Here is a 57,671-nt window from a genome sequence, read left to right as displayed (position 1 = left end):
CAGGCCGGGGACGAGGTCCGGCAGCTCACGCGGGTCGTCGACGCCCCAGCGCATCCGGGCCCCGGTCTCGCGCAACACCGGCAGCGGGCCGCTCATCCGCACCACGGCCCGCGAGTAGGAGTCGAACACGACCTGCCCGCCGAGGGGGAAGCGCCGGACCAGGGCGCGCAGCAGCGCGGGCCCCTCCTCCTCGCCCAGGTACATCGCGAGCCCCTCGGCGACGACCAGGACCGGCCGGTCGGCCGGGACCAGTGCCAGCCAGTCCTCGTCGGCGACCGAGGCGCCCAGCACCCGGTGGCCTGCCCGCTCGGGGTAGACCCGCGCGCGCAGCTCGGCCACCTCCGGCTGGTCGACGTCGAACCAGCGGACCCCTGGCCCAGGGGCGATCCGCAGCACCCGGCTGTCCAGGCCGCAGCCCAGGTGCAGCACGGTGGACTCCGGGTGGTCGGCGAGGAACGCCCGGACCCACCGGTCGAACAGCCTGGCGCGCAGCGCGATCCCGACGGCGGTGGCCGGGGTGACGCGCAGCTTCGCGAAGTCGTAGTCGAGCCGCTCCACGACCTCGGCCGCCGAGGTGTCGCCGAGCAGCGGGTGCGGCGACCTCGCGTCGACCGCGCGGGCGCACAGCGTCGCCAGCAGCGTCTCGGCGGTTCCGGTCAACGAGACCTTCATCCACGACCCCCATCGGTGTGCGCGATCCGGTGAGCGGGGAGAGGAGCCGCGCCCCACCGGGTCGGCGGGAGCGGGGCTGGAGGGCGCCGGGCGCGTCGCGGGCGCGGGGCCCGCCGGGCGCGTCACGGGCTCAGGCCCGGCCGGGGCGATGCTACGGGTCACCCCCAGGTGCGGCAAGGGCACGCCCGGAGCCCCCGGTCGCCCTCCCGCGCGGGCGGCCACGGCGCGGCGGGCTCGGCCGGGCGCTCCGGGTCGGCGGCCCGGACCCGGTCGCGCAGCTCGGCCTGCCCTGGCAGGCCGGCCAGCGCGTCGAGCCAGCGCTCCAGCAGCACCGACCAGCGGGCGGCGGCGGGCGTCGCGGCGCACCGGTGGCGCGGCCTGCGGGCCAGCCAGTGCCGCACCGGGTAGGTGGCCAGCACCCGCTCGTCGGAGCACAGCACGTGCAGCGCCTCGGCGCCCGCCACCGCGTCGACGGCGTCGAGGAACGGCGCGAACTCCTTGCTCCACGGGGAATCCGCGCAGGTTCGCACCACGGCGCACCCGCCTGCGGGGGCTTCGGGAGCACGTCGCGCGGTCGCGCGGACGGCCAGCGCGAGCGCGCCGCCGCCGGGGGCGAGCAGGACGCCGCGCACACCGCGCACGCGGGCGACGAAACCGGGGTCGAGCACGAGCCGCCACGCCGCGACCAGCTCGGGACGCAGGTCAGCGTCGCGCCAGATGCGGGACACTGCGGTCTGCGACAACCCGCGCGCCGAGGCCATCGCCCTGGTGGTCCACCGGCCGCCGCCGGGGGCGGGGAGTTCGAGCGTGGCGGCCACGACGCAGCGCACGCACTCCTCGCCGATCGTGCGCGGGGAGCCCGACCTGGGGCGGTCGGTCAACCCGCCGATCCGGTCCTCCTGAAAGCGGCCCCGCCACTTGCGCACGGTTTCCCTGGAGACGCCCAACCGCTTCGCCGTCTCAACGGAGGTCACTCCTTCGGAGCAAAAAAGAATTATTTGCGCACGCAGTGCAATCGGTTCCCCGCCGCGCGCCCACCTCAGCAGCACACGTCTTTCCATAGTGGATAGAACGATCGGACCGACCCCCGTCGTCACCGGTTCCCCCTGCCCAAGTATTTGAAACTCAGCGGACCGCAAACGCCTGGGAGAAGCCAGGCACCTGCGGTTATCCCGCCCAGAGCAGCATTGACGGGACATACCTCGCATACCAGCATGCTGATCGGAGCGTCGCAACCACCGGGCGGTGATCAGTCATCAAGACAGGTAGAGCTTCTCTCGTATCAATGCCGTGGAATAACGCCAGCCGTCCGTCCATTCAGGTCGGAATCCTACGCTCGGTGGCGGAAGCCGAGCAGTGGCAGGTCGATTCCCACTACGCCTACTTGGAGTTCTACGCGATGGCCCCGGAAATCGTGGGGCTGTCCACCGAGGAGTGGGCGTCGGCGTACGAACTGGTGTCCGAGCGGCTCTACCACCTGTCGGTCGGCGACTGGATCTTCACCAACCGGCGGGGATCGGAGCGGTCCCGCGAGGCGTACTTCGAACTGCTGCGGTCCAAGCGCGTGGACGAGCGGACGATCGGCGTGCTGGACGCGCTGCGCGAGGTGGCGGACCGGCACGTGGAGTCGACGACGGCGCGGCTGCTCGCCGCCGAGCCCGACGTCATCGGGTTCACCACCATGTTCAGCCAGAACGGGCCGACGCTGGCGGTGGCCGAGCGACTGCGCGAGTCCGGGTACAGCGGCGCGATCGTGCTGGGCGGCAGCAACTGCGAGGGCCCCATGGGCCGGACGCTGCTGGCGAACTTCCCGGCCATCGACGCCGTCGTCGACGGGCCCGGCGAGGACGCGTTCGCGGACCTGCTGCGGCAGGTCGCCGAGGGCGCGGACCTGCGCTCGACCGGGCGGTTGGTCACCAGGGGCGGCCAGGCGCAGGTCGGCGAGCTGGTCACCGGGGAACGGCTGGACGTCCCGACCCCGTCCTACGACGGGTTCTTCGAGCAGCTGGCCGAGGCCGGGCTGTCCGACCTGGAGGCCGAGGTCTCGCTGCCGGTGGAGTTCTCCAGGGGCTGCTGGTGGGGCGCGAAGACGCACTGCACCTTCTGCGGCCTCAACGGCGCCACCATGCGCTACCGCAGCAAGCACCCGGACTCGGTGGCCGCCGAGCTCAAGCACATGATGGACCGCTACGGGGTGCTGGACTTCTTCGCCGTCGACAACATCCTCGACCTCGGCTACCTCGACACGGCGCTGCCCGCGGTGGAGGAGCTGCGCACCGACCACTCGCTGTTCTTCGAGGTCAAGGCGAACATGGAGTGGGCGGACATCCGGCGGATGCGCAGGGCCGGGGTGAGGTCGGTGCAGCCGGGCATCGAGAGCATCAGCACGGAGGGGCTGCGCGCGCTGCGCAAGGGCGCGACGGCGTTCCTGAACGTGCGGTTCCTGCTCGGGTGCGCCGAGTTCGACGTGCAGGCCGACTGGAACATCCTGACCGGCTACCCCGGCGAGACGCCGGCGTCCATCCTGGCGCAGATCGAGCTGGTCGCGTCGCTGTCGCACCTGACCCCGCCGCACGTGACGCTGATCCGGTTCGACCGGTTCAGCCCGTACGTCGAGGACCCGCCCGCGCACGGGCTGGCGCTGACCGAACCGTTCCCCGGCTACCGGTTCGCCTACCCCGGACTGTCCGATGAGGACCTGTGGAACATCGCCTACCACTTCGAGGGCGAGTTCCCCGACGACCCGCGCAACGCCGACCTGCGCAGGCGCCTGGCCGCGCGCATCCGGTTGTGGCGCAACCACCACGAGAACGCCTCTTTCACCTACCGGCTGGGGTTCTCCTCCGTCCTCCTGGACGACCGGCGGCCCGGTCTGCCGCACCAGCGCACGGTCCTGTCCGGGGACGAGGCCCGGCTGTTCCGCGCGGTGGTCGGCGGCACCAGGTTCCGCGACCTCCAGGCCCAGGGGTGGGGCGGGCCGCGCTGGGACTCCGCGCTGGAGCTGCTGCTGGAGTGGCAGCGGCGCCGCTGGGTGATGGTTGAGGGCACCAAGGTGATCGCGCTGCCGGTCCGCCAGGTCCCCTCCGCGCACCGCGCGCCACCCGAGAAGGGCACGCCCAAGCGCGCCAGGACCCCGGTCCCCCTCACCCTCGCCAGCCCCGCCCCGCGCCGCTGACGGCTCCGGGCGGTGGAACGCACGGTCCGCACAACCTACGAAGGGAAAGACCATGGGTCCGGTTGTCGTGTTCGACTGCATGACCGCTGACTTCCTGAACGACGACCCCAACAACGCCGAGCTGAGCGCGCTGGAGATGAGCGAGCTGGAGGCGTGGGGCAGCTGGTCCGACGAGGGCGAGACCACCGCCTGAGCGGTGCTCGCCGGAAGGTCACCGGTGGCTGAGCCCTGAGCGGGCGAAGCCGGTCGACGGGTTCGGGTTGGACAGGGGAGAAGGAGCGATGGCCGAGGCGCCGGTGGTGGAGTGCGCGCTGCGCGAGGTGGCCTACCGGCCGCACCGCGCGGAGCGGACCGTCACGGTCCGGTGCGCGGTCGTCGCGGACGGGGGTTCGGCGGAGGGCTACGGCACCGCCGACACCGAGCGGCTCGCACGGCTCAAGGCCTTCTCCGAGGCCGTCGAGCGCCTGCTCGCGTGCACCCCGTTCGCCCTGGTCGCCCGCCCGTCGACCACCCGCGCCACCGGCCGGGACGCCGAGGACGGCGTGCGCGCCGTCCCGGCGGGCGCCCGGTTGCGCCGCTACCGGCCGCTGGGCCCCGGACCGGAGTGGGCCGCGCCGCTGTCGTGGTCCGCGCCGTGGGTGGCGGGCGTCGAACTGGCGGAGGGCGTGCTGCCGCCCGCGGCGGCCCGGTTGTCCAGCACGATCGGCTGGGCGGTGGCGCCCACCGGGGAGGCCGCGCTGCGCGGCGCCGTGCTGGAGCTGACCGAACTGCTGGACTACGGCGCTTTCCTGCTCCGCTCGCTCGACGGCCCGGCGAGCGGGGATTCCACGAACGAGGGCTCCGACGCGCCCGAGGATTCCGGGCCGAGGATCGTGCCCATCGCGCACGTGGGCCGCACGCCGGTGGCGCTGGCCGTGTCGCCGCGCGCGGGCAGGCTGATGCCCGCGACCGGGCTGGGCGCGGCGGCCACGTCGGCCGAGGCGGCCGAGCGGGCGCTGCTGGAGCTGGCGCAGGCCGAGACCATGTGGCGGGACAACCCCACGGCCGTCGAGGCGGAGCGCCACTTCCTGCGCAGGTTCGAGCGCTGGCCGCTGCTGCTGCGCTGCGCCACGCTCGACTTCGCCCCGGTCGGGGCCGCCGCCGACGGCCCACCGTCCTCCCCGCTGGCCGAGCTGGTGGCGGCGGGCGTCCGGGTCTGGGCCGACACCGGGGTGCTGCGGGTCAGCGCGCCGGGGACGGCCCCCGTCCGGCTGCACTTCGCGCACGTCCTGTCCCGGCCCCAGCCGCTCCTGGGGCTCGTCCGCGCGGGCATCCCCGTCTTCGACGCCGGAGAAGTGAGGAAGATCCTTGACCACCGAGCACCTGGAGCAGGACCTGCTGGCCGCCGCCCTGCACGACGGGGCGCAGCGCGATGACGTCCCGCCGGAGCGGGAGACCGGGATCGGCGCCGCGCTCGTCGCGGTGCGGGACTGGCTCGCCGCCGAGCGGCTGACCCCGCGCATCAGCAAGTACGGCCCCGATTCAGCCCCCACCTACGAGGTCAGGCTGCACGACGCGGACGATGCCCTCTGCTCGCGCAGCTCAGGCAAGGGCCTGGGCCACCGGAGCCTGGCCAGCGCCCTGTTCGAGAGCGCCGAGCACTACCACCTGGACTGGCGGCGCGAGCCGGGCGCGGACCGGGTCGCGTTCCTGGGCGGGACCGCCGTCGCCGGGCAGCCCACCGCGACCAGGTCGGCGCTGCTGCGGCGGTTGGGCGCCATCCTGCCCGACTCCCCCGTGCTGACCCGCGAGTACGCGCCGATCGCCGAGGCGTTCGGCGAGACCGGTGGGACCGCGCACCACCACCCGGTGTTCCTGCGCGACGGCGGCTACCGGAACTGGCCGCACCCCGACGACGACCTCGCGTTCCGCCCGCTGTGGCACTACACCTCCAGTGCGGGCTACGCGGCGGGCGCCACCCTGTTCGAGGCGCTGGTGCACGCGGTCAACGAGCTGATCGAGCGGGACGCGTGGTCGTGCCTGCTGGCCGGGGTGTACTTCGGCGCGGGCGCGCGGGAGCTGGTCGTGGTGGACCGGGCGACCCTGCCTGCCGACCTGGGCGGCCTGGCCGACGAGGTCGAGCGGCTCACCGGCGCTTCCCTGCTGCTGGTCTCCATCGCCTGCGACACCGGGGTTCCCGCGTACGTGGTGTGCGACGGCGAGTCCGAGGAGCCGATCCGGCTGATCGGCAGCGGCGCCTCCCCGGTGCGGGCCTACGCGCTGCAGCGCGCGCTGCTGGAGTACCTCCAGGTGCGCACGATGTTCCGGCACGGGCCGGTGGACGCGGGCACCGAGGCGACCCAGATCAACGCCGCGCTGGCGAAGCACCCCCGGCACCTGGCGGCGGCGCGGTTCGACGTCCGCGAGCTGCCGAAGCGCGCGGAGGCGTTCGCCCCCGAGGACGGGTTGCCGCCGGAGTCGACGCCGGAACTCCTGCTGCGGCACCTGGTCGGGCGGCTGGCCTCGATCGGGGTCGACGTGTTCCACCGGGTGCTGTCGCGTCCCGGACCGGTCACCGTCGTGGACGTCGTCGCCCCTGGGCTGGAGCTGCTGGACAAGGCCCGCGCGGGGTACCCGGTGCTGCCGACGGGGCGGCTGGGCGAGTCGATGCGGAGGTCCCGGCCATGAGGTTGGCCCTGGTCGCGCCGCCGTGGAACAGCCTGTACCGCCCGTCGATCCAGGTGGCGTCGCTGGCCGCCCTGGCCGCCGAGCGCCCCGGCGGCCCGGTGCGCTGCGAGTACGCCTACCTCGACTGGTTCGAGTTCGCGGTCGAGGAGCTGGGCTGCGGGCCGGAGCGGTTCACAGCCGTGTACGACACCATCGGCGAGGAGCTGTACGGGCTGGGCGTTGGCGACTGGGTGTTCGGCGCCGAGCTGGCCGCGTCCGCCGCACCGGACTGGGACGAGGCCGCGGTGCGTGCCGCGTACGGGCGGTTCCTGCGCGAGCGCGGCACGTCCGACGAGCTGGTGGAGCTGGTGCTGGAGCTGCGCGGGGCCGCGCCGAGGTTCCTGGCGGGGTACGCGGAGAAGCTGCTGGCCACCGGGGCGGAGGGGTTCGGGTTCACCACGTCCTTCAGCCAGCTGGTGCCCGCGCTGGCCATCGGCAAGGCGATCAAGGACCGGGCCCCGGACCGGGTCGTGGTGCTCGGCGGGGCCAACTGCGACCGGCCGATGGGCGAGGCGGTGATGCGCGCTTACCCGTTCGTGGACATGGTCGTGCAGGGCGAGGGCGAGGCCGCGGTGGCCGCGCTGTGCGCCGCCGAGGGGCCGGGCGCGCCGGTCGCCGCGCCGGGGCTGGTGGTGCGCGGCGAGCACGGGCTGGTGGTGCACCCGCCGGAAGTGCAGTCGGTCGCGGCGGTCCCGGTGCCGCGCTACGACGAGTACTTCGCCCGGCTGCGCGACCTGCCGGGCGGTGAGCTGATCCGGCCGCACGTGGCGCTGCCGTTCCAGATGTCGCGCGGTTGCTGGTGGGGCGAGAAGATGCACTGCACGTTCTGCGGCGAGAACGGCACCGGGATGCCGTACCGCAGCAAGCCGGGCAAGCAGCTGGCGCACGCGCTGCGGGAGCTGACCGAGAAGCAGGGCGTGTTCGACACCTACGCGGTGGACACGATCCTGGCCAAGGACGACAACGGGCTGGCGGAGCTGGCCGAGGCCGAGGTGGACGTCACCACGTTCTTCGAGGTGAAGGCGAACCTGGGGCCGAGGGCGCTGGCGCAGCTGCGGGCGGCCGGGGTGCTGACGGTGCAACCGGGCATCGAGAGCCTGAGCACCGGCTCGCTGAAGCTGCTGCGCAAGGGCGCCACCGGTTTCCACAACCTGCGTTTCCTGGTGCTGTGCCAGGAGCTGGGCATCGAGGTCGGCTGGAACCTGCTGTCCGCGATGCCGGGCGAGCAGCCGGGGATGCTGGCCGAGCAGTTGAGGCTGATCCCGTTCCTGTCGCACCTGAGGCCGCCGTCCACGGTGAGCAAGGTGCGCGTCGACCGGTACAGCCCGTACTTCGAGCGGCCGGACGAGTTCGGCATCGACCTGGTCGGCCCCGAGGCCAAGTACCGCTTCGTGCACCCCGGACCGGACGCCGAGCTGGCTGAGCTGGCCTACTCGTTCGACCACGTCGAGCGGGCAGGGGCGGACGCCGATGGGGAGCGCGGCGGTCCGGAGGGCGACGGGTCGATGCTGGCGCTGCGGCGCAGGCTGGGCGCCCGCGTCGGGGTGTGGAAGAAGCTGCACGGGCAGTCCCGGTTCACCTACCGGCTCGGGCCGTCGGTGACGGTCGTGTTCGACCGCCGCCCGCACGTGGGCGGCGGCAGGCGGGTGCTGCGCGGCTGGGAGAACGCGCTGTTCCGGGCTTTCGTCCACGGCGGGCGGCTGGAGCGGGCGATCGCGGTCGCGGTGCGGGAGGGGGCCGCCGAGGAGGAGGCCCGCGCGCGGCTGGCCGAGTGGGTCCGCTCGGGTTGGGTGTACGCGGAGGCCCCGCACGGGCTGGTGCTGGCCGTGCACGACAGCGGGCGGGACGAGCTGGGGCGGGCGGAGGCGCTGGGTGGTCGCGGTGCGGTGGTCTGACGGCGGCGCGCTGGAGCGCTTCGAGACGACCTCGGCGGACGGGACCGTGCTGCGCGGGGTGCGCAGGCCGGGGCCGGGTGAGCCGGTCGTGCTTGTGCACGGGGTCGCGATGGACTCGCGGGTGTGGGTGGAATCGGGGTTCCTGGACGCGCTGCCGGACGCCGACCTGGTCGCGGTGGACCTGCGCGGGCGCGGGCACAGCGAGCGGGTGCGTGATCCGGCACGGCACGGGATCGACCGGCACGTCGAGGACGTGCGGGCGGTGCTGGACCTGTTCGGGTTCGAGCGGTGCAGCGCGTTCGGCGTCTACTTCGGCGGGCGCACCGCGCTGCGGGTCGCGGCGGCGGACGCCCGCGTGTCGACGGCCTACTCGTTCTGCGCGCACGCCGAGCCGGTGGTGCTGCCGGAGGGCGCGGTGGAGGAGGAGGCCTCGGCGATCGAGGGCCCGGACGGGCTCGGCTACCTGACCGGGCACTTTCGCCGGACGGGCGCGCCGGACTGGATGGTGCGGGCGTGCGGGCGGGTCGACCTGGCCGAGCTGGCCTCGGTCACGCGGGGGCTGCACCACGGTTCCGAGCGCGGGGTCGAGCGCCTGCGGCCGGGGCAGCGGGCGGTGCTGGTGACGGCGGAGGGGGACGTCGAGCTGCCGGTGTTCGAGGCGGGGGTCGAGCGGATCGGCGCGCGGTTGTGGCTGGTGGAGAGCCCGACGCGGGTCAGGGCAGCGCACCGGCTGGCCGAGGTCGGGGCCCGCGTCGCCGAGGACCTTGCCGCGTGGGCGGGCGGGGTGGCGCGGTGAGCGGCGGGGAACCGGCCGCACCCGACGAGGACGCCCAGTGGCGGCTGCGAGTGGGCCTGCTCCCCGAGGGCGACCCGCTGGCCGACGCCCTGCGCGCGCTCGCCACCCGCCCCCGCGACCACCACCTGCCCGGCGTCGCGCTCGTGGACCCCCGCACCGGGCGCCCCGGCCCGACGGGCGAGCTGTCCGTCGTGGACGGTCGGACGCGGTTCACCGAGGCCGAGGGGGCCTGCCCCGCTTCCTGGCACGCCCTGCCCGGTCTGGTGGACGCGCACGTCCACGTGTCGTCCGCGGGCGACCTGGTCGGCCTGATCACCCACGGGGTGACCGCCTACCGGCAGATGTGGGGCGAGCCCGCGCACCGCTACACCTCGGGCGCGCACCGGGCACGCACCGCCGTGGTCCCCCGCGCCTGGGTGAGCACCGCGGTGGTCGACGGGCCGCGCACCAGGGTGGCGGGCGGCGCGCGGGTGGTCGACGGGCCGGGGTCGGTGGACCACGTGCTCAACGAGGCGCTCGGCTTCGCCTTCGACGGCGTCAAGGTGTACGACGACCTGGAACCCGACCGGTTCGAGGAGCTGGTCACCGCGGCCGACCGGGTGGGCCTGCCGGTGGTGGGGCACGTGCCCGAGCGGGTGCCGCTGGCCGTGGCGCGCGCGGCGATGTGGTCGACCGAGCACCTGTACGGGTTGGTGCCCAACGTGTTCCGGCTCCCTGCCGGGCGGCGCTGGCCCGCGCTGGCCGACGCGCTCGACCGGGCGGGCGAGGAGGTCGGCGGCTTCGCGGGTCGCTTCGCCTGCCCGACGCTGGTCGCCTGGCGGGCGCTGACCGGGGAGCGCCGCTGGACCCGCCCGTCCGGCACGGCGCTCGCGCTGGCCGACGCGGGCCGGGGGCCCGCCTGGACGGCGGCCGCGCGGGAGGCGCTGCGCCTGGACCGGGAGCGGGCGGCGGAGCGAGGCGCGCTGGTGGACCGGCTGGGCGGGCTGGTGCTGGAGCTGCACCGGGCGGGCGCGCGGCTGCTGGTGGGCACCGACTGCGGCAACCCGTTCGTGGTCGCGGGCCCCTCGTTCCACAAGGAGCTGGCGGAGCTGACCCGCGCGGGCCTTCCACTGGGCGCGGTGCTCTCGGCGGCCACCACCGACGCGCGCGCCGCCCTGCGCCTGCCCGAGCGCTCCGACGACCTCGTGCTCTACCGCAGGGCGCCCGCGTCGGTGGCCGACCTGGCGCGCCCGGACGCGGTCCTGCTCGACGGCGTCCTGCTGGACGGCGCCGACCTGGACGACCTGTGGGAGCTGCGGCTGGTCTCGGCGGGCCTGTCCCCGGACGTGTGGCCGCGCGGCGAAGCGGACCCCGCGCCCACCGCGCGACGTGAGAAGGAGAGAACCGGTGCAGGTTGACGCAGGCCAGTCCACCGCGGCCCCGTCCGCGGACTTCGACTACTTCGCCGCGCCGGAGGACTACCGGCGCGCGGCGGCCGGGCACGCCCGCGACGGGGCGTTCCACAGCTCGCGCGGCGACGGCTTCTGGGTGCTGTCGACCTACGCGGGGATCTCCGCGGCGTTCCGGGACGAGGCGGCGTTCAGCGTGTCCAGGGTCAGCGCGGCCGAGGGCGCCGAGGACGAGCGCTGGGTGCCGCTGACGCTGGGGGGCAGGGCGCACCACGAGTGGCGGGCCCACCTGGCCCCCTGGTTCACCCCGCAGCGGGTCCGGGGCCTCACCCCGGTGTTCCGGGAGAACGCCCGGCGCCGGATCGACGCGTTCGCCGACCGGGGCGGGGTGTCGTTCTCCGACGAGTTCGCCCGCCCGTACGCGCTGGAGAACCTGATGCTGGCCGTTGGCTGGCCGGTGGCGGACCTGGAGCACCTGCTGGCGATCGACGTGGCGATGATCCGCTCGCGGGAGGAGCCCGACCCGAGGGCGGCGTTCAACAGCGAGACCGCGATGCCCGCGCTCCAGGATTACGTGGCGCGGCACGTCGCGCGCCGCAGGGCCGAGCCGGTGGAGGGTGACCTGACCAGCGCCACGTTCGACTGGGAGGTGGGCGGCGAGCCGGTGGGCGACGCCGACCGGGCCTCGCTGCTGGCCGTGCTGTTCCTGGCCGGGGTGGACTCGACGGTGAACCACCTGGCCAACGCGGTGCAGCACCTGGCCGTCACCCCGGCCGACCGGCGGCGGGTGGTGGCCGAGCCGGAGGGACGGCCGAGGGCGCTGGAGGAGTTCCTGCGGGTCAACTCGTGCATGTACCCCGGCAGGCTGGTGGCCCGCGCGGGGGTGGTGGGCCCGGCTGCGGAGGGCGAGACGGTGCTGCTGCCGCTGGCGCTGGCCAACCACGACCCCTCGGTGTTCCCCGATCCCGGCCGGGTGGACCTGGGGCGGGAGCGCAACCCGCACATCGCGTTCGGGACCGGCCACCACCAGTGCCTCGGTGCGGCGCTGGCCCGCGCGCAGATCCTGACCGCGTGGGAGGAGTGGCACGCGCGGATACCCGAGTACCGGCTCGCGGACGGGTCCGGCGAGCCCCGGTTCCTGCGCAACACCTACGACCTGCGCCTCGCGTGGTGAGCGCGTGAGCACCGGTCGCGCGGCGCTCGTGTCGATGCCGTGGAACAACGTGTACCGGCCGTCGATCCAGGTCGGCACCCTGCGCTCGGTGGCCGAGGCCGAGGGCTGGGAGGTGGTGTCCGACTACGCGTACCTGAGCTTCTACGCGCTGGGGCTGCGCTCGCTGGGGCTGTCGCCCGAGCGGTGGGCGGCCGCCTACGAGCGGGTGTCGGAGGGGCTGTACCACCTGTCGGTGGGCGACTGGATCTACGCGCGCAGGCTGGACGGGGCCGAGGAGTGCGCCGAGTACTACGGGCTGCTGCGAGCCAAGGGGGTCGCCGAGGAGGAGGTCCGGCTGGTCGAGGCGCTGCGGCCGGTGGCGGACCGGCACGTCGCGCAGACCGCCGAGGGGTTGTTGCGGGTGGAGCCGGACGTCATCGGGTTCACCACGACGTTCAGCCAGAACGGGCCGACGCTGGCGGTGGCGCGGCGGCTGCGCGAGTCCGGGTACGCCGGGGTGATCGTGCTGGGCGGCAGCAACTGCGAGGGGCCGATGGGTCGGACGCTGCTGGCGAACTTCCCGGACGTGGACGCGGTGGTGGACGGGCCGGGCGAGGACGCGTTCGTGGCGCTGCTGCGGCAGGTCGCCGGGGGCGGGCCGCTGGTCCCGACCGGCAGGCTGGTGGTGCGCGACGGCGGGACGAGCGGCGGTGTGGGCGGCGCCGTGCGGAGGGCGCTGCCAGGGCCGGTGGCGGCGGAGGGCGCGGCCGAGCGGTTGGAGGTGCCCCGGCCCAACTACGACGGGTTCTTCGAGCAGTTGCGCGCGGTCGGGCTCGACCTGCTGGAGCCGGACATCACGCTGCCGGTGGAGTTCTCCAGGGGCTGCTGGTGGGGCGCGAAGACGCACTGCACGTTCTGCGGCCTCAACGGGGCGACGATGGCCTACCGCAGCAAGCACCCGGACTCGGTGGCGGACGAGCTCAAGCACATGATGGACCGCTACGGGGTGCTGGACTTCTTCGCCGTCGACAACATCCTCGACCTGGGCTACTTCGACACGGCGCTGCCCGAGCTGGAGCGGCTGCGCACCGACCACTCGCTGTTCTTCGAGGTCAAGGCGAACATGGACTGGGCGCAGCTGCGCGCGGCCAGGCGGGCGGGCGTGCGGTCGGTGCAGCCGGGCATCGAGAGCCTGAGCACGGAGGGGCTGCGCGCGCTGAAGAAGGGCGCGACGGCGTTCCAGAACGTGCGCTTCCTGCTGGGGTGCGCGGAGTTCGGGGTGCTGCCGGTGTGGAACATCCTGACCGGCTACCCCGGCGAGACGCCCGCGTCGCTGCTCACCCAGCTGAACCTGGTGGCGTCGCTGACGCACCTGGAGCCGCCGGACGCCGACGTGCTGGCGGTGCACTTCGACCGGTTCAGCCCGTACGTGGAGACGCCGGGGACCTTCGGGCTGACGCTGTCGCGGCCGTTCCCCGGCTACCGGTTCGCCTATCCCGGTCTGTCCCCCGCCGAGCTGTGGGACATCGCCTACCACTTCGAGGGGGAGTTCGCGGACGACGAGCGCAACGCCGCGCTGCGCGAGCGGTTGGCCGCGAGGGTGCGGGTGTGGAAGGCGCGGCACCGCGAGGCCCGGTTCGAGTACCGGCTCGGGTTCGCGAGCGTGGGGCTGGTGGACCGGAGGCCGGGGCTGCCCCGCGCGGACGTGGTGCTGGGCGGTGACGACGCGCGGCTGTTCCGCGCGGTGATCGGCGGTGCGCGGTTCAGGGACCTGCAGGCGCTGGGCTGGGTCGGTGACCGGTGGGAACCCGCGCTGGAGCGGTTGCGGGCGTGGCAGCGGCGGCGCTGGGTGCTCGTCGAGGGGACCAAGGTGATCGCGCTGGCGGTGCGGGCTTCACCGTCCGCGCACCGCAGGCCACCCGCCCAGGGGACACCGCGCCGGGCCCGCGCCGCCGTACCGGTGACGTTGACCCCACCGGGTGTGCGCACGTGACGCGGACGGGCGATGACGATCCGCCTTTCGGGGACCGCTGTTACGTTGGTCGATCTGCCGGAGCCGAGGACGACGAGGTGTGGACGTGCCTGTGACCGAGCCCGAGACCGAAGCCGTGACCGAGGACCACCCGCCCTCCTGCGGCGACCTCGTCGGCCTGCTGGCAGAGCCCGCGCGGCGGTCCGCGTTCGCCGCGCTGGTGCTCGGGGCGGGGACCGTGGACGCGGTGGCGGAGATGTCCGGGTTGGCGCGCAAGGACGCCGCGCAGGCGCTGCTCAGGCTCGTGGACGGCAGGCTCGCCGTGCTGGTGGACGGGCGGTACGCGCTGGTGGAGGAGGCGTTCCGGGTCGCGGTGCGGACCGAGGCGCGGCTGGGCGGGCGCGGGGGCGGCGGTGGTGGGGCCGGGGCGTACTTCCGGCGGGGGCGGTTGACGGCGGTCCCCGGTGACGCCGGGGTGCGGTCGAAGGTGCTCGCGGTGGTGGCGGACTCGTTCGCGGCGGGCGAGGTGTACTCGGAGGCCAAGGTGAACGCGCTGTGCGGTGAGTGGTTCGACGACTGGGTGACGTTGCGGCGGGCGCTGGTGGACGAGGGGCTGCTGACGCGCTCGCGCGTGGGCGACTCGTACGAGCGCGCCTGAGCCGTGCGCCCGTTGCCGGGTGATGTGCCGGTCACCGCGGCCGAGGAGCCGGTGGCGGCCGACGTGGTGGCGCTGCCGTGGTTCCTCGGCGACCGGCCGGGGGCGTTCGCGCTGCGGCGCGGGTTCACCGGGCGGGTGGGGCAGGTCGTGGCGGAGCCTGGCGCGGACGGGCGGTCCGTGGTGCTCACCGTGGGGCTGGGGCGGGCCGGTGAGGCGACCGCGTCGGTGTTCCGGCGGGCCTCGGCGGCGGCGGTGCGCGCGGTGGGCCCGGCGCGCACGGTGCGGTTGGACCTGGCGCTCGCCGGTGGGACGCCGGTGGGCGGGGCCGAGCGGGCGCGGGCGGTGGCCGAGGGGGCCGCGCTCGCGGCGTACCGGTACGGCGGGCGGGGTGCGGCGCTGACCGGGATCGTGGTGCGCACCGCGTGCGCGGACGAGGTCGCCGAGGCCGGGGCGGTGGCGGGCGGGGTGCGGTTGGCCCGCGACCTGGTGAACGCGCCGCCCGGCGAGCTGACGCCCTCGGTGTTCGCGGAGCGGGTCGCGGCGCTGGCCGGTGGGCCGGTGACGTGCGCGGTGCACGGGGTGGACGGGTTGGCGGAGCTGGGCGCGACCGGGGTGCTGGCGGTGGGCCGGGGGTCGAGGGAGGCGCCGTGCCTGGTGGAGCTGCGGTACGAGCCGGGCGGGGCGGGGCGCGCGATTACGCTGGTGGGCAAGGGGGTCACGTTCGACTCCGGTGGCCTGTCGCTGAAACCGGCGGAGGCGATGCGGTCGATGAAGGCCGACATGGGCGGGGCCGCGGCGGTGGTGGGGGCCGTGGTGGTCGCGGCGGCGCTGGGGCTGCCGGTGCGGGTGCGGGCGCTGCTGCCGCTGGCCGAGAACATGCCCGGTGGCGCGGCGCTGCGGGTGGGCGACGTGATCCGGCACGCGGACGGCACCACCACGGAGGTGCTGAACACCGACAACGAGGGCAGGTTGCTGCTGGCGGACGCGCTGCTGCTGGCGCGGGACGGCGAGGCGCCGGACCTGGTCGTGGACGTGGCGACGTTGACCGGGTCGGTCGCGCACGCGCTGGGCACGCGCGGCGCGGCCCTGTTCAGCCCGGACGAGGCGCTCGCCGGGGCGGTGCTGGCGGCGGCGGGGCGCGCGGGCGAGCCGGTGTGGCGGTTGCCGCTCACCGAGTCCGAGGGCAGGCACCTGCGCTCGGCGGTGGCCGACCGGGCGAACGGCTCGCACCGGCCGGGCGGGGCGATCCACGCGGCGCTGTACCTGCGGGCGTTCACCTCGCCGGACGTGCCGTGGGCGCACCTGGACCTGGGGGACGCCGCGTTCAACGAGGAGCCCTCTTACGACGAGATCCCGCACGGGGCAACGGGTTTCGGGGTTCGGACCCTGGTGGAGCTGCTGCGCCGGGCGTGAGCCCCGCTCACCCGGCGAGGCCGTCCCACCTCTCGGGGGCGACGGAGCAGACGAGGGCTGACAGGGCGGAGCGGTGGTGGGGTGATCCGGGGCGCGGTTCCACGTTCGCAACGCGACCGGGCCGCCACTCCGGGAAGTGAACCGGCGCCGCCGCGCACCGACCGCCGTGGGGCGGGTCGGTGCGCGGCGCGATCGGCGGTCGGTTACCCGATGACCCCGCTCTCGGCCGGGGCCGAGTCCTGCGCCGGGGTCTCGGCGGCGCACCGCACGTCGTGCGCCGGGCGCTTGCCGCCCAGCAGGTAGGCGGTCACCTTGTCGTTCGCGCACGCGTTCTTGCCCACCAGGTACGCCCCGTGCCCGCCCTGGTCGACGGTGATCATCGCGGCCCGGTCGCCCAGTGCGCGGCGCATCGAGTGGGCCAGGGTGAGCGGGGTGGCGGGGTCGCGCTCGTTCTGGACGAGCAGGATGTTGCGCTGGCCCTTGGAGGTGAGCTTCACCGGCTGCTCGACCGGGTCCGGCCAGAAGGCGCACGGGGTGATGTTCGCGCCTGCCGCGCCGAACATCGGGTGGCGGGCTCGGTCGGTCTCGACGTTGCGCTCGTAGGTCTTCACCGACTTCGGCCAGCGGGAGTCGGCGCACACGATGTGCAGGCGGCCGGAGATCAGGGCGTCGACCTCGGCCGGGGTGGGCAGTTCGGTCTCGGGGCCCTCCGGGAGCGGGGTGTCGGCGTCCAGGGCCTGCCAGATGGCGGCCAGGCCCTTGAGGGAGGCGTCGGTGGTGCGGTACAGGGTGACGAAGGTGAGCAGGCGGAACGTCTCGCCGTTCACGCCCTGCGCGGGCTCGCGGTCCAGGCGCTCGGCCAGCTCGAAGTACTTGGCGCGCACCTGCTCGGGGGTGGCGCCGAGGTTGTGCTCGGGGTGCGCGGCGGCCCACTTCGCGAAGTCCGGGAACGTGTCCTCCACGCCCCGGCCGTACGCGCGGGTGGCCTCGATGTCCCAGCCCTGCGCGCCGAGGCTGCTGTCGATCACCACGCGCTCGGCGCGGTTCGGGAACAGCGTGCTGTACACGGCGCCCAGGTACGTGCCGTACGAGTAGCCCAGGTAGGAGACCTTGCGCTCGCCGAGGGCGGCGCGGACGGAGTCCAGGTCGCGGGCGACGTTCGCGGTCGTGTTGTGCGGCAGGGCTTCCGCGCTCGGCGAGGCGAGGCACTGCTCGGCGATCTGCTTCACCTCGGTCGCGCGCTGGCGCACGGACTCGGGCGTGATCGCGTACGGCGGGATGCTGCCGTCCGCCTGCTGCTCCTCGGTCAGGGCGCAGCTGACCGGCGAGCTGCGCCCGACGCCGCGCGGGTCCATGCCGATGATGTCGTAGGCGTCGAGGACCTCCTGCGGCATGTCGAGCCGGTCGCGCAGGTCGGCCGGGAACGACAGGCCCGAGGCGGGGCCGCCGGGGTTGGTGAGCAGGACGCCCCTGCGCTGCTCGGGGTTCTTGCTGGCGATGCGCGAGATGGCGATCTCGATCTTGCGGCCGTGCGGGTCGCGGTAGTCGAGCGGGACCTGGAGGGTGCCGCACTCGACGCCGTCGGCGGCGACGCCCTTCGGGCAGTCGGCCCAGGTGATGGCCGGTGGCGCGGTGGTCCCCGGTTCGGCCGAGGACACCCCCGTCACCAGCAGCGACGCCGCGGTGGTGAGCACCGCGGTCAACGACAACGTCCTTCGCATCAGCAAATCCCCTCGTCGGTGGCGGGCCCAGGTCGGGCGCGCCGGGTCGTGGGTTTCGGCGGGTCGTGCGGTTGGGTGGTTCGGCGGTTCGTGCGGCTCAGGAGCCCACGCGGACGAGGACGTCCAGCTGGGCCGGGTTGTACAGCTCGACCATGACCTCCCCGACGGTCCGCAGGACGAACCGCTCGTCGCGCGGCGCGTCGGCGCACATGCTCGCCACGTCCGGGAACGCCGCGCGCGCCTTCCGGGTGGCGGGCAGCTCCCGCAACCGGTCGGCGAGCACCCGGCGGACGTGCTCGGGGGCGTCGGCGGGCAGCACGTCGAACTCGAACTCGGCCGGGCTCTTGGGGAACTCGGCCATCGCGTTCGCGTAGGCGGTCACCACGTCCGGGTCGAGCAGCTGGGCAAGGACGGCGACGAGCGCGCGCTCCTGCGGCGACAGCCCGGCGCCCGCGACGGCGGCGGCGACGTCGGGCGGCAGGTCGGTGGGCGAGTTGCCGCGCAGGATCCCGGCCAGCTCGGCACGGGCCAGGCGCAACCGCTCGATCGTGGCGGCGAGCTCGTCGTCGAGGCTGCGCAACACCTCGTCCGGGTGGTTCTGGGCGTCACCCAGATCGGCGATCTGGGTGAGCGAGAGGCCGAGGTTGGTCAGCCTGCGGATGCGCAGCACCCGCACCAGGTGGACGACGCCGTAGCTCTTGTACCCGTTGGCGCGCCGCTCCGGCAGGTCGAGCAGGCCGACGTCGTGGTAGTGCCGGACGGCGCGCAACGTCGTGCCCGCCAGGTCGGCCAACCGACTGGTGCTCCACGCCACGACGCGCCCCTCCCCGCTCCGGGCCGACGCGGTCGCGCCGACAGGAGCCAGTGGAAACCATGCCGTTGGGGCACGGTCAAGGAAGGCGCGGAGTTTCCGACCTGAGGCGGAGGCGGGACGCGACTTTCGTCGGCGCGGGGGTGGCTGATGGTGGTGCGAGGGGCGGGACTTTTGGTGCGGTGGGGACTTTTGGGCAGGAGGTCGCCCTTGCGGGCGAGGAATTTCGGTCAGGCGGCCGGATTCTCCTCGGCGGGCGGCTCGCTCACGACCATGTTCCGCGCGTTCCGCAGCAGCGCGGTGAAGAACTCCGGCGGCTCGGAGGCGATCTGGCGGGCGGTGAGCAGGTAGGCGAGGGCGTTCTTCTTGCTCGCGATCAGGTTGTCCTTCATGACCTCCGACAGCTTCTCCCGCCACCCCGGCCACTCCGCGTCGAGCAGCGGTTCGATGGTGTCGGCGAATGCCGCGTAACTCGCGTGGGCGTGCGTCTCCGGGTAGTCGCTGGGCGTCGTCCCCAGGTACTGGAGGAGGTTGCGGTTGTCCTTGGTGTTCTTCGCCAGGTCCCTGGCTAGGTCCGCCTCGAACTTCCTCGTCCACGCCTCCAAGTCCTTCTCGTCCGGCTTGGCGTTGCACCGCTTGCGGTCTTCGAGCCCGCTGTCGCCGTCGAACAGGACGTAGCAGGGGACGCCGAGCTCGGCGAGGATGGCGTGCCCGATGAAGAGGTTGGACTTGCCGTTCACGTCCACGACGGTCACCCCGCAGTTGAGCAGGGAGGTCTTCGCGGACTTCTCGGCCAGACCGGCGATCACCGCCTTGTCGCTGCTGCCCTCGACGAGAACGGCTCCGCTGGAGAACAGCGCCTCGGCCAAGGTGGTCTCGGCGATCGCGGGCAGCCTGTTCCTGACGTTGTCGAAGTAGCCGACGAGGCGCTTCTCCACCGACTCCACCGAGGCGGACCGAACCGTCACCGTCGGCGCGCACCCCTTCTCCGACTTGGGGTCCCTGGTGACCCGCCGGACCTGCTCGAACCGGCTGGGGTCGATGAAGTGCGGGCTGTGGGTGGCGTACGCGACCTGGATGTTCTGCGCCTCGTCCTCGGCCAGGGTGCGCAGCACGGACGCGAAGGTGCGCGCCTGGACCGGGTGCTGGAAGAGTTCCGGCTCCTCGATGGCCAGGCAGATCGCACCGCTGCCGCGCTCGGCGTTGCCGTGCTTGGCCAGCAGTTGCAGCGCGGCGATCAGCAAGGTGCGCTGGAAGCCGTGGCCCTGCTTCCCGACCGGGGTGTCGATGCTGGAATCGCTGATGGACAGGGAGAACTGGGTGCGCGGTGGCTTGATCTCCTGCTTGGTCGCCTGGACCTTGACCGCCCGGCCGACGGTGTACTGGCCGACCGCCTCGGAGAGCGACGTTGACAGGGTGCGCAACTGCTCGGCGAAGTTGCGTGCGAAGATCTCGTCCTGCTTGGCCTCGACGTCCGCCGCGAGCACGCTGATGTCCTCGTCCGCAGCGGCGCGGTCGACCGTGCGCTCCAGGATGCGGCCGATCAGGGCGGTGCGCCCGTCCTTCGCCTCCTCCTCCGCGCGCATGTCCGCGCTGACGAACACGTAGTCGAACAGCCCGGACATCTTCGCCTGCCCGTTGAACCCGAACAGGTTGGTGACCGCGACGTCCGCGTCGTCCAAACGGTCGGGGTTGTCCAGCTCCCAGGCCTTGAGGGCCGCTTCAACCTCCGGCTTGCTCTTCACGGCGGGCAGTTCCAGCTCGGGCGACTCCACGCGCAACTGCTGGTAGCGGGCGCGCATCTCGGTGGCTCCGGTCACCTCCCGGATCGCGGCGAACGCGGGGAAGGCGCGGGCGTTGGCGCTCATCATCTCCGTGCCGTCGGGGCGGCGGAACTTCCAGATGACGCACCGCTCGGACTGGACGGGGACGTGCTTGCCGAACTCCTCGCGGTCGGCCTCGGTCAGCCGGTCGAACTCGACGCCGACGGCCACATTCCCCTCGACGCCACGAGTGCGGTCCTCGTCGAGGAGCACGTCGGACTTGCTCCCGTTGAAGAACCAGTCCAGCGCTCGCAGCACGGTCGACTTGCCGACCCCGTTCGGCCCGATCAGCGTCGTGACCTCGTCGAAGCGCACTTCGACGTCCGCAAGGCAGCGGAAGTTCTTGATCCACACTCGCGAGATCCGCACGTGGGCGATCCCCCAATCCCGTCGTGACCCTGTCGCCGGGCAGTCCCGTGACGACCTGTTGTGGATCACATCGAGCTGAGCGGATCTTCGCTACGCCATTCGGCCGTTGATCAACCTATCGAGTGAACGAGCTGTGCACTGTGCGCAACAACCCGCCAACACCACGAGCGCGGCCCCCGCGAACGGGGACCGCGCTCGTGGCAGGTCGTCACGCCTGGCGCGGCGGCAGGACGACCTGGTGGACCTGAGAGGTGTTGCCCGCTCGGTCCGTCGCGGTGAACTCCAGGATCTGGGGTTCGTCGTGCAGCGCCCTGGTGAACGGCTCCTGGTAGACGCCCCAGAAGGTCTCCGCCGTGCGCCAGCGGATCCGGTCCACGCCCGACACGTCGTCGGTCGCGTCCAGGGTGATCTCCACGTTGCTCGGGCCCAGTGAGCGGACCTTCGACCTCGGGGTCGGGGGTTCGCTGTCGACGGACACCTCGGCGCGCGCGTGGACCACGCGGCCCAGGGCGTCGGTCGCCCGCGCGCGGAGCACGTGCTTGCCCTCGCCGGGGACCGGGACGGGGGACTCCGCCGTCACCGGGGACCAGTCGGCGTCGCCCAGCGCGGCCTCCAGGTCGGCGGGTTGCACGGTGCTCACCCTGAACGCGGGCGGGCTGGTGTGCCAGCCCGACGACGCCCGCTCGCCGAGCACGTCGACCCGCAGCACGGGCAGCGGCTCCTGGGCGCCGATGTCACCGGGCAGTGACCACTCGACCACCTCGCCGCGCAGCACCGGCCCGGCGTCCGAGTCCGGGAGGAACGCCGACGACCTGGGACCCGCGCCGTCCAGGGTGCTCGACGCCGCCGCCTCCAGGACCGCCACCGCCTCCTCGCGGTCGAGCAGCCCGGCCCGCGCGGCGCGCACCACGTTGGTGTGCACCGAGGCCAGGAACTCCTCGTACCCCGCGTGACCGCCCGAACCCCACAGGCCGGTCAGGAACGACCAGCCCGCGCCGTCCTGGCGGTTCGGCACGCCGGGCGCGCTGCCCACGAACGCGATCTCCTCGTCGGACACCCGCAGGTACAGGTGGTACCGCGCGTCACCGCCGGACCACGCGGGCTCGAAGGTCAGCCCGCCGAACGACACCAGGTCGCCGTCCCGCTCGTACCCGACCAGCGAGCCGTCCAGGCCCCGGAACGCCGCGGGCGACACCGGGAGGACCGTGGCCGACTCGTCCCTGGCCAGCAGCACCGTCGGGCCGAGCTCCACGCTCACCAGCGTCGGATCGTCCACAGTGGACACCAGGCGCAGCGGCAGCGGGAGGTCGAGCGCGACCTCGTCGCCGGGGCGGAAGTCCCCGGACACCACGGTGAAGCCCTCGGCGTTCAGGGAGGCCGAGCCGCCGTCGACGAGGAACCCGGCAGCCGCCCACGACGGCACGCGCAGGTGCAGCTCGCCGGAGAAGTCCGCGTCGAACTCCACCACCACCCGCCCGTCGCGCGGGTACCCGGTGCGCAGCGCCACCGTCCCACCGCCGGGCAGCGTCACCCGCGACGGCACGTGCCGCGCCACGACGAGCTTGCCCGGCGCGTGGAACCACACCCAGTCCTGGTGCTTGACGTGCGTCTCCAGACCCGTTCCACCGCAGCAGGTCCCGACGTTGTCGTACTCGCGCACCGCGCCCGCGTCGACCGGGTACATGTACACGACCTCGGGCGAGACGTCGGACGAGACGTCCGCGCGCGAGCCGACCATGTGGTTGAGCCAGGCCCGCTCGGCGTACTCCGGGTACCGCGCGTGACCGGTCCGCGCGAACAGCGACCGGGCGATCTTGAGCAGGTTGTACGTCGCGCACGACTCGGCGTTGCGCCTGCCGATGAACCCCGCCACGGTGTCTGCGGGCCCCCACAGCTCGCCCTCGCCGGTGCCGCCGTGCGCGAACGTCCGCCCCGGCACGACCTGGTCCCACAGCGCGGTCACCGCGTCCAGGTACCGCGCCTCACCGGTCGCGTCGTGCTGGTCGAGGTGCCCGACGAGCATCGGCAGGTGCTGGTTCGCGTGCATCCCGTCCAGCAGGTCGCGGCCCTGCGCCGCGCCCTCCAGCAGGTGGTCCAGCTCGAAAGCCGCTGCCGCGCGCAGGAACACCTCCTCGCCGGTGATCCGGTGCAGCGCCGCCATGCTCTCGTTCATGCCGCCGAACTCGCCCGCGATGTACAGCGACCACATCCGCTGCAGGTGCTCCCGCTCCAACCGCAGCACCCGACCGGCGACCCAGTGGCCCATCCCGACCGCGAGCTCCAGCGCCTGCTCGCTGCCGGTGTGCTCGTGCGCGTCCAGCAACCCCGCCATGATCTTGTGGCAGGTGTAGTACGGCGCCCAGATCTCGCCGTACGGGGCCAGGTCCTCCAGCCGCGAGAACTGCCACTCCCCGTACGCCGCGAGGAATCCGGGGTGGCTGTAGCGGCCGGTCGCGGCGAGCGCGTCGCGGACCTCCGCGAGCCCGGCCACGATCTCCCACGCCTTGGCGCGCAACGACTCGTCACCGGTGGACGCGTGCGCGAGCGAGACCATCGACAGGAAGTGCCCCGCGTAGTGCCCGCGAAGCAGGCTCGCCGTGGGGGCCACGCCCGCGCCGGGGTACTCCTCGGCCGACCACGGCCGCTCGTCCGGGTGGCCGAAGTCCTCCCAGTTGCCGGGCGGCAGCGCGCCGCGCGTGTCCAGCCCGGCGTTGGCGCGGAACACCGCCAGCACCCGGTCGACCGGGAAGACCCTGGCCAGGCGCAGCATCTGCTCGGCCGCGCGCGACTGCACGCCGTCCAGCAGCTCCACGTCCCGCAGTCCGAACGGCTCCAGCGCGAACGGCGCCGCGCCCGTCACCGGGCGGCCCACTGCTCGATGCCCGCCGCGTCGATCGGCAGCGCGCCGGAGAGCACGTCGTTGCCGGTCGCGGTCACCAGCAGGTCGTCCTCCAGTCGCACGCCGATGCCGCGCAGCTCCGGCGGCACCGTCTCGTCGTGCGCGTGGAAGTACAGGCCCGGCTCGACGGTCAGCACCATGCCGGGGCGCAGCGGGGCGCCCTGGTACTGCTCGTACGCGGACGATCCGCAGTCGTGCACGTCGAGGCCGAGGTGGTGGCCGACGCCGCACACCAGGTAGCGGCGGTGCTCCTGCCCGCCGGGGGCGAGCGCCTCGTCGACCGACACCGGCAGCAGGCCCCAGTCGTGCAGCCCGCGCGCGATGACCTCCATCGACGCGAAGTGGAAGTCGCTGAACGTGCTGCCCGGCTTGACCTGCGCCATGCCCGCCCGGTGCGCGGCCTCGACCAGGTCGTGCACGGAGCGCTGCTCGGGCGTGAACGCGCCGCCGACCGGGATGGTGCGGGTGACGTCGGCGGTGTACAGGGTGCGGGTCTCCACGCCCATGTCCAGCAGCAGCGTCTCACCGGGCAGCACGGGCCCGTCGCAGCGCACCCAGTGCAGGATCGGCGCGTGCTCGCCGGAGCCGACGATCGTGCTGTAGCCGGGGCCGTTGCCGAAGGTGCGGGCGTGCCGGTCGAACGTGCCCTGGAGCCACCGCTCCCCCAGCCCGCGCGAGACGGCGAGCGGGACCTCGTCGGCGACGGCGGCGAAGCCCGCGACGGTCTGGTCGACCGCCTCGCGCATCTGGCCGATCTCCCACTCGTCCTTGATCATGCGCAGGTCGGACAGCACGACCCGCTGCCGCTCGGCGTCCTCGGCGGCGGTGCCGTCGTAGTCGGCGATCGGGCGCACCGGCAGGCCGAGCGCGCGCTCCCAGGCGGCGATCCCGGCGGACGGGCCGACCCACAGCTCGCCGTGCGCGGCGCTGGCGTAGAAGTCGCGCTCGCCGGGACGGGCGGGCGGCGGCAGGTACAGCACCGCGTCGTGGCCGCCGGTGCGCGGGGTCAGCACCAGCACCCCGCCCTCGACCTGGCAGGAGGTCGCCCACACGAAGTCGCTGCCCGCGCGGAACGCGTAGTCCGCGTCCCCGTTGCGGTTCGGCGCGCGACCGGCGGCGAGCACCACGGTGCGGCCGGGCAGCGCGGCGCTGATCCGGTCGCGGTGCTCGGCGGCGGCGCGCGCGGCGGCCTCGTCGACCGGGGCGGGAACCTCGCGGTCGGCCCAGCCCTGCCCGATGCGGGACAGGAAGCCGGGGCTGTCGTCGGCCAGGCGCGGCGGCTTGGTGCCCGCGTGCGGCGGGACGGTGGCCTCGGTCATCGGTTCTCCCTCATCGCTGTTCTCCACCGGAATCCCGGACGATCTCGCGGAGCCTGCGCAGCACCCGGCCGTCCGAGATGCCGTCGTGCTCGTACTCGTTGGTCACCCACGCCCGCGCGTTGCCGAGCCGGGACAGGGTGTCGCGCTGGAGCTCCTCGTCCACGAACAGGTCGTCGTGGTAGACGACCGCCGCGAGCGGGACCTCGTTGGCCGCCAAGCGGTCCGGGTCGTACAGGTCGGTCCAGACCTGCACGTTCGCCAGCTCCTCCATCGCGGCGGCGAACGGCCGCAGCGCCCGGATCTCCTGGAACATCCAGGGGAAGGCCATCTCGGCGGTGAGCAGCAGCGGCCTGCGGTCCTCGGCGAACTGCGGGCGCAGGTCGCGCTCGCGCTGCGCGGACCAGCGGAACGGGCCGTTGTCGCCGTCGCCGTAGATGCTCTCCTGGAGCACCCAGAACAGCGGGTTGCCCGCGTAGGAGGTCTTGGCCAGCGCGGTTTCCAGGAACTTGTCGGTGAACCGGCCGTCGCGGTGCAGCGCCTCGGACACCAGCCAGTGCAGGCGCTGGTGCCCGGTGTTGAAGCCGAGGTCGCCGCCCAGGGTCTGGAAGCGGCGCACGGACAGCGGCGAGCCGTCCGGCAGCTCGACGCCGCCACCGGCCAGCCGGTCGGCGATCGCGGCGACCGCGTCGACGTCCTGCGGGTAGCGGCGGTAGAAGTCGGCGGTCTTGGCCTCGGCGCGGGTGAAGGTGCGCCGGTAGACCTCGTCGGGGTCCGGCGGCGTGCCGGGGATGCCGCCGCACACGTAGCAGGCGGCGAGCGCCTGCGGGGCGTGCGAGAGGTAGGCCAGGGTGATCCAGCCGCCGAAGCTCTGGCCGAGCGTGGCCCACTTCCTCCCGCCGTAGCACCGGGTTCGCACGTGCTCCAGGTCGCGCACGATGGAGTCGGCGCGGAAGTGGAGCAGGTGCTCGGCGGCGGCGCGACCGTCCGGGAAGCCCGCGATGACGGCGCCGTCGACCGGGGTGCTGCGGCCGGTGCCGCGCTGGTCGACCAGGACCACGCGGTAGGTGCGCAGCGCCTCGGCGAGCCAGCCGTCGACCCGCTCGGGGCGCGGGTTCGAACCGCCGGGACCGCCCTGGAGGTAGGTCAGCAGCGGCAGGTCCTCGCGCCTGCGGTCCGGGTCGGCGAACTCGCGGACGAACAGCTCCACGGTCCGCTCGTCCGGGGCGTGCCAGTCCAGCGGGGCGTCGACGGTGAACTCGCGCACCCACGCGCCGGGCACGGGGTACTCGACGGCGTTCGGCTGGGCGGGGTTCGACTGGGCTGCGTTCGGCTGGGCAGGGCTCATGCGGTGACCTCGGTCGGGTTGTCCTCGTCGGCCGGGCCGTTCCCGGCGGACGGCCCATTGTCCGCGTCCGTTCGGTCGACGCCGACAGCGGCGTCACCGGCAGCGGCGTCCTCGGCGTCCCGCTTGGCCGCGTTGCGCAGCCGCGCCTGCTCCCACTCGGGCCGGATGCGCGGCACGGCGGCCAGCAGGGTGCGGGTGTACTCGTGCTGCGGGTCGTCGAACACCGCGTCCCGCTCCCCCGCCTCCACCACCCGACCGGCCGTCATGACCGCGACGGTGGTGGCGATCTGCCGCACCACCGCCAGGTCGTGCGCGATGAACAGGCAGCCGAACCCCTCCTCGCGCTGGAGGTCCCGCAGCAGGTTGATGATCTGCGCCTGCACCGAGACGTCCAGCGCCGACACGGCCTCGTCGCACACCAGCACGCGCGGTCCCACGGCGAGCGCGCGGGCGATGCCGATGCGCTGCGCCTGCCCGCCGGAGAACTGCGCGGGGAACCGGCTGACGTGGTCCGGGTCCAGCCCGACCCGCTCCAGCAGCCCCTGCGCGAACGCCTTGGTCCCACCGGGGACCGGCCGCTTCTGGTACCGCAGCGGCGCGGTCACGATCCGCTCGACGGTGTGCCGGGGGTTGAGCGAGGAGAACGGGTCCTGGAACACCACCTGGACCTGCCGCCGCACCTCCAGCAGCTCCGCCCCGGTCACCGAGGTGATGTCGCGCCCGTCCAGCCGCACGGCGCCGGAGGTGACGTCGATCAGCCGGGACGCGAGCCGCGCGGTGGTGGACTTGCCGGAGCCGGACTCGCCGACCAGCGCGAGGGTCTGGCCCGCGTGCAGGTCGAACGAGACGTCGTCCACCGCGCGGAACCTGCGCGCCGGGCGCAGCAGTCCGGCGGTGCCCGCGACCGGGAACTCCTTGACCAGGTCGCGGGCGCTGAGCAGCGGTTCGGTGCTCATTCCCCTCCTCCCGTGGTGCGCAGTGCGCCGATGCTGTCGTCGATGCGCGGGACGGCGTCGAGCAGCGCCCGCGTGTACGGGTGGCGGGGGTCGGAGAAGACCCGTTCGGTCGTGCCCGCCTCCACCACCTTGCCCTTGCGCATGACGACGAGCTCGTCGGCGACCTCGCTGACCACGGCGAGGTCGTGCGTGATGAGGATGAGCGCGGCCCCGGTGGCCTGGCGCACCTCGGTGAGCAGGTCCAGGATCTGGGCCTGCACGGTGACGTCGAGCGCCGTGGTCGGCTCGTCCGCGATGATCAGCTCGGGTTCCGCGCTGAGCGCCATGGCGATCATGACGCGCTGGCGCATCCCGCCGGAGAACTGGTGCGGGTAGTCGTCCACCCGCCGCCCGGACTCGCGGATGTGCACCCGCTCCATGGCCTCGACCGCGGCGGCGCGGGCGGCCCGCCGGGACACGCCCGGCCGGTGCGCCCGGTACGCCTCGGCGATCTGCGCGCCGACCGTGTAGTAGGGGTTGAGGGAGGACAGCGGGTCCTGGAACACCATGGCGATCCGGTCCCCGCGCACCGCCCGCATCCGCCGGTCGGACAGCTCGGCGAGGTCCTGCCCGCCGAAGGTGATCGAACCGGCGCGGCTCGCCCCCTTCGGCAGCAGACCCATGATCGCCAGGCTGGTCATGGACTTGCCCGACCCCGACTCGCCGACGATGCCGAGCGAGCCCCCGGCGGGCACCGAGAAGTCGATCGCGTCGACCACCGGCACGCCCTTGAAGGACACGGTCAGCCCGCGCACGTCCAGCAGCTCGCTCACGCGGTCGCCCCCGCCCTGACCCGAGGGTCGATCACCGAGTACAGCAGGTCGACCACCATGTTGCCGACGACCACGAAGAACGCGGCGAGCAGCGTGACGGCCATGATGACCGGCTGGTCGTTCTTGGTGATGGAGTCGGCGGCGAGCTTGCCGACGCCGTTGATCCCGAACACGGTCTCGGTGATCAGGGCGCCGCCGAGCAGGCCGGCGAAGTCCATGCCCGCGATGGTCACGATGGGCGTGAGCGCGGGCCGCAGCGCGTGCCTGCGCCACACCAGGGACGGTTGCAGGCCCTTGGCGCGGGCCGTGCGCACGTAGTTCTCGCCGAGCGTGTCGAGCACGTTCGCGCGGGTGAGCCGGGTGTACGAGGACGCGTAGCCGATCGCGAGGACCGTCCACGGCAGGATGAAGTTCAGGAACCACTGGACCGGGTCGTCCAGGAACGGGACGGCCTGCGGGAACGGCAGCCACTGCAACCAGATCACGAACACGTACTGGAGCGCGAGCGCGAGCACGTAGTTCGGGATCGACATGCCGCCCAGGGTCAGGCCGGTGATGAACTTGTCCGCGAACCTGCCCTCGCGCACCGCGCTGACCAGCCCGCCGATCACGCCCATGCTCAGCCACAGCACGGCGGCGCCGATCGCGACCACCGCAGTGACCGGGAGGCGCTGCACGATCATGTCGGTGACCAGCTGCGAGGTCTGGAACGAGTAGCCCAGGCACGGGGCGGTGCAGTCGATCAGCGACGGCCCGCTGCCGTAGTCGCGGCCGACGAACAGGCCCGCGAGGAACAGCCCGAACTGGGTGAGGAACGGCGCGTCCAGGCCGAGGTTGGCGCGGATCTGGTCGATGCGCTCGGGCGTGCAGTTCTTGCCGCAGATCTGCACGGCCGGGTCCGGCGAGAGCGCGAAGAACACCAGGTAGGTGAACAGGCAGACCAGGAACAGCACCACGACCATGCCCAGGACGCGGTTCACGACGTAGCGGGTCACCGGTGGCCTCCGGGGTCGACGGCCGCCTGCACCCGGTCGCCCAGGACCATGAAGGACAGCACCAGCAGCGCCAGGAACGTGCCGGGCACCAGGAAGTACGTGGGCACGACCGAGTACCAGCTCACCGAGCTGGAGATCATCTGCCCCCAGGACGGGGTGGGCGGCACGACTCCGACGCCCAGGAACGACAGGCCCGCCTCGGTGCCGATGTAGCCGGGCACCGCCATGGTCACCATGACCAGCACGGTGGAGCGCAGGTTCGGCAGGATCTCGGTGAACACGATGGTGGCGCGCGAGGCGCCCGACGCGCGGGCGGCCTCCACGAACTCGCGCTCCTTGAGCGAGAGCGTCTGCGCCCGCACGATCCGCGCCAGGTACGGCCAGCCGAACAGGGCGATCACCACGACCAGCAGGTACTGCCGGTTGTCGGCGGGCAGCGCGGACAGCACCGCGATCATGAAGATGAGGGCGGGGAACGCCATCAGGAACTCCATGAGCCGCGAGACGAGCATGTCCACGCGACCGCCGAAGTAGCCGGCGAGCAGGCCGAACAGGATGCCGAGCGCGGTGGTGAGGGCCGTGGCGGCGAGCGCGATGAGCATGGAGGTGCGCGCGCCGTAGACGATCCTGGCGAAGATGTCCCGACCGGTGCCGGGTTCGACGCCGAGCCAGTGCTCGGCGGAGATCCCGCCCCAGTCCCCGAGCGGGATGCCGCCGAGGTCGGGGTCGATGGCGGACTGGTCGAACGTGTACGGGTCCCAACCGCTGACCTTGACGATCAGCGGCGCGAACACCGCCATGAGCAGCACCAGGGCGATGTAGCCGAGGCAGGCCACCGTCGCGGGCTGGCGCAGGAGCGTGCGGGTCACGCTCCTGCGCGGGTCCGGGATCGTTCCGACGGTGTCCTGCTCGGCCGCCACCGGCGCCTGGAGGGCGGGGGGCGTGATGGTCATCGGGTCAGGCCTTCCCCGCGTCCTTCAGGCCGAGGATGGCGTAGTCGACGTCGCCACCGGGGGCGTGGAAGCCGGTGACGTTGGAGCCCGGCAGGTAGATCCGGTTCTCCACGTTCAGCGGGACGATCGGGGCCAGCTCCATGACCTGCTTGTCCAGCTCGCCCCAGGCCTTGGTGGCCTTGTCCAGGTCGGCCTCGGCGATGTTCGCGTCGATCGCGGCGTTGATCGCCGGGTCGTTGATCTGCGAGAGGTTCTGGTTGCCCTTGTCGGTGATCTTGCGGCCGTCGAACAGCGGCGGAAGGAACGTGGAGGCGCTGGACGCCCAGTCCGGGCACCAGCCGGTGATGGCCGCGTCGTTCTGGACGCCGGGGGTGGCGATGGTCTCGTAGTAGGTCGCCACGTCGATGACGTTCAGCTTGACCTCGATGCCGATCTTCTGCAGCGACTGCTGGATCGACTCGGCCTGGCGCTGGGCGACCGGGTTGGAGCGCACGTCCAGGACCAGCGGGAAGCCGTTCGCGTGGCCCGCCTCGGCGAGCAGCTGCTTGGCCTTGTCGACGTCACCCGCGTTGTCCTTGCTCGGGTACAGGTCGAACTGGGTGTGGCCGGTGACCGAGGTCGGCAGGATCGTGGTGGAGATGGTGGCGAACTGGTTGCCGCCGGTGGCGTTGAGCACCGCGCTCTTGTCCACCGCGTAGTTGATCGCCTGGCGCACCTTGACGTCGGCCAGCGGGCCCTTGGTGGTGTTCAGCCCCATGTAGGTGGTGCAGGTGGAGGGCTCCTTGACGGTGCGCTCCTTGAGCTGCGGGGTCTGGATGCGGGCGATCGTGGCGGTCTGCACGGTCGCGGCGACCGCGTTCACGTCGCTGCCCTGACCGGCGATGAGCCGCTCGTCGATGGTGGCGCGGTCGACGCCGATGACGAAGTTCCAGGCGTCCGGGTAGGCCTTGCGGGCGGTGTCGGTGGCGGCGTCCCAGTTGGGGTTGCGCACCAGCTCGATCTTGCTGCCGGGGGTGAAGGTCTTGACGTCGTACGGGCCGGAGGCGATGACGTCCTTGATGAACGAGTCGCCGCCGCCGGTGCCGACCGGGAACGGGGTGCCGGAGGGCATCGACAGGACCGCGTCGAACTCGGGGAACGGCGCCTTGAGGCGGAACACGATGGTCCGCTCGTCGGGCGTCTCGATCGTGGGCAGGTCGCCGGAGCGGTACGGGCCCTGGTAGTCGGCGGGCGCGTCCACCAGCTGCTTGAGGTAGGGGGCGCCGATGCCGATCTCCGGGTCCCAGCTGCGGGTGATGCCGAACTTGACGTCCTGCGCGGTGATCGGCGCGCCGGTGTCGAACTTGATCCCGTCCTTGAGCTTGTACGTCCAGGTCAGGCCGTCCGCGGACGGCGTGCCCAGCGACTCGGCCAGGTCCGGGACCATCTCGTTCGGGTTCGCGGCGTCGGCGGGCGCCTTGGTGATGAGCTGGCGGTAGATCAGCCGGTAGAACGAGTTGACGCCGCCGTCCCAGCCCCGCGACGGGTCCAGGTAGGAGAAGTCGGTGGCCTGGAGGACCTGGACGGTGCCGCCCTTGACGGGGGCGCCGTCGGTGCCGCCGGTATTGGCCGCCTGGTTCGACGTCCCGGAGCACGCGGACAGGACGATGGCTCCTGCCGTGAACCCGGCGATCGCCAGGGTGCTGGTGGTTCTCCTCACGGGGTCCTACCTTCCGTCGGGTGCAGCCCTTGAGCCGTCCCCACGAGGGGGTGGACGGCCTTGCGGACTGGCGACTGAGTGCGGCGTTGCGGTCAGGCGCACCGGGGAAGCGGTGGCGCGCGGCGGGCCGTTGAGCGTCAGCGACGGCTGGCCACGCAGAGCGGGTGAATGAATGACCGCGATCACTTGGAGGGGACAGTAGTATGTCACACCTCGCATCTGAAGAGCTTGACCCGATATTTTTCCTGGCTGAAATGAACGGGCCCGGACAACGTGACCAGCCCGCCCGGCTGCGCCGGACGGGCTGGTCACGACCGCTCCCGGCGCGCCTCGGTGCGCGCCTGAGCGGGAACTGACCGCGTCGGATCGATTCAGAGGGGGCGCCGACCGGCGCTCGTCCGCACCGGTCAGCGCGGTTGCACTGGCCCAGGTCGGACCGCGTCAGCCGGCGCCAGGCGGTGTCAGCCGGTGTCAGACGGCGCTAGTCCTCGGAGTTGCCGCTCCACCACCCGAGCACGTGCCCGATGTGGTCCGTGAGCAGCGCTTCCGCGCCCCGGCCGTCGTGCGCCTCCAGCAGGTCCACCAGCAGGTGGTGCTCGGCGGCGGACCTGGCCAGCTCGGCGGTGCCGATCATGTTGGCCAGCCCCACCATCCGGGTCTGCTGCCGCAGGTCCTGGACGATCGCGATGAGCCTGCGGTTGCCGTGCAGCTCCAGGAGCCGCAGGTGGAAGTCCAGGTCGGCGGCCAGGTAGGCCGCCAGGTCCGCCACCTCGGCGGCGTCCACTATGGCCTGGGCCTTCACCCGCAGCTCCGCCGCGATCGCGGGCTGCATCGTCCTGGCGATCCCGCGCATCGGCGGGGCCTCCAGCTGCTGGCGCAGCCGGACGATCTCCCACAGGTCCTGCTCGCTGACCTGGGTGATCCGGAAGCCCTTGTTGCGCACCACGTCGACGAACCCGCGCTTCTGCAGGTTCAGCATGGCCTCCCGCACCGGGGTGGCGGACACCCCGAAGCGGGCGGCCAGGGTCGGCGCGGTGACCAGGGTGCCGGGCGCCAGCTCTCCCGAGACGATGGCGGCGGCGACCGCGTCCTCGACGGTGCCGCGCAGGCTCGCGCCCACGGCCACCGGGTTGATGGTGGATGGACTACTCACCCGTGCCTCCCGTGTTGTGAGGCGTGCGGTCGCCCCGCACTAAAATGTCACACAGCGCTGGACTTTACCGACACCCCGCACCGAGTGTCCCACCGGTCGGGACGCGCCGGGAGGGGTTCACAGCTCTCCCGGCAGCGCGGACTCCGGAGTGCCCTGGTAGGTCACCGGCCGCTGGAACCGCGAGATCGCGTGCAGCCCCACCGACGTGGTGGTCGGCGCGGTGCTCGCCGGGTACGGGCCGCCGTGGTGCTGCGCCCCGGACACGGTGACCCCGGTGGGCCAGTCGTTGTAGACCACCCGGCCGACGACGTCGGAGAGCAGCTCGACCACCTCGGCGGCGAGCGGGTCGTCGCCGGTGGCGGCCTGCACGGTGCCGGTGAGCTGGCCGGGCAGCGCGCGCAGCACCGCCGTCAGCTCCTCGGTCGACGCGTACTCGACCAGCAGCCCCGCCGGGCCGAACATCTCGGTCTCCAGCAGCTCCGGGTCGGCCGCCGCCACGTCCGCCCGCACCCGCAGCACGCTCGCCCGCACGCCCTCGTCGTTGGCCGGTCCCTCGGCCGCGACCGCGACCTCGGGGCGCCCGGAGACGGCGGTGACCGCGTCGGCGTAGCCCTGCTCCAGCCCGGAGGTGAGCATCCGGCCCGGTGCGGGCAGCTCGACCGACTTGAGGAACCCGTCGGCGTCCGGCACCAGCACCACGCCGGGGTTCGTGCAGAACTGCCCGGAACCCAGGGTGAGCGAGCCGACCCAGCCGGTGGCGATGTCGCCGCCGCGCTCGGCCCACGCGGCGGGCGTGACCACGACCGGGTTGACGCTGCCCAGCTCCCCGTAGAACGGGATGGGCTCCGGCCGGGAGGCGGCGATGTCGAACAGCGCCCGACCGCCCTTGGTGGACCCGGTGAAGCCGACCGCCTTGATCCGCGCGTCGCGCAGCGCGGTCACCCCGGCCTCGACGCCCTCGACCAGCCCCAGCGCGCCCTCGGGCAGCGCGGCGGCCACGACGGCGGCGGTGCGCCGGGACAGCTCGGGGTGGCCGGGGTGGGCCTTGACCACCACGGGGCACCCGGCGGCCAGCGCGGAGGCGGTGTCGCCGCCGAACACGCTGAACGCGAACGGGAAGTTGCTGGCCGCGAACACCAGCACCGGCCCGATCGGCACCAGCGCGCGCCGCAGCGCGGGCTTGGGCCCCATGCCCCAGTCGGGGTCGGCGGGCTCGACGTGCACCGGCGCCAGCTCGCCCGACCGCAGCCCCTGCGCGAACAGCCGCGCCTGGAAGGTGGTGCGCTTGAGCTCCCCGGTGAGCCGGGGCAGTGGCAGGTGCGTCTCGGCGTTGGCGAGCGGGATCAGCTCGTCGGCCGCGCCGTCGAGCGCGTCGGCGGCGGCCTCCAGCCACCCGGCGCGCTGCTCCAGCGAGGCCCGGCGCAGCGGGGTCCTGGCCGCCGAGGCGGCGGCGAGCACGCTCTCGACGTCGTGCGAAGCGTTGTCCGGCAAGTGCTTCCCCTCAGAACTCGAAACCGGCGGGGTACGGGTCGGTCGGGTCGAGCAGGTACTGCCCGATCCCGGTGACCCAGGCGCGCCCGGTGATGGTCGGCACCACGGCGGGCTTGTCGCCCACGGTCGTCTTCCCCACCAGGCGGCCGGTGAACCTGCTCCCGATGAACGACTCGTTCACGAAGTCCTGCTCCAGCGGCAGCTCGCCGCGCGCGTGCAGCTCGGCCATCCTGGCGGACGTGCCGGTCCCGCACGGGGACCGGTCGAACCAGCCGGGGTGGATGGCCATGGCGTGCCGGGACAGGGTCGCGTCCGAGCCGGGGGCGATGAACTCCACGTGGTGGCAGTGGTCGACCCCCTCGATCTCCGGGTGGTGCGGCGGCGCGGTGGTGTTGATGGCGTCCATGATGGCGAGCCCTGCGGCCAGGATCTCGCCTTTTTGCGCCCGGTCGAACGGCAGCCCGACCTGGTCGAGGTCGACCATGGCGTAGAAGTTGCCGCCGAACGCCAGGCTGTACCGGATCGGCCCCAGCCCCGGCACGTCCACGACCTCGTCCAGCCGGTCGCAGTAGGACGGGACGTTGCGCAGGGTCACGCTGTCGGCGTGCCCGTCGCGGACGGCCACCTCGGCCACCACGAGCCCGGCCGGGGTGTCCAGCCGGATCGTGGTCACCGGCTCGACCACCTCGACCATGCCCGTCTCGACCAGGACCGTGGCGACCCCGATGGTGCCGTGGCCGCACATGGGCAGGCAGCCGGACACCTCGATGTAGAGCACGCCGAAGTCCGCGTCCGGCCGGGTGGGCGGCTGCAGGATCGCGCCGCTCATCGCCGAGTGCCCGCGCGGCTCGTTCACCAGGAGCTTGCGCACGTGGTCCAGGTGCTCGATGAAGTGCAGCCTGCGCTCGTTCATGGTGGCGCCGGGGATGACCCCGACGCCGCCGGTCACCACGCGGGTCGGCATCCCCTCGGTGTGCGAGTCGACCGCGGTGTACATCCGCGACGCGCGCACGTCAGGCCACCTCGGCCGCGCGCAGCGCCTCGATCCCGGCGACGGCGCGGCGCATGTCGGCGCGCACGCGGGCGACCTGGTCGGCGGTCAGCGGGCCGCGCGGCGGGCGGCACGGGCCGCCGTACCGGCCGACCTCCTCCATGCCCAGCTTGATGGCCTGCACGAACTCGGTGCGCGAGTCCCAGCGGAACACGGCGACGAGGTGCTTGTACAGCTCCCTGGCCTCGGTGAGGCGACCGGCGAGCATGTGCTCGTAGATCGCGACGGACTCGGCCGGGAACGCGTTGGGGAAGCCCGCGAACCAGCCGACGGCGCCGTCGGCCATCAGCTCGAACAGCACGTCGTCGGCGCCCGCGACCACGTCGATGTCGCACAGCTCGGCGATCTCGAAGAGCCTGCGGACGTCGCCGCTGAACTCCTTGATGGCGCTCACGTTCGGCAGCTTGGCGATCTCGGCGACCAGCTCGGGCACCAGGTCGACCTTGGTGTCGATCGGGTTGTTGTAGACCATGATCGGCAGGCCGACCTCGTCGATCTTGGTGTAGTGCTCGACGACCTGCTCGGCGGTGGCCCGGTACATGGTGGGCGGCAGGGCGAGCACGCCGTGCGCGCCGTCCTCGGCGGCCAGCTCGGCCCAGTGCTTGGCCTGGTGCCAGCCGGGGCCGTGCACGCCCGCGACGACCACGCCCCGGTCGCCGACGGTGTCGACGGCGACCTGGACGACCTTGCGGCGCTCGGCGTCGGTCAGGGCCGAGTACTCGCCGAGGGAGCCGTTGGGGCCGACGCCGTGGCAGCCGTTGGACATCAGCCAGTCGCAGTGCTCGGCGAAGCGGTCGTAGTCGACCTCCAGACCGGCGGGCGCGGAGGGGTTCTCCTTGAACGGCAGGGCGGTGGCGACGATGACCCCGCGCAGGGAAGCCGGTGCGGAACTCATGGGACGTCCTCTCGGTTGCAGGTGCGGCCGTGCTCGGCGAGCTCGCCGAGGCGAAGCGGTGCGGCGATGGGGCGGTTGGCGGTGCGGCCGGGGTCCAGGACCCCGGTGAGCAGTTCCTCGACGGCCCGGCCGCAGGTGCGGCCCTGGCACAGGCCGAGGCCCGCTCGGGTGGTGAGCTTGAGGGAGCGCAGGCCCTTGGAGCAGGTCAGCTCGGCGGCGCCGCGCAGCGCTCCGGCGGTGACGTCCTCGCAGCGGCAGACGACGGTGTCGTCGTCCACCCAGGAGCGCCAGCCGGGGCGGACGCCGTGCGCGGCGGTGAGGCGGGTGGCGAACTCGCGGAAGACCGCGCGGCGCTTGACCGCCCCGGGGTCGGGCTCGGCCCCGGCGGCGACGGCCCCGGCGATCCGGCCCTCGGCGAGGGCGAGGTCGACGCCGCCGATGCCGGTCAGCTCCCCCGCCGTGAGCACGCCGGGGACGGTGGTGCGCTGCCGGTCGTCAACCTGGACCGAACCGTCCTCGGTGAGCGCGCAGCCGGTCGAGATGGCGAGTTCGGTGCGGGGGACGAAGGCGTGGCTGACGCAGACCGCGTCGACCTCGATCCGGCGCTCGGTGCCGGGGATCGGCGACCAGTCCGGGTTCAGGCGGGCGACCGTGACGGCCTCGACGCGGTCGGTCCCGTGCGCGGCGACGACGGCCGAGCCGGTGCGGTACGGGACCCGGTTGGCGGCGAGCACGCGCAGGTAGCCGACCAGCTCGGCGGCCTTGTGGCTCGCCTTCGCCAGCCGCCACGGCTTGGCGGACCAGCCCTTGGCCAGCCGCTTCGCGTCCGCCGCCTCGACCACGCCGACGACCTGGGCGCCGACGCGGACCAGGCTGGCCACGGCGGTGAGCAGGAAGGGGCCTGCGCCCGCGACCAGCACCCGGCGGCCGACCGCGACCCGCTCGCCCTTGGCGAGGGCCTGCGCGGCGCCCGCCGTGAAGACGCCGGGCAGGTCCCAGCCGGGGAACGGGAGGGTGCGCTCCTGCGCGCCGGTGGCCAGGACGAGGGCGTCCGGGTCGAAGGTGCGCGGGGTGCGGTCGCCGCCGTCGGGCGCGCCGACGAGGGCGTGCACGAGCGGGGGGCGGCCGTCGCGGCGGTCCACGGACCAGACGTGCGCGTTGGTGACGACCTCGCAGCCGGGGTCGGCCACGAGCGCGGCGCGCAGGTGAAGGAAGCGCTGCCAGCCGTGGTGCCACTTGCGCTCGTCGGGGTCGCTGCGCTGGGCGGGCAGGTGCCGCCAGTACTGGCCGCCGAGGTCGTCGCCGGATTCGAGCAGGGTCACGGTGGCGCCGCTCTGGCGGGCGGCGTGCGCGGCGGCCATCCCGGCGGGGCCGCCGCCGACCACGAGGACGTCAGGCACGGTCGTCCTCCTGGGTCAGGACGCGGTCGCCGTCGGCGGCGCGGCGCTGGCAGGCGCGCACGTCGCGCAGGTCGTTGACGGTGACGACGCAGTCGAAGCAGGTGCCGATGCCGCAGAACACGCCGCGCGGGCGGCCCGCGCGGGTGCGGCGCCAGGAGGTGCGGCCGGTGGCGAGCAGGGCGGCGGCGATGCTCTGCCCCGCCACCGCCTCGACGGGCTGGCCGTCGACCTCGATGCGGATCTTGCTCATCGGGCGGTCCCTTCGAGGTGGGGCAGCAGGGTCGGGCGGTCGAGGCGGAACTCGTCGGCCAGCTCGTCCCGCTCCTCGTGCAGCAGGTGGTCGCGCAGGATCTCGGCGGTGGCCAGGCTGAGGCCGATGCCCGCGCCCTCGTGGCCGGTGGCGTGCCACAGGCCGGGGAGGCGGTGGTCGGGGCCGATGACCGGCAGGTGGTCGGGGACGAACGGGCGGAAGCCGCCGTAGGCGCGCATGACCTGGGCGTCGGCCAGGAACGGGAACAGCAGCAGGGCCTTGGCGGCGAGCGCGGAGAGCACGCGGGCCTCGATGCGCTCGTCGAAGCCCCGGCGCTCGCGGGAGGAGCCGATGAGGACGGTTCCGGCGGCGGTGGACTCGACCACGCTGGACACCTGGAGGTCGGCGGCCCCGGAGCCGACCGCGCCCACGTAGTCGGCGTCGTAGACCTTGTGCCACACGCGTTGCGGCATCCGGGAGGTGACCAGGACGGTGCCCCGGCGGGGCGCGACCGGCAGGTGCACCCCGAGCCGCTCGGCGACCGCGCCGGACCAGGGCCCGGCGGCGAGCACGACGGCGTCGGCGGTGATCGTGCCGGTCGCGGTGGCGACCCCGACGAGCCTGCCCCTGTCCAGCACGGGCCCGGTGACCTCGACGCCCTGGCGGACCTGGGCGCCGTGGCGGCGGGCGGCGGCGAGCAGCGCCTCGGTGGCGGTGACGGGCTGCACCTGCATGTCGTCGGGGTAGTGGACGGCGGCGGCGCGGTCCGGGGTGAGGTCGGGTTCGAGCTCGCGGACCCGGTCGTCGTCGACGACCTCGGCGGTGACGCCGACCGCGCGCTGGGCGGCGGCGAACTCGTGCAGCGCGGTGGCGCCCTCGGCGGTGGTGGCGACGACGAGGCCGCCCTTGCGCTCCAGTTCGAGGTCGGGGAAGCCCGAGGGCAGCTCGTCGCGCAGCTCGTCCTCGACGCGCAGCCAGGACGCGAGGGAGCGCTGGGCGAGCCGCAGCTCGGGACCGGGCTCCTTGTCGGAGACCAGCAGGTTCCCCTCGCCGGAGGCGGAGGTCCCGCCCGCGCTGGGCCCGCGGTCGACGACGGTCACCGCGCAGCCCTCGCGGGCCAGGGCGCGGGCGATCGCCGACCCGACGATGCCCGCGCCCACCACGACTACTCGAAGAGGAGTGGACACGCCGGTACCATGTCACATGGCCCTTGGTTTGGGAAGAGTTCGAGTTTCCCAGGCCCGATCGGACCGGTTAGCGCGGCTGTAACATTTTACCGACCCGGTTTCATGCCGCAGGTCACGCGCGGTCCGCGCCGCCCGCAGAGCCGGGCGCCCTCCGGCGCTCCCGAGCCCGGCCGGGATTCCAAGTCGCAGCAACTCATACCGCCTGCCACCCCCGCGCGCCACCACCCGCGCCGGGCCTCCGAAGCGGGGCACTCGATCGAGCGGACGGGACAGGGGGGCGATACGGGCGGGCGGTGTGGGCGGGCGGGCGGTGCGGACGGGACAGGGCGGGCGAAGGCGGGGCGGCGGGGGCGCTGCGGGCGGTGCAGGCGGGCGGTGCGGACGGGGCGGGGCGGGGCGGGGCGGGGCTGGCGAAGGCGGGGCGGCGGGGGCGCTGCGGGCGGGGCGGGCGGTGCGGACGGGCGGTGTGGGCGGGCGGTGCGGACGGGCGGCGCGGACGGGGCGGGGCGAGCGAAGGCGGCGGGGGCGGGGGCGCTGCGGGCGGGGCGGACGGGGCTGGCGGGGCTGGCACAGCGCGATGCGGGCCGGGTTTCGATTCCACGCGCGCCGCGCGCCCAGTCAGCCCGACGTCCCGACGGCCCAGCGCCCCCGCCGCCCCAGCGCCCCGACACCCCAGCGCCCTGCTGCCTCGACATCCCAGCACCCCGGCGTTCCGCGCCTCCCGCCCCCAGGCCCACCCCGCCTTGGACGGGTCGACCTGGTCCGGGTTGCCCCACTCCGCCCCGGTCCGCCTCATCCCATCCCGGTCCACCCCGGTCCAGCCCGCCCCACCCCGGCCCCAAAGCCTCACGAACGGGTCCCGCCGCCCCCAGGTCTTTCGTATGACCTACCCCAGGTTTATCGTATGACCCACGGCAGTCACCCGACTGCCCGCTCCCGCTCGACGGCGAAGGGGACCACCGTGCCGGACCTGGCCAGCGTCATCGACCACACCCTCCTCAAGCCCGAGGCCACCCGCGCCGACGTGGCCCGGTTCGTCCAGGAGGGCGTCGAGCTGGGCGCCTACTCCGTGTGCGTCTCGCCCAACATGCTCCCCCTCGACCTGCCCGAGGGCGCGTCGATCAAGGTCGCCGCCGTCTGCGGCTTCCCGTCCGGCAAGCACGCCTCCGAGATCAAGGCCCTCGAAGCCTCCCGCGCGGTCGCGCAGGGCGCCGACGAGATCGACATGGTGATCGACGTCGGCGCCGCGGTCGAGGGCCGCTTCGCCGACGTGGAGGCCGACGTGCGCGCCGTCCGCGCGGCCGTGCCCGGCGCGGTCCTGAAGGTGATCATCGAGTCCGCCGCGCTCACCGACGAGCAGATCGTCGCCGTCTGCGAGGCCTCGGTGCGCGCGGAGGCCGACTTCGTCAAGACCTCCACCGGCTTCCACCCGACCGGCGGCGCCACCGCGCACGCCGTCGCCCTCATGGCCAGGACCGTGGGCCCGAACGTGGGCGTCAAGGCCTCCGGCGGCATCCGCACCGCCGAGGCCGCGCGCGAGATGATCGCGGCGGGCGCCACCCGCCTCGGCGTCTCGGGCACCCGCGCGCTCGTCGAGGGCTCGGGCTCCAGCCAGTCCGGTTACTGACCGGACTCCCCCGGCGCGGCGGTGCGGACCCCCGACCACACCGCCGCGCCCTCCGCGCTGCGCGGCGGCGCGGGACCGCGGACCGGTACCCCGTGGTCCCGCGCCGCCGCGCAGCCGGCCCCCCTCCGCCCGGCAGGCGCGCCCCCACCCGCCCGAAAGGCCCCCCATGGCTGACGCGAAGCGCCCCTGGCGCGCGGTCACCGGCAGCGACGTGGCGCGCCTCGCGGACGTCTCGCAGTCGGTGGTGTCGCTGGTGTTCTCCGGCAAGGCGGGCACGCGGGTCTCCGAGCGCACCGCCGAGCGCGTCCGGGAGGCCGCCGCCCGGCTCGGCTACGTGCCCAACACCGCCGCCGCCCGCCTGAAGACCGGCCGCGTGCCGATCATCGGCCTGGCCGTGCGCGACGTCAGCCAGCCGTTCTTCGCCTCCCTGTTCCAGCACGCCGAGCGCAGGGCGCGCGAGCACGACCACTCGGTCATCCTGATCACCCGCGACGACGACGAGCCCTCCTGGACCGACCGCATCGCCGACCTGATCCGCGCGGGCCACCTCGGCGGCGCGATCGCTTACGGCCCAACGGCTTCCGAGGCCGTCGCGCTCGCCGCCACCGGTCTGCCGGTCGTGGCCTGCGAGCTGTACGGCGACGCGCTGCCCACCGTCGGCTTCGACTTCGCCCCCGGCATGGCCGAGGCCGCCCGCCTGCTGCGCGACGCCGGGCACACCCAGGTCGCCTGCCTGAACACCCGCAACGCGCACCCCACCTACCTCGACCGCCGCACCGCGTTCGCGGACGCGTTCGCCGCGCTGGGCGGGGAGATCACCGCCTGGGCCGAGACGTCCGCGACCGACTTCGACGCGGCCTGCTCCGCCGCCACCGGCCTGCTGGACGGCCCGCGCCGGTTCACCGCCGTGCTGTGCGACGACGACCTGCTCGCCCCCGCCGTGTTCCGCGCCGCGCGCGCGAAGGGCTGGCGGGTGCCGGAGGACCTCTCGGTCGTCGGGGTCGGCGACCTGGACCTCGCCCGGATGCTGGGCCCCGCGCTCACCACCGTGCGACTGCCCGCCGCGGACCTCGCGGCGGTCGCCGTGGCCACCGCGCTCGGCGTGATCGACAACCAGCGGCCCGCCGGAACGCGGCTGGCCACGGCGCTGGTCACCCGTGACACGGTGGCCGCCGCCGCTACGGGCGGGCACTGACCCCGGTCCCGCCGAGAGGAGCACCACCTTGCCGAAGGTCGAACCCTTCGACGCCGTCGACGTGCTGCGCGCCAAGCGCAACGGGCAGCGGCTGTCCACCGAGCAGATCGGCTGGATCGTCGACGCCTACGCGCGCGGTCGGGTCGCGGACGAGCAGATGTCCGCGCTGCTGATGGCGATCTGGCTCAACGGCATGAGCCGCGCGGAGACCCGCGACCTGACGCTGGCCATCGTCGCCTCGGGCGAGCGGATGTCCTTCGCGGGCTTGGGGAAGCCGACCACCGACAAGCACTCCACCGGCGGGGTCGGCGACAAGATCACGCTGCCGCTGACGCCGCTGGTCGCGTCGTTCGGCGTCGCGGTGCCGCAGCTGTCCGGGCGAGGGCTCGGCCACACCGGTGGCACGCTGGACAAGCTGGAGTCGATCCCCGGTTGGCGCGCCGATCTGTCCACTGAGGACATCCTGGCGCAGCTGCGCGACGTCGGGGGCGTGGTGGCGGCGGCCGGGTCCGGGCTGGCGCCCGCCGACAAGAAGCTGTACGCGCTGCGGGACACCACGGCGACCGTCGACGCGATCCCGCTGATGGCGTCCTCGATCATGTCGAAGAAGATCGCCGAGGGCACCGGCGCGCTGGTGCTGGACGTGAAGTTCGGCTCGGGCGCGTTCCTGACCGAGCTCGCGGACGCCCGCGAGCTGGCCAGGACGATGGTGGAGCTGGGCGAGGACGCGGGTGTGGCGACGAGCGCGCTGCTGACCAACATGAACGTGCCGCTGGGGCGGGCGATCGGCAACGCGAACGAGGTCGCCGAGTCCGTCGAGGTGCTCCAGGGCGGTGGTCCGGCGGACGTGCGGGAGCTGACCCTGGCACTGGCGCGGGAGATGCTGGCGCTGGCGGGCAGGCCGGACGAGGACGTCGAGGCCGCGCTGGACGACGGCCGCGCGCTCGACTCGTGGCGGCGGATGGTGCGCGCGCAGGGCGGTGACCCGGACGCGCCGCTGCCGACCGCGCGCGAGCACGAGGTGGTGCTGGCCGACCGGGACGGCGTCCTGGTCGAGCAGCACGCGCTCCCGTTCGGGATCGCGGCGTGGCGGCTGGGCGCGGGTCGGGCGCGCAAGGAGGACCCGGTGCGGCACGCGGCGGGCGTCGAGCTGCACGTGAAGCCCGGCGAGGCGGTGAAGGCCGGTCAGCCGCTGTTCACGCTCAGCGCGGACGAGGCGGCGCGCATCCCGCGCGCGCTGGAGTCCCTGGAGGGCGCGTGGCGGATCGGCGACCCCGGTGACGAGGTGCGGGACGGCGGCCCGCTGATCGCCGAGCGCGTCGGCCGCTGACGCTCGGGGGCGCCCTTCCCACCGGTGGGGCGCCCCCGTTGCCCCCTGGGGCAGAACACCTGCGCGAAAGGCCCTCCTCCCCCACCCCACCCGTCCGGCGGGACGACGATCGGGGTGACGTCACACCGACTCGACGGGGAGCGCACGTGACCGAGGACTTCCAAGCGGGACAGGGGTTGCCGGCCGACAGCGGCAGGCCGGGCAGCCGGTACCTGATCAGGGGCGGCGCGGTGCTGTCGCTGGACCCCGACGTCGGCGACTTCGAGCGCGCCGACGTGCTGGTCGACGGCGCGCGCATCGCCGCCGTGGGACCGGACCTGCGCGTTCCGGACGCGGCCGTGGTGGACGCGCGCGGCCGGATCGTCGTGCCCGGCTTCGTGGACACGCACCACCACCAGTTCGAGACGGCGCTGCGCGGCACGCTCCCGGACGCGCTGCTGTTCGACGACGGCTCCGGCTCGCCGTCCGCGAACCCGAACTACGGGGACTTCGCGCTCGGCCGGATGGCCCCGCTGTACCGCCCCGAGGACGTGCGCCTGAGCACGTTGTTCGCGGGCCTGGCGCAGCTCGACGCGGGCGTCACGACGGTGCTGGACATCTCCCAGATCCACCACACCCCCGAGCACACCGACGCGGCGGTGACCGCGCTGCGCGAGACCGGCAGGCGCGCGGTGCTGTCCTACGCGGGCGGTGACGGGCGGCCGGGCTCGACCTACCCGGAGGACGCGGAAGCCGTGCTGGCGCGGTGGTTCGCCTCGGACGGGCTGGTCACCATGGCCATGGGCGGCGAGATGTACCTGGACTACGAGGCGCTGTACTCGCGGGCCTGGGAGCTCGGCCGGGAGCTGGGGCTGCGGATCGTCGCGCACGCCGTGTCGGGCGCGGGCACGAACCCGGTGCTGGACCGGTTGGCGCGCGGCGAGGGCGGGGTCGGCGGAAACCTGGGGCTGGGCCCGGACAACCTGCTCGTCCACATGACCGGCGTCGGGGACGAGACGTGGCGGCGGGTGCGCGACGCGGGCGCGCGGGTGTCGATCGCGTTCCCGATCGAGATGGCCATGCGGCACGGCACCCCGCCGATCCTGAAGCTGCAGGAGCTGGGGATGGAGCCCTCGCTCAGCTCGGACGTCGAGACGACCATGCCCGCCGACCCGTTCACGCTGATGCGCTCGGCCTTGACGATGCAGCGGGCGGTGGTGAACGAGCGGGTGCTGGCGCGCGGCGACGGCTACCCGCCGAACCACTGGCCGCCGCCCGCCGAGACCGACCCGCCGCTGCTGACCGCGCGCGACGTGCTGCGCTTCGCGACCCTGAACGGCGCCGGGGACCTCGGTCTGGACCACCGGACCGGGTCGCTCACGCCGGGCAAGGACGCGGACGTGGTGCTGCTGGACGCGACGGCGCTGAACGTGGCCCCGCTCAACAACGCCCCCGGCGCGGTGGTGGCGCTGATGGACCGCTCGAACGTGGAGACGGTGATCGTCGCCGGGCGGGTGCGCAAGTGGCGGGGGCGGCTGCTGGACGTGGACGTGACCAGGGTGCGGCACGAGCTGGAGGACTCGCGCGATCACCTGTTCCGCGCGGCGGGCGTGCGGCGGGACCTGTTTGGCGGGGTCTGACCTCGGCGCGTCCCGACGGTTCCCCCTTCGCGGCGGGAACCGTCGGGACGCCGGGCTCACCCCCTGGCGCAGCTCAGGCTCGGCCAGCTCCAGTTCCCGTTGTGCTGCACGGTGAAGCCGAACGCGTTCCCGTTCCCGTTGGGCCGGGCGGTCATCACGTTGCCGCTGGAGTCCCAGCTCGCGCTGGTGTTCCAGGTCGCGATGACCCGCTGCGGCGAGGTGAGCGTGACCGTGACGACCCAGTTGTCAGCGCCGGAGACGGTGACCTGCCCGTTGAACCGGTCGTTCCACTTCTGCCCCTCCGCGTAGGTCGCGGTGCACCCGCCGCCGCCGGGGTCCGGGCTGGTGGTGGTCGTGGTCGGCCCGGTGGTGGTCGGCTGCTGCCCGCCGCCCTCGTTCAGCACGGCCAGCACGGAGTTGTAGGCGGCCTTCTTGTTGCCGGAGCCGTCGAACAGCAGCGGGGTGCCGGAGGCGCGCCAGGAGTCGGTGTCCCTGATGCCCCACACCGTGATGCCGGTGCAGCGGGCGACGGACAGGCAGGCCTGCGTGACCCCCTGGTACTGCTGGGCCTGGCTCGACCCGGAGCCCTCGATGTCCAGCTCGGTGATCTGCACGTCCACGCCCAGCGCGGCGAAGTTCCCGAGCGTGGTGTGGTAGTTGGACGGCACCGGGTTGCCGCTGTTGAAGTGCGCCTGGAACCCGACGCAGTCGATGGGCACCCCGCGCGACTTGAAGTCCTGCACCATCCGGTAGACGCCCTGGGTCTTGGCGTGGGACCAGTTGTCGGTGTTGTAGTCGTTGTAGCAGAGCTTCGCGCCGGGGTCCGCCGCGCGGGCGGCCCGGAACGCGGCCTCGATCCAGTCGTTGCCGGTGCGCTGGAGGTTGGAGTCCCGCCTGCCGCCGGAGTTGCCGTCGGCGAACGCCTCGTTGACGACGTCCCAGGCGTAGATCTTGCCCCGGTAGTAGGTGGCGACCTGGGTGACGTGGTTGAGCATGGCCTGCCGCAGCGAGGAGCCCTCCATGCGCTGCATCCAGCCGGGCTGCTGGGAGTGCCAGGCGAGCGCGTGCCCCCGGACCCGCTTGCCCTGACCTCGGGCCTGGTTGACGATGCGGTCGGCGTTGCCGTAGGAGAACTGCCCCTGGTTGGGCTCGGTGGCGTCCATCTTCATCTCGTTCTCGGCCGTGACCACGTCGAACTCGCGGTTGAGGATGCCCGTGTAGGTCGAGTCCGAGAGCTTGTTGGCGGCCACGGCGGTCCCGAAGTACCGCCCCTTCTGCTGGGCGGCTGCCGCGAGCGTGGAGGCGGCCCCGCTGGCGGGAGTGGCCACCAGCACGGCGGCTGCGGCGGTGAGCGCGGTGAGGGTGGCGACGAGGGCGGCTCGGGAGACTGACTTCGCTGTCAGCGTCATGTCCGGCGCTTTCTGGGAGTACCCGCGCGGTGGCGGGCGAGCGGAAACCGGTTCGAAAGTTTCGCGTAACGTTCCGATCGTTATCAGCGCCTGACGCTAAGCGGCGGCGGGCCGGTCGTCAAGGAGGGGCCCGCAGGGACGCGTTCGCCAACGGCCCTCGGCCCCCGAGCTTCGGGGACCTTCGCCCACTACCGCCCGCCACCCCGAACCGTGAAGCTCCAGGTGAATCGATCCACCCCGATCAACCTGGAGCGACCGTGCGAAGACTCAGCGCCCTCCTCGCCGCCCTGCTGGCAGCGGCGGCCCTGGCCACCCCCGCCCAAGCCGCCCCCACCCCACCCCCGACCGCGACGCCGGACATCATCGGCGGCGCCCCCGCCTACTACACCCCGTTCGCCGTCCGCCTGTTCCGCGACGGCGCCCCCTGGTGCTCGGCCACGATCATCGCCCCGACCTGGGTCCTCACCGCTCAGCACTGCGTCGCCGACAGCGACGCCACCTACACCTTCCGGATCGGCAGCGACTGGCAGGACGCGGGCGGCGTGCTGGTCACCGGCGTGGAGATCATCACCCACCAGCACTCCGACCTCGCGCTGGCGCGCGTCGACCAGGCCCAGCCGTCGTGGTGGGAGTACGCCCGCCTCGGCGAGCCGGGCGCCGTCGTCGCAGGCCAGGACGCCCGCATCTGGGGCTGGGGCGCGACCTGCACCGGCAACGAGGTCGCCTGCCAGTCCCCGGTGCTGAAGGTCGCCACCACCAGGGTGGCCACCCTCGACGCGGCCGACTACCAGGGCGGCTCGGCGATCCTGGCCAACGCCGTCGACGGCATCGCGGCGGGCGGCGACTCCGGCGGCCCGATGACCGCGATCAGCCCGGTGGACGGGAAGCAGTACCAGGTGGGCGTGTCCTCCACGAGCAACCGCAGCACCTGGTGCGCCTACACGAACGTCACCCTCTACCGCGACTGGATCCGCTCGGTCGCGGGCGTGTAGCACCCGTCTGGCACCGAGGGGCGACCGGTCTCACCGAGGCGACCGGTCGCGCTCAGCGCGACCCCACCGGCCGACCGGCCGGACCGGTCGCCGTGATCGCGCCGTCCGGCTCGACCCGGTGCCGCGCGAGCAGTTCGCTTTGGCGCACAACGGGATCGGCTGCGGCGGGCGTCGTCGTCCCGGCGACACCGGTCACGTCCGGGATCCGAAAACTGTTGTGGGTGGCGAAGAACTCGACCGCCTCACCCCCGGCACGGGCCCGAACCCGAGCCCGCGCCGGAAGCGGCCAGGTCACCTCACTCCCACCAGAACGTCCACGAGTGGTCCCCCACCAACCGCTCCGCGTACGCCATCAGCGGGTGCGCCTCGTCGGACTGCCACACGTTGTCCGGGCACACCGCGAAGTGCTCCACCGCGATCGCCAGCGCCTCCGTCAGCGTCGTCGGCGGCGCGGCCACGCTCAGCAGCAGGGTCCCGAAGCCCACGCCCACCACCCGCGCGCCGAACCGGGACTCCCACGACCGCAGCACCGCCGACAGCTCCGCCGTGTCGTCCACGTACCCCGCCGCCCCGCGCCACCCGGCCACGGTCAGCGCGTCCGCCCCGCGATCCGCCGCGACCAGCCCGAGCCGCAGGGAACCGTGCCCCCGCAACAACTCCCCCGCCAGGTCGTCCGCGACCCGACCGGGATCGTTGGTCGGCACCCGCGCGGGCGCCAGGCCCGGCCACGCGCGGCCGAACGGGGCGGTCACGGCGAGGCGCTGGGCGGGCGTGAGCTGGTCCTCCGGGTCGTCGCCGGTGTGGTCCGCCCACCACCGCTCCAGCACCACCGCCGGGTCGTGCGCGCCCGCCGCCGAGGCGGGGGCGGGGGTCAGCTCGCCGCTGCCCCACGGGCGGTAGGCCGGGTCCTCGTCGTCGAGCGCGTCCAGCAGCAGCGGCCACAGGCCGGACGAGGCGTGCTCGGCGCGCAGCCGCGACCACAGGCCGGCGGGCGCGGGACCACCGCTGAGCCAGAGCGCCGGGCGCGGGGCGTCCGGCTGCTCGCGGGAGCGCACGGGCCGCCCCTGCGGGAGCGCCGAGGCGAGCGGGCGGTGCCGGGCGGCGTCGGGGAACAGGCCGAGCAGGTCGGGGTTCGGGGAGGTCACGAGCCAGGATCGTAAACCGCGCCGGGCGCGCCGCGCACACCCGGCGCGGCACTACGCCGAATGCCGGAAAGCCCGCGCCTTGAAGGGAAATCGGGACCTCACCTGCGCGCGCCCCGCACCGCGTAGCCGAGCACCCCGACCACGCCGAGCACGACCGCCGTCCACGCCGCCACCCGGTCGTCCGGGGCCCGCAGCGGCCACCCCAGCACGCGCGCGAGCACCGAGTCGTCCGCCGTCGGCACCACGAACCCGACCGTCCAGCACAGCAGCGGCAGCGTCCACCCGAACTGCCCGCCCGCGACGGTGGCCGAGAGCCCCGCGAGCCCGAGCATCCCCACCACCGCCCGCACCACGAACCACTGGTCCACCGCGGACTTCCCGAGCTCCTGCACCACGAGCAGCGCCCCGGCGGTGACCGCGCCGACCAGCAGCAGGTGCGCGGCCCTGCGCACCGGCCACGGGATCGCGGCCGTGCGGTCGAGCCCCACGTCCTGCCCGCTGAGCCCGATCGCGGCGATCGCGACCCCGGAGACGGCGGCCAGCGAGGCCAGCAGCGGCGTCCACGACGTGCCCGCCGCCGCCCACAGCCCGACCGTCGCCACCAGCAGCCCGCCGAACGCCGAGGGCACCGCCCTTGAGCGCGCGTACAGCACCGCCCACCTCATCGCAGGCCCTCCGGCACCAGGGCGTCCAGCGCGAGGCCCTCGTAGGTCATCGCGGCCTCCAGCGCCGGGCCCGAGCAGTCCAGCATCGCCTGCCTGGCCGAGGCGATCCGCTCCCACCGCACGTCCTCGGGCTGGGCGCGGAACCTGTCCCACCCGGTCTCGGCCATGGTCCGCGAGTAGCCCCAGATCGACTCGGGCGCCGTCGGCGGCTTCGCCAGCGAGCCGGTGAAGTGCCCCAGGGTGATCGCCTTGAGCGCGTCCTCGGCGCCACCGCCCATGTTCGGCGCGGCGCACCGGGGCACCCCGGCGTTCTCCAGCAGCGCGTCGCGGGTCTGCCGCACGTCCGCCCCCAGCAGCGCGGAATCCGACTGGTAGTTCAGGTAGACCACGTCCGGGGACCGCTTGGGCAGCACGTCGGGCCAGAGCGGGTCGGTGTCCTCCTCGACCCTGGTGGGCGCGTCGGGCAGCCGGGAGAGCAGCTCCAGCGCCTCGCGCCCCGCCTGCGCGAGCACCGGCAGCCGGTCGGCGTGCATCCGGGACACGCACACCGGCCCGTCGCACACCTTCCCGGCCGCGACGGGGTCGGCGGTGAACACGTCGGCGGGCCTGGCGGGCAGCATCGGCACCGCGACGAGGGCGGCGAGCACGGCGGGCGCCAGGGAGAAGGCCTTGGCGCGCGCGGACTTCGCGCCCAGCAGCAGCACCCCGGTCACGATGAGCCCGCCGAACCAGACGAGCTGGGCCACGTCCACCTCGCGCGTGGTGGTGACCATCAACCCGACCGGGTCGCCGAAAGCGGCCGTCAGGTACGCGAGCCGCGTGGTGGGCGAGGCGACCTGCGCCTGGGTCAGCGCCGTGTTGGCCAGCGCCAGCAGCACGAGCGCGAGCACGGCGGCGCCGGGGGCGACCAGCGGGTGCGGGACCGCCCGCCCGACCACCAGGCCGAGCACCCCGCCCGCGACCACCACGAGCAGTCCGACGCCCAGCACCGGCAGGAACACCGCGGAGGTGAAACCGCCGCGCGCCAGCACGTTCCCGAACGCCACCAGCGCCAGCGCGGTGAACCCGGCGCCGAGGCACAGCACGATCGCCGAGGCCAGCGCGCCGGTCCGGTGCCCGACCGGGCGGGGCGTGGAGCCGAGCAGCTCGGCCGTCCCGGACCTGCGGTCGCGCATCCCCTGGATGGCACCCGCGCCGATCGCGACGGGCCAGCCGAACAGCAGGAACCAGCGCAACCACAGCGCCGCCGAGGTGGTGCCGCCCGCCCAGTCCGCCGCGTCCTTGTTCCACGGCCCGCTCAGCAGGAACAGTAGGGGAAGCGGCAGCAGCAGCACCAGCAGCCCGGCCCACGGCGCGACGGAGCGCCTCAGCTCGATCCTCAGCGCGCGCATCACCAGACCCCCTTGCCCGGCTCCTGGCCCAGCAGCGCGGAGTAGCCGCGCTCGATCGGGCTGTCGCCGACGTGCTCGGGCGTCCCGGCCGCCGCCACCTCGGCCGGAGTCCCCTGGAACACCAGCGACCCGTTCGCGACCAGCACCACGTCGGTGCAGGCGGCGGCGACGTCCTCCACCAGGTGCGTGGAGATCAGCACGCAGGACTCCTTGCCCAGCTCCACCACCAGCTCGCGGAACCGCACGCGCTGCGCCGGGTCGAGGCCCGCCGTCGGCTCGTCGAGCAGCAGCACGGCCGGGTCGTTGACGATCGCCTGCGCGACCCCGACCCGGCGCACCATGCCGCCGGACAGCGTCTTCATCTTGTCGTCGGCCCGGTCGCCGAGCCCGACCCGCTCCACGGCGCGCTGCACGGCGCCGGGGATCTCGGCGGCGGGCACCTCCTTGAGCCAGGCCAGGTACTCGACGAACTCGCGCACGGTGAACCGCTTGTAGTAGCCGAAGTCCTGCGGCAGGTAGCCGAGCCTGCGCCGCAGCCCGCGCCGCCCGCCCAGCCCGTCGACCCGCTCGCCCAGCACCGACAGCTCGCCGGAGGTGGGCCGCAGCACGGTGGCGAGCGTGCGGATCAGCGTGGTCTTGCCCGCGCCGTTGGGCCCGAGCAGCCCGTGCACCCCCTTGCCCAGCTCCAGGTCGAGCCCGTCGACGGCGTTCTTCTTGCGCCCTACCCGCACCACCAGCGCCTTCGCCTGGATCTCCCAGGCGTAGGCGGTGGGTGCGACCTCGGCGGCGCCCACTGCGCGCATGTCACTCCTCTTGGGACTTTCCACGGTGTTCCGCATCAAGAAGTTCTTGTTCCAGAAGGTTTTTCGACCGGCCGCGCCCCGGACCAGCAGGCGCGGCGGGGGTTAGCGGTGCGAGCCGAGCTGGTCGAACCGACCGCGCCGGAGCACCACGACCACCGAGGCCAGCAGCAGCACCGCGCCCCACAGCGGGAGCGCGCCTGCCACGGCGTCCAGCGGCAGGGCATCGGCGGTCGACGGCACGACCACCAGCGCGGCCCACGTCCCGCCCAGCGCGAGCGCGGCCGGGCGCACGCCGATCACGCTGCCCAGCGCGAGCGCGCTGGTGGTCAGCGCCAGGCAGGGCAGCAGCCACAGGGCCACCGACGCGCCGGTCGCCCAGCTCGCCACCCCCAGCAGCGGCACCAGGACGCCCAGCACGGCGGCGGTGCGGCGCAGCACCAGGTTCAGCCCGGACCTGGGCGTCGCGGCCACGACCTCGTACGCCGGGTCGAGCCCGCGCGTCCAGGACGCGGCAACGCCGAGCACCGGCAGCACCGGCGCGATCAGCTGCACCAGGGGCGCGCGCAGCGCGGACGTGCCGCCCAGCAGCAGGTCCGCCACGACCACGCCGACCACCAGCAGCGCCACCACGACCAGCCACGGCACCATCACCGGCGTGAGCCACCCGGCGAGCACCCGCCGCAGCGGGCTCCGCCGCCGGGGCTGCGCGCCCAGCGCGGGCTCGACGTTCGCCCACACCGCGTCCAGCAGCGGGAGCGGCGGGGCGGCCCCGGCGAGCCTGCCCCGGCAGTGCCCGCACCGCTCAAGGTGCCCCTCGACCGCCCACAGCCGGTCGTCGGCCAGGTCGAGCCCGGCCGCGTAGGCGCGGACCAGCTCGTCGCTCGGGTGTGTCACGACAGCGCCTCCCGCATCGCGATCCGCGCACGTCGCGCGCGGGTCTTCACCGTTCCCTCCGGCACCCCCAGGACCACGGCGGTCTCGGTGACCGTCAGCCCGTCGAGCACCATGGCCCGCAGCACGTCCCGCAGCTCGGGCGAGAGCCGCCGCAGCGCGTCCCCGACCTCGTCGCCGAGCACGCCCGCGAGCACCTCCTCCTCCACCGCCGGGACCGGCGGCGCGACGGCGGAGGCGGGCGGCTGCGCGTGGTGCCCGCGCCGCCGGAAGGCGTCGACCAGGCGGCGGGCCGCGATGGTCCAGATCCAGCCGACCGCGCTCCCGTCGGCGGCGGCCCCGGCGAACGAGCCCGCCGCCCGCCAGATCGCCAGGTAGGTCTCCTGCATGACCTCGGCCACGACCTGCTCGTCGGCGCACCTGCGGCGCAACCGCACCGCGAGCCAGGGCGAGGTGCGGCGGTAGAGCTCCTCGAACGCCGCGCGGTCGCCCTTGGCGGTGCGCCGGACGAGGAACTCCTCGTCCGCGACCTCCAGCCGTTTCCGCTTCACACCCGGCTAGACGGCCGGACGGCGCTGGAGGTTCTCAAAAACGAGTGATGTGGGTCACTTTTAACGGGGAGCGCCCGCCACGCGAAACCGGAGGCGGCCGGACCGGGCGGGCAATACCCTTCCGCCCGTGCACATCACCCTCTCCGTCACCTCGGAGCTGTTCGAGGCGCGCTTCTCGTGGGAGATGGTCAGCGAGATCGTGGAGACCCCGACCGCGTGGTACCTGCTGCTGGGCAAGACCCAGGCCTACCCGCTCCCCAAGGAGCTGATGACCGAGCAGCAGCAGGCCGAGTTCACGTCGTTCAGCACCTGGCTCAAGTCCACCCGCGCCACGGCCTGAACACCGGTGGAACGGCGGAAGCCGCCGCGGTCCCCGATCAGGACCACGACGGCTTCCAGCGCTCGAACGCCGCTCAGCAGGCGTCGTACACGTAGTTCTTGTTGTTCTTGCTCGGCACCGTGAGCTTCACGTCCCGCAGCACCACCGACACGTCGGCGCCGAACTCGTCGCAGGTCTGCTCGAACGCCTCGCGCTGGTACTCCACGATCAGCACCGAGTTGCCGTAGGCGTCGGTGTAGTCACCGCACTCGCTCCACTCGCCGCACTCCTCGGCGACGGCGAAGTCGAACCCGGCCGACTTGCCCTGGGCGGTGATCTCGGCGGCGTTCTTCTGCCCGATCGCCAGGTCCGCGTCGTGCGCGACCGCGATCAGCCGCTTGGCGTAGTCGAGCGCGTCGGCCTGCTTGAGCAGCCCGGAGAACCGGTGGAAGGTGTCGAAGTTGTCGATCTCGACGGCCTGGAACCCGTCCTCGGCGCACTGCTTGATCCAGCCGCCGACGATCCCGGCCAGCTCGGCGCGCTTGGCGTCGGTGGAGATGTCGAGCACGAGCTCGTCCCACTCCAGGTCGCCGACGTACTGCCCCTTCTCGTCCCGCAGCAGCAGGTTGTCGTGCTGGGACTTCCACCAGTCGATCTCGTCGCCCGGCTGGGTCTGGAAGCCGTTGACGTAGCAGACGTTGTACAGCCCCTCGGCGGGCTCGTCCGTCCGGTCGCGGACCACGATCTTCGTCTGGCCGGGCGGGGCGTAACCGCCGCCGAGCTGGTAGTCCGCCTGCGCGTTGTCCGGGAACGGGAGCGCGTCGGCCGAGGCCTGGCCGGTGTAGAGCCCGGCGGCGAGGGCCGTGGCCGCCGCGAGGGTGAACGCCGCGATCTTCGTGCGGCGCTTGGACTTCGGGGGCATGTCTCTCCAAACGGGACGGACGGCTCACTCGTTCGCCATCCGACCTAACCGCCAAGGACCCGACAGGGTCAACCCCTGTGGTCTGGACTACAGGGGGTCTCGCCCCTGGTCGACCCACAGCCACTCCCGACCGCGGAACCCTTTCACATCGAACTCCGCAGCGGTGAAGCCCTCGGGGTCCACGCCGGGCGCCCCTTCACCGATCACGTAGTCGTGCAACCGCTCCGACACCGCAACCACCAGGTCGGCCCCCTGGTTGTCCCGCACCGCCGCGCGCAGCGGTTCGCTGTCGAGCATCCGCCCGACGCTGGTCGCGGCCTTCCCGCCGAACCCCAGCGCCGCGAGGCCGACCGGTCCCACGTCGACCGCCATCCGCAGTCGCACCCGGTCCCGGTAGGCGGCGTTGTCGTCAGCCAGCCGACCGGCAGCGCCGAGGAGCAGGAGTGGCAGCGCCCACTGCACGTCCACCCTCGGTGGCAGGAAGACCATCAGACCGTCACCGGTGCCCTGGTGGTCGGCCTCGGACATCCGCACCGCCAGTCCGGCCAGCACCCCCTCGACGATCTCCGCCACCCGCCGCTGAACGCGCTCCTGCTCCGGTGTGGTCCGCGCGCTGTACCCGACGACGTCCACGGCGAACCCCATCCGCAGCTGCCTGCCCTCCCCTGACGGGGGCGCGCTGGTGGGGGAGGCTTCGGCGCCGACCTGCTCCCGCGCGGCTTCCCGCACCTCCCGAGCCAGCGCGCCACCCCGCAGGAGGCCGTCGAGCTCTCCGTCCAGCACCCCGAGGAACCACCCGGCCAGTCCCCGGTCCGCTGGAAGTACCTCTCCCAGCAACGCGACCATGTTCGCCTCCGAGGCCAGCACGGAGGCGCGCATCCGCTCCACCCGGTCGGCCGCGACTCTCAACCCGATCTCGTCACGCCGCAGTTCACCGGCCCGCGCCGCGCTCTCACCGAGGTCGACGAGGTGTCCCCTCACCCGATCACGGAGGTCGGCCAGCCACGACTCATCTCGCCGCCACACCCGGACGTGGTGCCGCAGCAACGAGGCTTGCAGCAGGTAGCGGGCCAGCGGCGGCGGCTCGGGACCACCTCTGCTCCAGGTCCACGCGGTCAACTCGGCGTCAGCGCCCTCGGGTGCGATCACCACCACGTCACGCGCTCGTCCCACACCACCGGGCGGCTCCCACAGCAGCAGCCGCCCCCGCCGTTGCCAGGTGACCACGTCGCGCAGGCGTTCGGGCAGCGACTCCCGGACCTCCTCGGCGGGCAGCTTCGCCTGGTAGACCCGAACAGCCCCGTACGCGGCCGCGGTGTCACCACCATCCAGCTCATCGCACCAGCGGTCGAACTCCACCCACCCCGGTGGCACGGCGGCGGCAAGTCCCGGCACACCGGGCACCGCCATGATCAGCGAGAGGTTCAGCACCGTCCCGGTGACCCGCAGCACCGCTTGGGCGTCCACCGCGGGGTTCTGGGCGGCAGCCAGCGGCCCTTCGCCACCATCGCGCAGGTCGAGCAGTCCAGGACCGCCACGGAGGTCGCTCAGCTCGACCAGGTCGCGGGGTGGCTCGGTCGGAAGTCCGACCAGGGGCACCGGCTCGGTGACTCCCAGCAGTTCCTGGCAGCGCCTCCACAGCGCACCCAGCCCGGCGGCGGCCTCCTCCGCGCGCTCTCCACGCCGGGGCGCGAAGACGTGCAGCACCAGCTCCTGCTCGACCGGGGCGGGCACGGCGGGGTCAGCGGGCGAGCTTGTCCACGATTTCGACCTGCTTCTCGCGCACCTCGTCAGGGGGCGGGGTGGTGGGTTCCTTCCCCATGCCCGGTCCCATCAGCGGTGAGAGGAGCTCCAGCGCGGCGGTGGCCGCGACAACCGCCGTGCTGTCGTCGGCGCGCACCGCGGCATCCAGCTCACCAAGCCGGGCCGAGACCTGCCCCCACTTGTCCCGTGTCAGCTCCCAGTCCAGCAGGTCGTCCAGAAGTTCCTGCGCTTCAGCGACCGCTTCAGCATCCAGCACGGGTGTCCTCCTCGTACGGCGGGCCACCACAGTAGGGGCGGATGGAGCAGGAAGGCGCAGGTTCCACCCGAACGGCTGTGGGCGGGCTGCTGACACCGGGAGCCCCTGCGACGACTCACCAGGTGTGCCGATCGACGCTGATTTCGCCCGAGCCGTGCTGCGGGCAGAGGAGAGCGGCGAGGTCCCGGACGCGCTGAGCACCCTGCTCGGCCCCTCCCCCGACCTCCTGCTGCTGGAAGACCGCAGCGCGGCGCTGACCCGGCTGGTGTTCGACACCGACTCGCCGGACGTGCCTCGCGCCGCCGCGCTGCTGCTGACCAGGCAGGTGGCGCTGACCACCAATCCGGTGGCGCTGGTGTCGGCCCTGTCCGACCTGGCGCTGGTCCACCGCGAGGCGCACAGGCTCGGCTGCGGGCAGGCGCACCTGGACCACGCGGTGTCGGCGGCGGAGCGGTCGGTGCTGGTCGTCGAGGCCCCGGAGCGCCACGTCCTGCTGTCCAACCTGGGCCTGGTCCTGCTCACCAGGGGACACCCCCGTGACCTGGACCGTGCCGTGGAGGTCGCGACCGAACTGCTCGACGTCCACCCTGACCTGGCTGCGGCCAGGTCAGGGTTGTGCCGCGCGCACACCGCGAGGGCGCGTGAGGCGCATCGCCACGAGGACGCCGACGCCGCGATCGAGCACGGTGGCCTCGCCGTCGCGGAGGCCCCGGAGAACCCGCTGTTCCTGCACCGGCTCGCCGAGGCGCGCTTCGAGCGGTATCTGCTCCGCAGGAAGCCCCACGACGTGGAGGCCGCCGTGGCGCTGGGCACGCGGGCCGCGCGACGCGCCACGCCGGGGATCTTCGGGGGCGTCGTATCCGCTCTGGGCGTGTTCCACCTGTACCGCTACCGGTTGACCAGGTCGCGGGAGGATCTGGACCAGGCGGTCGACTACGCGCGCATGGCTGTCGAGGCGGGCGGTTCGGGGGCGCGCGCGGGCAGTCTGAGCACGGTGCTGCAGGAGCGCCACGAGCGCACCGGCGCCCCCGCCGACCTTGACGAGGCGCTCGCTCGGGGCCACGACGCGGTCGCCGCCACCGCGCTTGACGACCCCTCGCTGCTCGACAGGCTGTCCGGCCTCGGAGCGGCGTACCAGCTCCGCTACGACCGGGATGGCGCCCTCGAGGACCTTCACACCTCCGTGGAACTGGGCGAGCGCGCCTCCGCGACGGGGCAGGCGGCCGCCCTGTCCAACCTCTCCTTGGCGCGGTGGAAGCTCTACCTGCGCGAGGACCAGCGTCCGCACCTGGACGGGGCGGTGGCGGGGTTCGAGCGCGCCGTCGCAGCCGCGCGGCCGGACGACCCCGACCTAGCGGCGGTTCGCGGGAACCTGGCGATGGCGCTGCTGCGCCGGTTCACCGACGCGCGCGATGCCGCCGACCTGGAACGGGCCGAGGCGGTGGCGGTGGCGGCCGTCCACAGCGTGGGCGACGACGACCGCGATCTGCCGAACCACCTGTCCACCCTGGCCAACGTCCGGCTCGAGCACTTCAACCGATCGGGTTCGCGCGTAGTGCTGGCCGAGGCGTTGACCGATTTCCGCCGGGCGGTCGAGCTGACCCCGGCAGGGCACCCCCGTGCCGCCCTGCGCTGGTCGAACCTCGCCAACGCCCTGCTGCGCGGCGTCGAACTGGCGGGGCAACCGGTGGAGGCGGATGAGCTGGCGCGGGTGCTCACCGAGGCGGAGCGCCTGCTGCCCCGACTGCACGAGGCGGCCCACGCCGACGGGCCCGAGGCCGGAGACGCCTGTCCGCCGACCGATCTGGTGAGGCTCGGGCACCGCGCGGGGGCGC

At 73.7% G+C, this 57,671-nt stretch carries 49 protein-coding genes (2 of these 49 cut by a window edge); 18 read left to right on the top strand and 31 right to left on the bottom strand.

What is annotated here, in order from left to right:
• Both LV78_RS23475 and LV78_RS23470 read right to left on the bottom strand, forming a co-directional pair.
• Window positions 1-672: the 5' portion of a class I SAM-dependent methyltransferase gene (locus LV78_RS23475; protein WP_253847771.1), read on the bottom strand. Its footprint begins 159 nt before the window's first position; the window shows 672 of its 831 coding nt (coding positions 1-672); its start codon is at window positions 670-672; its stop codon lies off the left edge, out of view.
• Between the two features lie 158 nt (window positions 673-830).
• Window positions 831-1,733, bottom strand: a complete 903-nt coding sequence (locus tag LV78_RS23470; RefSeq protein ID WP_301307203.1) for a helix-turn-helix domain-containing protein — start codon at window positions 1,731-1,733, stop codon at window positions 831-833.
• A 224-nt stretch (window positions 1,734-1,957) separates the two neighbouring features.
• Between LV78_RS23470 and LV78_RS23465 the strand changes: the two genes are divergently transcribed.
• The 11 genes from LV78_RS23465 (at window position 1,958) to LV78_RS23415 (ending at window position 15,828) form a co-directional block, all read left to right on the top strand.
• Complete coding sequence (locus LV78_RS23465) at window positions 1,958-3,847, top strand: RiPP maturation radical SAM C-methyltransferase (protein ID WP_253847769.1); 1,890 nt, start codon at window positions 1,958-1,960, stop codon at window positions 3,845-3,847.
• 52 nt (window positions 3,848-3,899) lie between these two features.
• On the top strand, window positions 3,900-4,040 hold the full coding sequence (botA, locus tag LV78_RS23460) for a bottromycin family RiPP peptide (protein WP_253847768.1): 141 nt from the start codon (window positions 3,900-3,902) through the stop codon (window positions 4,038-4,040).
• Window positions 4,041-4,128: 88 nt separating this feature from the next.
• Window positions 4,129-5,262, top strand: a complete 1,134-nt coding sequence (locus LV78_RS23455) for a hypothetical protein (RefSeq protein ID WP_253847767.1) — start codon at window positions 4,129-4,131, stop codon at window positions 5,260-5,262.
• Window positions 5,195-6,514 (top strand): YcaO-like family protein, encoded by a 1,320-nt coding sequence (locus LV78_RS23450; protein ID WP_253847766.1) that lies wholly within the window; start codon window positions 5,195-5,197, stop codon window positions 6,512-6,514. Before LV78_RS23455 ends, LV78_RS23450 begins: the two co-directional genes overlap by 68 nt.
• The gene (locus LV78_RS23445) at window positions 6,511-8,448 is read left to right on the top strand and encodes a RiPP maturation radical SAM C-methyltransferase (protein WP_253847765.1); all 1,938 of its coding nucleotides are present in this window, start codon (window positions 6,511-6,513) and stop codon (window positions 8,446-8,448) included. Before LV78_RS23450 ends, LV78_RS23445 begins: the two co-directional genes overlap by 4 nt.
• Complete coding sequence (locus tag LV78_RS23440; protein WP_253847764.1) at window positions 8,435-9,244, top strand: alpha/beta hydrolase; 810 nt, start codon at window positions 8,435-8,437, stop codon at window positions 9,242-9,244. The genes LV78_RS23445 and LV78_RS23440 overlap by 14 nt, the downstream gene beginning before the upstream one ends.
• A complete protein-coding gene (locus LV78_RS23435) occupies window positions 9,241-10,641 on the top strand; it encodes an amidohydrolase family protein (RefSeq protein ID WP_253847763.1) in 1,401 nt (466 codons plus the stop codon). The genes LV78_RS23440 and LV78_RS23435 overlap by 4 nt, the downstream gene beginning before the upstream one ends.
• Complete coding sequence (locus LV78_RS41730) at window positions 10,631-11,806, top strand: cytochrome P450 (RefSeq protein ID WP_253847762.1); 1,176 nt, start codon at window positions 10,631-10,633, stop codon at window positions 11,804-11,806. Before LV78_RS23435 ends, LV78_RS41730 begins: the two co-directional genes overlap by 11 nt.
• Before the next feature lie 4 nt (window positions 11,807-11,810).
• Entirely contained in the window at window positions 11,811-13,778 is a 1,968-nt protein-coding gene (locus tag LV78_RS23425; RefSeq protein WP_253847761.1) for a RiPP maturation radical SAM C-methyltransferase, read from the top strand.
• A gap of 85 nt (window positions 13,779-13,863) precedes the next feature.
• Window positions 13,864-14,415, top strand: a complete 552-nt coding sequence (locus tag LV78_RS23420; protein WP_253847760.1) for a DUF2087 domain-containing protein — start codon at window positions 13,864-13,866, stop codon at window positions 14,413-14,415.
• 24 nt (window positions 14,416-14,439) lie between these two features.
• The gene (locus LV78_RS23415; protein WP_253847759.1) at window positions 14,440-15,828 is read left to right on the top strand and encodes a leucyl aminopeptidase family protein; all 1,389 of its coding nucleotides are present in this window, start codon (window positions 14,440-14,442) and stop codon (window positions 15,826-15,828) included.
• Window positions 15,829-16,031: 203 nt separating this feature from the next.
• Here LV78_RS23415 and LV78_RS23410 read toward each other — a convergent pair whose 3' ends face one another.
• The 18 genes from LV78_RS23410 to LV78_RS23325 all read right to left on the bottom strand — a co-directional run bounded on the left by LV78_RS23410 (window position 16,032) and on the right by LV78_RS23325 (window position 38,957).
• On the bottom strand, window positions 16,032-17,549 hold the full coding sequence (locus LV78_RS23410) for an alpha/beta hydrolase (RefSeq protein WP_253847758.1): 1,518 nt from the start codon (window positions 17,547-17,549) through the stop codon (window positions 16,032-16,034).
• Window positions 17,550-17,646: 97 nt separating this feature from the next.
• Complete coding sequence (locus LV78_RS23405; protein WP_253847757.1) at window positions 17,647-18,363, bottom strand: MerR family transcriptional regulator; 717 nt, start codon at window positions 18,361-18,363, stop codon at window positions 17,647-17,649.
• Window positions 18,364-18,590: 227 nt separating this feature from the next.
• A complete protein-coding gene (locus LV78_RS23400; protein WP_253847756.1) occupies window positions 18,591-20,552 on the bottom strand; it encodes an AAA family ATPase in 1,962 nt (653 codons plus the stop codon).
• A gap of 208 nt (window positions 20,553-20,760) precedes the next feature.
• Window positions 20,761-23,412, bottom strand: coding sequence for a beta-L-arabinofuranosidase domain-containing protein (locus tag LV78_RS23395; protein ID WP_253847755.1), 2,652 nt, complete (start codon window positions 23,410-23,412; stop codon window positions 20,761-20,763).
• Window positions 23,409-24,770 carry an aminopeptidase P family protein gene (locus LV78_RS23390; protein ID WP_253847754.1) on the bottom strand — a complete coding sequence of 454 codons (1,362 nt, stop codon included), beginning with the start codon at window positions 24,768-24,770 and terminating at the stop codon, window positions 23,409-23,411. Before LV78_RS23390 ends, LV78_RS23395 begins: the two co-directional genes overlap by 4 nt.
• A gap of 10 nt (window positions 24,771-24,780) precedes the next feature.
• Entirely contained in the window at window positions 24,781-26,115 is a 1,335-nt protein-coding gene (locus tag LV78_RS23385) for an alpha/beta fold hydrolase (protein WP_253847753.1), read from the bottom strand.
• On the bottom strand, window positions 26,112-27,071 hold the full coding sequence (locus LV78_RS23380) for an ATP-binding cassette domain-containing protein (protein WP_253847752.1): 960 nt from the start codon (window positions 27,069-27,071) through the stop codon (window positions 26,112-26,114). Before LV78_RS23380 ends, LV78_RS23385 begins: the two co-directional genes overlap by 4 nt.
• Window positions 27,068-27,883 (bottom strand): ABC transporter ATP-binding protein, encoded by an 816-nt coding sequence (locus LV78_RS23375; RefSeq protein WP_253847751.1) that lies wholly within the window; start codon window positions 27,881-27,883, stop codon window positions 27,068-27,070. Before LV78_RS23375 ends, LV78_RS23380 begins: the two co-directional genes overlap by 4 nt.
• Complete coding sequence (locus LV78_RS41725; RefSeq protein WP_253847750.1) at window positions 27,880-28,878, bottom strand: ABC transporter permease; 999 nt, start codon at window positions 28,876-28,878, stop codon at window positions 27,880-27,882. Before LV78_RS41725 ends, LV78_RS23375 begins: the two co-directional genes overlap by 4 nt.
• The gene (locus LV78_RS23365) at window positions 28,875-29,831 is read right to left on the bottom strand and encodes an ABC transporter permease (protein WP_253847749.1); all 957 of its coding nucleotides are present in this window, start codon (window positions 29,829-29,831) and stop codon (window positions 28,875-28,877) included. The genes LV78_RS41725 and LV78_RS23365 overlap by 4 nt, the downstream gene beginning before the upstream one ends.
• Before the next feature lie 4 nt (window positions 29,832-29,835).
• Window positions 29,836-31,530, bottom strand: a complete 1,695-nt coding sequence (locus LV78_RS23360; RefSeq protein WP_253847748.1) for an ABC transporter substrate-binding protein — start codon at window positions 31,528-31,530, stop codon at window positions 29,836-29,838.
• A gap of 481 nt (window positions 31,531-32,011) precedes the next feature.
• A complete protein-coding gene (locus LV78_RS23355; protein WP_253847747.1) occupies window positions 32,012-32,683 on the bottom strand; it encodes a GntR family transcriptional regulator in 672 nt (223 codons plus the stop codon).
• A 117-nt stretch (window positions 32,684-32,800) separates the two neighbouring features.
• Window positions 32,801-34,174 carry an aldehyde dehydrogenase (NADP(+)) gene (locus tag LV78_RS23350; protein WP_253847746.1) on the bottom strand — a complete coding sequence of 458 codons (1,374 nt, stop codon included), beginning with the start codon at window positions 34,172-34,174 and terminating at the stop codon, window positions 32,801-32,803.
• A gap of 10 nt (window positions 34,175-34,184) precedes the next feature.
• A complete protein-coding gene (locus LV78_RS23345) occupies window positions 34,185-35,186 on the bottom strand; it encodes a proline racemase family protein (RefSeq protein WP_253847745.1) in 1,002 nt (333 codons plus the stop codon).
• A 1-nt stretch (window position 35,187) separates the two neighbouring features.
• Complete coding sequence (locus LV78_RS23340) at window positions 35,188-36,120, bottom strand: dihydrodipicolinate synthase family protein (RefSeq protein ID WP_015803440.1); 933 nt, start codon at window positions 36,118-36,120, stop codon at window positions 35,188-35,190.
• On the bottom strand, window positions 36,117-37,520 hold the full coding sequence (locus LV78_RS23335; protein ID WP_253847744.1) for an FAD/NAD(P)-dependent oxidoreductase: 1,404 nt from the start codon (window positions 37,518-37,520) through the stop codon (window positions 36,117-36,119). The genes LV78_RS23340 and LV78_RS23335 overlap by 4 nt, the downstream gene beginning before the upstream one ends.
• Complete coding sequence (locus LV78_RS23330; protein ID WP_253847743.1) at window positions 37,513-37,770, bottom strand: (2Fe-2S)-binding protein; 258 nt, start codon at window positions 37,768-37,770, stop codon at window positions 37,513-37,515. Before LV78_RS23330 ends, LV78_RS23335 begins: the two co-directional genes overlap by 8 nt.
• A complete protein-coding gene (locus tag LV78_RS23325) occupies window positions 37,767-38,957 on the bottom strand; it encodes an NAD(P)/FAD-dependent oxidoreductase (RefSeq protein WP_253847742.1) in 1,191 nt (396 codons plus the stop codon). Before LV78_RS23325 ends, LV78_RS23330 begins: the two co-directional genes overlap by 4 nt.
• 904 nt (window positions 38,958-39,861) lie before the next feature.
• Here LV78_RS23325 and deoC point away from each other — a divergent pair.
• The 4 genes from deoC (at window position 39,862) to LV78_RS23305 (ending at window position 44,728) form a co-directional block, all read left to right on the top strand.
• Window positions 39,862-40,584, top strand: coding sequence for a deoxyribose-phosphate aldolase (deoC, locus tag LV78_RS23320; protein WP_253847741.1), 723 nt, complete (start codon window positions 39,862-39,864; stop codon window positions 40,582-40,584).
• Window positions 40,585-40,750: 166 nt separating this feature from the next.
• Complete coding sequence (locus LV78_RS23315) at window positions 40,751-41,779, top strand: LacI family DNA-binding transcriptional regulator (protein WP_253847740.1); 1,029 nt, start codon at window positions 40,751-40,753, stop codon at window positions 41,777-41,779.
• A 28-nt stretch (window positions 41,780-41,807) separates the two neighbouring features.
• Entirely contained in the window at window positions 41,808-43,109 is a 1,302-nt protein-coding gene (locus LV78_RS23310) for a thymidine phosphorylase (RefSeq protein WP_253847739.1), read from the top strand.
• Between the two features lie 146 nt (window positions 43,110-43,255).
• Window positions 43,256-44,728 (top strand): amidohydrolase family protein, encoded by a 1,473-nt coding sequence (locus tag LV78_RS23305; protein WP_253847738.1) that lies wholly within the window; start codon window positions 43,256-43,258, stop codon window positions 44,726-44,728.
• A gap of 56 nt (window positions 44,729-44,784) precedes the next feature.
• On the opposite strand, the gene LV78_RS23300 is transcribed toward LV78_RS23305, so the two are convergent.
• The gene (locus LV78_RS23300; RefSeq protein WP_253847737.1) at window positions 44,785-46,137 is read right to left on the bottom strand and encodes a glycoside hydrolase family 10 protein; all 1,353 of its coding nucleotides are present in this window, start codon (window positions 46,135-46,137) and stop codon (window positions 44,785-44,787) included.
• 257 nt (window positions 46,138-46,394) lie between these two features.
• Between LV78_RS23300 and LV78_RS23295 the strand changes: the two genes are divergently transcribed.
• Window positions 46,395-47,129 carry a S1 family peptidase gene (locus tag LV78_RS23295; protein WP_253847736.1) on the top strand — a complete coding sequence of 245 codons (735 nt, stop codon included), beginning with the start codon at window positions 46,395-46,397 and terminating at the stop codon, window positions 47,127-47,129.
• 52 nt (window positions 47,130-47,181) lie between these two features.
• Here the strand turns inward: LV78_RS23295 and LV78_RS23290 are convergent, their stop codons facing one another.
• The 7 genes from LV78_RS23290 to LV78_RS23260 form a co-directional block, all read right to left on the bottom strand.
• A complete protein-coding gene (locus LV78_RS23290; RefSeq protein WP_253847735.1) occupies window positions 47,182-47,325 on the bottom strand; it encodes a hypothetical protein in 144 nt (47 codons plus the stop codon).
• Between the two features lie 100 nt (window positions 47,326-47,425).
• Window positions 47,426-48,274, bottom strand: a complete 849-nt coding sequence (locus LV78_RS23285) for a DUF4253 domain-containing protein (RefSeq protein WP_253847734.1) — start codon at window positions 48,272-48,274, stop codon at window positions 47,426-47,428.
• A 98-nt stretch (window positions 48,275-48,372) separates the two neighbouring features.
• Window positions 48,373-48,939, bottom strand: coding sequence for a hypothetical protein (locus LV78_RS23280; protein ID WP_253847733.1), 567 nt, complete (start codon window positions 48,937-48,939; stop codon window positions 48,373-48,375).
• Entirely contained in the window at window positions 48,936-50,330 is a 1,395-nt protein-coding gene (locus LV78_RS23275; RefSeq protein ID WP_253847732.1) for a hypothetical protein, read from the bottom strand. The genes LV78_RS23280 and LV78_RS23275 overlap by 4 nt, the downstream gene beginning before the upstream one ends.
• The gene (locus tag LV78_RS23270) at window positions 50,330-51,133 is read right to left on the bottom strand and encodes an ABC transporter ATP-binding protein (RefSeq protein ID WP_253847731.1); all 804 of its coding nucleotides are present in this window, start codon (window positions 51,131-51,133) and stop codon (window positions 50,330-50,332) included. Before LV78_RS23270 ends, LV78_RS23275 begins: the two co-directional genes overlap by 1 nt.
• Window positions 51,134-51,235: 102 nt before the next feature.
• On the bottom strand, window positions 51,236-52,027 hold the full coding sequence (locus LV78_RS23265; protein ID WP_253847730.1) for a cupin domain-containing protein: 792 nt from the start codon (window positions 52,025-52,027) through the stop codon (window positions 51,236-51,238).
• Window positions 52,024-52,575, bottom strand: coding sequence for an RNA polymerase sigma factor (locus LV78_RS23260; protein ID WP_253847729.1), 552 nt, complete (start codon window positions 52,573-52,575; stop codon window positions 52,024-52,026). The genes LV78_RS23265 and LV78_RS23260 overlap by 4 nt, the downstream gene beginning before the upstream one ends.
• A 127-nt stretch (window positions 52,576-52,702) precedes the next feature.
• Here LV78_RS23260 and LV78_RS23255 point away from each other — a divergent pair, with 127 nt between their 5' ends.
• Window positions 52,703-52,915, top strand: coding sequence for a YcxB family protein (locus tag LV78_RS23255; RefSeq protein ID WP_253847728.1), 213 nt, complete (start codon window positions 52,703-52,705; stop codon window positions 52,913-52,915).
• Between the two features lie 73 nt (window positions 52,916-52,988).
• Here LV78_RS23255 and LV78_RS23250 read toward each other — a convergent pair whose 3' ends face one another.
• From LV78_RS23250 to LV78_RS23240, 3 genes are all read right to left on the bottom strand, one after another.
• Window positions 52,989-53,816 carry an endo alpha-1,4 polygalactosaminidase gene (locus LV78_RS23250; RefSeq protein WP_253847727.1) on the bottom strand — a complete coding sequence of 276 codons (828 nt, stop codon included), beginning with the start codon at window positions 53,814-53,816 and terminating at the stop codon, window positions 52,989-52,991.
• A gap of 87 nt (window positions 53,817-53,903) precedes the next feature.
• Window positions 53,904-55,550, bottom strand: a complete 1,647-nt coding sequence (locus LV78_RS23245; protein ID WP_253847726.1) for a CATRA conflict system CASPASE/TPR repeat-associated protein — start codon at window positions 55,548-55,550, stop codon at window positions 53,904-53,906.
• Window positions 55,551-55,557: 7 nt separating this feature from the next.
• Window positions 55,558-55,836 (bottom strand): CATRA system-associated protein, encoded by a 279-nt coding sequence (locus LV78_RS23240; RefSeq protein ID WP_253847725.1) that lies wholly within the window; start codon window positions 55,834-55,836, stop codon window positions 55,558-55,560.
• A 124-nt stretch (window positions 55,837-55,960) separates the two neighbouring features.
• Here LV78_RS23240 and LV78_RS41720 point away from each other — a divergent pair, with 124 nt between their 5' ends.
• Window positions 55,961-57,671, top strand: partial view of a CHAT domain-containing protein gene (locus LV78_RS41720; protein WP_253847724.1) — the 5' portion only. The gene runs 1,385 nt beyond the window's last position; 1,711 of the gene's 3,096 nt are visible here — the first part of the coding sequence; its start codon is at window positions 55,961-55,963; its stop codon lies off the right edge, out of view.

Source organism: Actinosynnema pretiosum (assembly GCF_024171695.1).
Lineage (GTDB): Bacteria > Actinomycetota > Actinomycetes > Mycobacteriales > Pseudonocardiaceae > Actinosynnema > Actinosynnema pretiosum.
This window is presented reverse-complemented; position numbering and strand designations above follow the sequence as displayed.

Bases quoted from the DNA above. Each gene is read 5' to 3' on its own strand.
- LV78_RS23470 (WP_301307203.1), bottom strand. From the start codon at position 1,733: ATGGAAAGACGTGTGCTGCTGAGGTGGGCGCGCGGCGGGGAACCGATT.
- LV78_RS23465 (WP_253847769.1), top strand. From the start codon at position 1,958: ATGCCGTGGAATAACGCCAGCCGTCCGTCCATTCAGGTCGGAATCCTA.
- botA (WP_253847768.1), top strand. From the start codon at position 3,900: ATGGGTCCGGTTGTCGTGTTCGACTGCATGACCGCTGACTTCCTGAAC.
- LV78_RS23455 (WP_253847767.1), top strand. From the start codon at position 4,129: ATGGCCGAGGCGCCGGTGGTGGAGTGCGCGCTGCGCGAGGTGGCCTAC.
- LV78_RS23445 (WP_253847765.1), top strand. From the start codon at position 6,511: ATGAGGTTGGCCCTGGTCGCGCCGCCGTGGAACAGCCTGTACCGCCCG.
- LV78_RS23410 (WP_253847758.1), bottom strand. From the start codon at position 17,549: ATGCGAAGGACGTTGTCGTTGACCGCGGTGCTCACCACCGCGGCGTCG.
- LV78_RS23390 (WP_253847754.1), bottom strand. From the start codon at position 24,770: ATGACCGAGGCCACCGTCCCGCCGCACGCGGGCACCAAGCCGCCGCGC.
- LV78_RS23385 (WP_253847753.1), bottom strand. From the start codon at position 26,115: ATGAGCCCTGCCCAGCCGAACGCAGCCCAGTCGAACCCCGCCCAGCCG.
- LV78_RS23380 (WP_253847752.1), bottom strand. From the start codon at position 27,071: ATGAGCACCGAACCGCTGCTCAGCGCCCGCGACCTGGTCAAGGAGTTC.
- LV78_RS23365 (WP_253847749.1), bottom strand. From the start codon at position 29,831: ATGACCATCACGCCCCCCGCCCTCCAGGCGCCGGTGGCGGCCGAGCAG.
- LV78_RS23340 (WP_015803440.1), bottom strand. From the start codon at position 36,120: ATGAGTTCCGCACCGGCTTCCCTGCGCGGGGTCATCGTCGCCACCGCC.
- LV78_RS23330 (WP_253847743.1), bottom strand. From the start codon at position 37,770: ATGAGCAAGATCCGCATCGAGGTCGACGGCCAGCCCGTCGAGGCGGTG.
- deoC (WP_253847741.1), top strand. From the start codon at position 39,862: ATGACCCACGGCAGTCACCCGACTGCCCGCTCCCGCTCGACGGCGAAG.
- LV78_RS23315 (WP_253847740.1), top strand. From the start codon at position 40,751: ATGGCTGACGCGAAGCGCCCCTGGCGCGCGGTCACCGGCAGCGACGTG.
- LV78_RS23300 (WP_253847737.1), bottom strand. From the start codon at position 46,137: ATGACGCTGACAGCGAAGTCAGTCTCCCGAGCCGCCCTCGTCGCCACC.
- LV78_RS23280 (WP_253847733.1), bottom strand. From the start codon at position 48,939: ATGAGGTGGGCGGTGCTGTACGCGCGCTCAAGGGCGGTGCCCTCGGCG.
- LV78_RS23275 (WP_253847732.1), bottom strand. From the start codon at position 50,330: ATGCGCGCGCTGAGGATCGAGCTGAGGCGCTCCGTCGCGCCGTGGGCC.
- LV78_RS23270 (WP_253847731.1), bottom strand. From the start codon at position 51,133: ATGCGCGCAGTGGGCGCCGCCGAGGTCGCACCCACCGCCTACGCCTGG.
- LV78_RS23250 (WP_253847727.1), bottom strand. From the start codon at position 53,816: ATGCCCCCGAAGTCCAAGCGCCGCACGAAGATCGCGGCGTTCACCCTC.